The sequence below is a fragment of the uncultured Abiotrophia sp. genome (assembly GCF_938010525.1).
Taxonomy (GTDB): domain Bacteria; phylum Bacillota; class Bacilli; order Lactobacillales; family Aerococcaceae; genus Abiotrophia.
Map to the genome: position 1 here is coordinate 1 of NZ_CALLVK010000020.1, position 57146 is coordinate 57146.

The following is a 57146-nucleotide window of genomic DNA, read 5'->3' on the forward strand; positions in this document are numbered from 1 at the left end:
TATTAGGCACGCCGCCAGCGTTCGTCCTGAGCCAGGATCAAACTCTCATGAAAAAATTCATAAGTCTACTTGACTCATTTCTTTACTAGCTTGTTTTTTACCCAGCTTGTCTGCTGCCGAATTGTTGGTTGTTCATCAAGTTTCCTCGATGACCCTCACATTCTTGGTGTGTCTTTGTTTAGTTTTCAATGTGCTCGTCGTCACCACGTGACAACTTCTATATATTAGCACAAGCCTCACTTCCTGTCAACAACTTTTCAGAAGTTTTTTTCGAAGTTTTTGGTCAGTGCTTGTTGCTGGTAGCAACTCATATATCATATCAGTCTCGGCTATGCTTGTCAAACACTTTTTAGCTCTTTTTGGAACTTTTTTCAGTGAATGTTCGTTAGCTCTCAGACCTACTCTATAATATCATTACAACCGCTTCAGGTCAAGCCCTTTTTAGGAATTAGCCAGCAGCTTTTTCAGCTGTCGCTGTCGTAAGGACTCTAGTAATATACCATGGTCCACTTACTAGTGTCAACCACTTTTTTTTCATCTTTTTTGGTCTATTTGAAAACTTGTGTTTAAGGCTCTTTGGGGCCCTCTTTGGCCACAAGATATAGTGGTAGAAAAAGACAAGCAGGGAAGTCCATCTGGATCCCTGCTTGATTCTGCCTATTATTATAGTAGAAAGTCTTATAAGCGGCTGTTCAATTCTGCAGCTAAGTCTTCAAAACCTGGCTTGCCTAAGAGGGCAAACATGTTCTTCTTGTAGGCTTCTACCCCTGGTTGGTCGAATGGGTTAACCCCATTGAGGTAACCAGAAATAGCCACTGCGATTTCGAAGAAGTATACTAAGTAACCTAGGCTGTAGGCGTCCATAGCTGGGATGCTTACGACTAAGTTAGGTACTTGGCCATCGATGTGAGCCAAGAGTGTCCCTTGGAAGGCTTTGGTGTTAACGAAGTCAACGGTTTGACCTTGTAAGTAACCTAAACCATCGGTATCAACTTCTTGTTCTGGAATGACCACGTCATGGCGAGGCGTCTCAACCTTGACAACCGTCTCGAAGATGTTGCGACGGCCTTCTTGGATGTATTGACCCAAGGAGTGTAAGTCAGTAGAGAAGTTAGCACTTGATGGGTAGATGCCCTTGAAGTCTTTCCCTTCTGATTCACCGAAGAGTTGCTTCCACCATTCGTTGAAGAAGGCCATACCTGGTTCGTAGTTAACCAAGAGTTCGGTTACTTTACCTTTACGGTAGAGTAAGTTACGAATCGCCGCATATTGGTAAGCTTGGTTGCTTGCTAAATCTGCTTGGCTGTATTCGGCCATAGCAGCTGCTGCCCCTTGCATCATAGCTTGGATGTCGCCACCCGCAACCGCGATTGGCAAGAGACCAACTGGTGTTAAGACAGTGAAACGTCCGCCGATTGCATCTGGGATAACGAAAGTTTGGTAACCTTCTTGGTCGGCTTCTGCCTTGAGGGCCCCACGCTTAGCGTCAGTGGTTGCATAGATACGTTTGATGGCTTCTTCCTTACCATACTTAGCAATTAATTTTTCCTTGAGGACACGGAAACCAACGGCTGGTTCAGTAGTGGTCCCTGATTTAGAAATAACGTTGATGGAGAAATCACGGTCGCCAATCAAGTCTAATAAGTCATGTAAATAAGTAGAAGAAATGCTGTTACCAGCAAAGACCACTTGTGGCATCCCCTTACGGCCAGCTTTCATATTATAGAAGCTATCGTTCAAGAACTCGATGGCTGCACGAGCGCCTAGGTATGAACCCCCGATCCCGATAACCACTAAGACATCAGAATCTTGACGGATCTTCTCAGCAGCTGCTTGTACTTGGGCAAATTCTTCCTTGTCGTATGCTTCAGGCCAAGTCACCCAACCAGTGTAGTCGCTACCTGCCCCTGTACCTTCACGCAATTGGCGGTCAGCTACGGTCACGTAGTCTTGGAGTTGAGTTAGTTCGTGTTCGCCAAAGAATTTTTTGGCAGTAGAGTAATCAAATTTAATATGTGCCATTTTTTCCTACCTCTTGTCTAGCTAGTATTGGACTAGTTTATTTGATTTGTTGCTTGACTTCAAAGCGATCTTCTTCAATGGATTGAAGGGCGCTGTCAATCCACTCCGGTAACTTCTTAGCCACACTGGAAAAACCAATGTCAGGCAAATGGCGCTTGGCGCGCTTCTTGGTCCGGGCTGGATACGGCGGGGTGTTGAGCTTCATCAAGACCCGCATGGACAGGCTAATCTTCTTGGTATATTCATCAATATCAATGACCATGACCTTGACCTTGTCGCCTACCTTAATCTGGTTGCTGAGCTCATTCATGTAGCCATGCTTGCACTCGGAAATATGAACCAGACCTTGTTCGGTTGGCGAGAGACCTACGAAGACGCCATAATTTTGGATGCCTGTGATTTGGCCTTCAACGATATCGCCTATTTTAAATTCAGTCATAGGATGTCACCATCCTTGCTTATTCTAACACATCAATCGTCTCAATCACAACAGGTTCTACCGGTTTATCTTGGAGACCGGTAACAACTTTATTGATTGCAATGACGACATCCATGCCTTCTACCACATGACCGAAGACCGTGTGGCGTTGGTCCAACCAAGGTGTCCCACCCTCTGTCGCATAGGCTGCCACAATTTCTTCAGGGAAGCCCAGTTCCTGCATTTGGCCCAACATGGTGCTTGGTACATTGCTAGCTGTTACGATAAAGAATTGGCTGCCGTTAGTATTAGGCCCTGCGTTAGCCATGGAAAGGGCCCCCTTCAAGTTGTAGAGCTCTCGTGAGAACTCATCTTCGAAGCTCTCGCCATAGATGCTCTCGCCACCCATACCGGTACCGCTTGGGTCGCCCCCTTGAATCATGAAGTCTTCAATGACCCGGTGGAAAATCACGCCGTCATAGTAGCCTTGCTTAGCAAGACCAACGAAGTTAGCCACGGTCTTAGGTGCTAGTTCTGGGAAGAGGGCTACCTTGATGTCACCGTGGTTGGTTTTAATTAAAGCATGTAAGCTGGCTTGGGCCAGATCAAGTTGTGGATATGTCATGAATCATCCTCCTATTGTTAATGGTTGAATATCATCTATATGATACACTAAATCCCGTCAGATTCAAATCAAAAGTGACCTTCTCATGATTTTTCTTGAGAATTTACGGCTTCCTACTAGTTTCAAGTCGCATTTTTTGATATTATCTAATAGATACCTGTATAAGGAGAAGGAGGGACCCCCCCACTTATGAATACCATATTGCTGACATCTCTTGTCGCGATTCTCTTCACTCAAGCTATTAAATACCCTATTGCCCTCGTGACTAACCGTCATAAGGTCAAAGTAAATATTGTCATGACCACTGGCGGCATGCCAAGTTCCCATTCGGCCGCAGTTAGCAGCCTGATTACCAGCCTGGTGCTGGAATACGGCTTTGAATCCCCTCTGGTGGCCATTGCCACTATCTTCGGGGTCATCGTCATGTTTGACTCCATGGGCGTGCGTCGCCAGAGTGGTGAGCAGGGTCTTCTGCTCAACCTCTTAGCTAAGCGTCGCCTGCAAGACCCGGAGATCCAAGCTGACTTCCGCCGTCTGCAAGAAAGCCACGACATCGATCACTATGAAGATATGATCATCGAAAAATACCTGGGCCATCGCCCCACCGAAGTGGTGGTCGGCGTCTTAGTCGGCGTTCTAGTCGCCTTCGTCAGCCGGGCCATCTATCTCAGTCTCTAAGAAATCTGGTGCAAGGACCCTGGACTTGCCCTTTTCTTTTGCCTTAAAAACTATGATTGAATAAGGAGTCCCTACTATGTCTCAAATTTACGACATCACCATCATCGGTGGCGGGCCGGTCGGCCTCTATGCTGCCTTTTACGCCGGCATGCGCCAGGCCAAAACCAAAATCATCGAAAGCCTGGACCTACTGGGTGGCCAGCCAGCCCACCTCTATCCTGAGAAGGCCATCTACGATATTCCGGCCCACTACCAAATCAAGGGGGGCGACCTCACCCAGTCCCTGATTCAACAACTGGGCCACTTCGACACCACCATCTGTACCGGCCAGGAAGCCCGTCAACTAATCCAACATGAAGATGAGGACGGCAAGCCCTACTATGAAATTCAGACCCCGCAAGCCAGTCATTTTAGCCGCGCGGTTATTATCGCCGTAGGCAACGGGGCCTTCCGTCCTCGTAAATTGGACTTGCCCGAGGCGTCAGACTTTGAAGGAAAATCGCTTCATTACTTTGTCCGCCAACCTGAGGCCTTCCAAGATCGGGTCGTAGCCATCTGTGGCGGGGGCGACTCGGCGGTTGACTGGGCCTTAGCCCTTGAACCCTACGCTAAGCAAGTCCACCTAATTCACCGCAGACCCCAATTCCGGGCCCACGAACACAGCGTTAGCTTGCTAGAAGCTTCTAGCGTCAAGATTTGGACCCCTTATATTCCAGTTGCCCTCCATGGCCAAGACGGCCAGCTTGACCACCTAACCTTGCAAGTGCCACGCCAAGAAGAAAGCGTCGACTTATCCGTCGATGACTTCATCGTTAGCTATGGTTTCGTCTCTTCCTTGGGCGAAATCGCCAAGTGGCCCCTTACCATCAAGCGTCAGACTATCGAGACCGGCAGCTGCCACCAAACTAATTTGCCAGCTGTCTATGCCATCGGGGATATTGCCCAATACCAAGGCAAGACCAAGCTGATTGCGACTGGTTTTGGTGAAGCCACTACAGCGATTAGCCACGCCATGGCCAGCCTCTATCCAGAGCGCAACAATCTACATGTTCACAGTTCCTCCCTTTTCGAGGATAGATAAAAAGACGAGGCCTAGGCCTCGTCTTTATTTTGCTTATTCAGCTACTAATTCTACTTCAATATTGCCTTTAACTGCCTTAGTATAAGGGCAGATGTTTTCTGTCTCTTGAACATAGCGTAAGGTTTCTTCTGGGCTCAAACCTTCAATGGATACAATTAATTTAGCTGCTAGGTGCAAGCTGTTAGTATCTGGTAGGTCGCCTAAGAGCACTACTTCAGCGCGCACTTGACGTTGACGGTCGCCTAAGCCATCACGTTGTAATGGGAAGGACAAAGCCCCATTGAAGCAGGCAGATAAACCAGCGGCGAAGAGTTCTTCAGGGTTGGTGTAGCCTTCTTTTTTAGCCATGCTAGTCTTAAGGTTTAAGTCCCCGGTTACGGATTTAACTTCGCCATCACGGCCACCTGTGTTCACGACGGTTGATAATGAAATTTTTTTGCTCATACTTACTTCCTCCTCTGTTAGGTTACCTTCATTATAACATAAGCCTGAGCTTAGCGTGCTCAGGATGCTCAGGATGTTTGAGGAGCGAAAGACTTTGCGAAAAGCCAAGACCCTAGGCCATAGAGAACCAGAATAAGTGCCGTCAGCCCCAAGAAATAAGACTGGGGCAGAATCCAGATGACGGGGTCCAGACGCGGATCGAAGAGCCAGAGCTCATTAGCGAAGAAGAGCCGGTGGAAGACCACAAAGGCTTGGTCAAAGAAGAGGATAATGCCGCTCGCTAAGAGGGCTAGGCCCCACTGACCCTGCTTAAGCGCCTGCCAATAGGACCAGGAGTTGAATTGGCCTTGACGGGCCCAACGCCAGATGAGGACATTGAACAGGAGAGCTAACAAGACCAGGCCGATTATGAGCGTCCGAACCTCAGCAAAGTGCTGGCGCCCCCCGGCTGAACTGGCAAAGTGCGCCAGCTCCAGGCTGGGCCGCCAGACTTGCCAGAGATAGGTCCAGATGCGCATAAAGTCATCATAGATTGCCACCTTTGACAGGCCTGCAATGTGGGGAACCCAGCCTAGTTGCAGATAGGCCCCATAGAGCAGAGGCGCTAAGATGACGGTGCCCAGAACGGCATTGGCCAGGCCACCCAAGAGACTGACTCCCGCCCGAATCCAGGTCCATATTTGTTCCATGACTAGAGCTCCCAAGTGGACAGATCTGGCCGGACGTAGGTTGGTTGCACTGGCACGGAATTGAGATCTTCTTCTTGAGTAAAGCCTGTCAGAACTAACAAAGTATCCATACCGGCATTAATCCCCACCTTGATGTCGGTCTCGTAGTTATCACCAATCATGAGGACTTGATCCTTGGTCAAGCCCAGGGTATGGAGACCGCCCTCCAGAATAGGACTGAAAGGTTTGCCCATAACGACCGGTTCTACCTGACTGGCATACTGGATAAAGGAAGTCAAGGCCCCTGAGCTTGGCATCATGCCCCGTTCAGTTGGGATATTGCTGTCGGTATTGGTCACCAAGAAGGCCGCACCATTACGGATAGCTAGGACCGCAATGGACAGGGCTTCATAGGTGGTATGGCGGTCCAAGGCTTGGACCACCACTTGGGCCGATTCATCTTCCACTAGCCTGAAGCCGGCTGCTGCCACTTGTTCCTTAAGGGGCGCTTCGCCCACTACATAGACCGTTTGCCCCTCATGGTGGGCATGTAGATAGTCGATAATGGCCATGGCGGAGGTATAGACATGCTTCTCGGTTACAGGCAATTCATACTGGGTGCTGAGGGCCTGGGCCACTTGAGCAGCCGAGCGCGTCGCATTATTGGTAATGAAGAGGAAGGGAATGTCTTGCGCCACTAACTTCTTAATGAAGGCTTCGGCTGTCGGAATACGATTCTTGCCGAAGTAGACCGTTCCATCTAAATCAATCAAATAACCTGCGTAGTCTTTCATAGGGACCTCCTAAGGGTTGGTTTTGTTCTTTTGCTTGATGACAAAGTTATTCTTACGTTGCTTGGCAGCGGCTGGCGCCTGTTTAGGGGCCGCCTGATCGCTAACGGCTGGGCGACGGTTACGCTTCTTGAACGGCTTCTTGCCACCCTTGGCTGGCGCATCCACCTTATTGCCCTTGAAGCGGTTAGGATCTTCCTTGACTTGGATTTTAGCTAACTGCTTGGTTTCGCCCACCTTTTTATCGATTGGGGCCGGCTTAGTCTTAGCCTTGTCTTTAAGTTTGGCGTATTTAGCCACTTCCCGCTCCTTGGCTAGGACGAAGTAACGGCAACCAAAGTTACAGTATTCATTGAGGTAGTCTTCTAGGAAATCAATGGTCTGGTCCTTGGGCACCTTGGCCTGGCCGATTTGATAGAAGCCTCGCAGGCGTAACTGTTCAAAGCCCCAGTCCCCCACGATGAAGTCGAACTTCTCGAAGTATTCTTGGTAGCGATTCTCGAAAGCTAGCAAGTCGAAGCCCTCACGATAGTTGAGGACCAATTGATAAGGTTCCTCCTTAATCAGCAGATGGTCTTCGTTAATTTGGCGAATTTGCTTGTCTTCTTGGACTTGGTCCTGACTAACGTCGGTCAGGATGGAGTCGATTTGATAGGATATATTATTATCGCGTTGGGTCATGCCTTTAGCTCCTTTACTACTATGTCTCGTTCCTTCCTATTATAGCAAATTCTGGCCCTGCAAGCTATGGAATTCTCTGGGCCAAGTCACTCGACAAAAAAGCCCGCTCATTCAGCTTATGGCGAACTGAATGACCGGACCGATCTTATGGAAGCAGAAATTAGAATTATTTGGCTTGGGCTTCTACCTGGTATACAGCCGCTTGGACTTGCTCAGGTGTCACGCCAGGCACCGCCAGTTTGAAGGTTTCCTTGTCGGAGGCGGCGAAGTCAGCCATCTTAGCTACGGCAGTCTCCATATCCTCTTGAACCCCTAGTTGTTGCCAGGAATAGATGAAGCCATTGTCTTTGCAGTAGTCGATGAGTTTTTTGGTTTCGCCCTCTTCGCCCATGGCCGCCAACATTACCAGCAGCCCATACGCCACCTTGACCCCATGTTCAATGGTGTGGGTTTCGGCAAATTGTGACAGGGCATTGTGAACGGCATGCGCCCCCGACATACGGCCATATTCGCAGGCAAAGCAACCCACGGCAGCGGCTACGTTGAAGACCGTGTCGACCACGCGTTTGAAGGTGTCGTTGACCACGCCCAAGGCATGAGTAGCCAAGGCAGCATGGGTGTCACGAAGCAGAATATCCTTGGTTACCTTGGCAGCAGCCAAACCCAATTCCACATTGGCCTCTAGAGCCCCAGGCAAATGACGGGTGATACTTTCGGCTTCATACCACTTGGCCACCGTATCACAGATACCCCCTTCGAAGTAGCGTTTAGGCGACTCAACTAGGAGATCTAAGTCCACCACGCAAGCATAAGGAGTGCGTTTGAAGTAGGCTACGTCATTAAAAACCCCATTAGGATGGTAAACAGCCGCGACCGGTGTAGTGGGCGCGCAGGTCCCTACAATCGTCGGCACGGTCACCACTTCACAGTGGAGGCGGTCAGCCGTTCCCTTGGCGGTGTCACAAAGCTTGCCCCCACCGACGGCCACAATCACATCGGCATCGGCTGCTAACTGAGCCAAGCGGTCCATATCTTCATAGCTGGCTGTGTGGTCATAACGTAAGACTTGCACACCTTCTAGCGGTTGAGGTAAATGTTTAAGAAAGGCAGCGTAAGATTTCTCCCCGGTAATAATGTAGGGACGCTCGAAGTTCTTTAAAATGCCTGCTAAAGAAGCCAAAGCTCCTTTTTCACTGATATATTGTCCGGGTGTACTACGTACGACTTGTACAAATTCCATAAGCGTCCTCCTTATCACTTAGATATAACTAAGTGAATGATTAAAGTTTTATTAGAAAATACTCTAACACACTTATTTTTCTTATACAAGACCCTGGCGGCAGAAATTTGTATCACTTTCTGAAAACAATCGGAAATTTCATGAAAAAAGCGCCAAGCCATGAGCTTGACGCTAACTAGTACTAGCTTAATGCCCCAGCTTAGGGAGCCACTCAAATACAAGGAAAATGAGAAGGACGGCCTGAAGAATCATCATAAGAGGGACCCCCAAGGCAAAAGGCCATTTGTGGGTCTTGTGACGCCAAATCTGCATGACTAGGAGAGCACCTAGGGCGCCACCTATGGCAGCTAGGCCTAGTAGGCGGGCTTCCGGCACTCGCCAGCGGTGGGCCACCGCCTGATGTTTGTCCCAGATATAGACTGCGGCCGTCAGCAGATTAATCAGGATTAGATAGAGCCAAATATAGGTCATCATGGTCGCTGCTTCCATTCTGCTAGATAGGCCTCTAGAGCTGCTAAATTCAAATCTGTCATTCCCGTCTCCTCCTATGGACGCAAGCACCTCACTTGCCCAGTCTCAGACACCATGCTACCATAAAAAGTACAATCTGTTAAGGAGGATCCACATGCAAGCACTCCAAGCCCACGAAGACTTGGCCCAACTCAAGGCCCAGTCTCAGCTCCTCATTCTCCAATTCGCTAGACCCCAATGCGCACCCTGCGCTAGCTTGGCCTTGAGACTGGATGAATGGGCTCAAAGCCATCCCCAAGCTACCCTACGCTATATCGACTTAAGCCAGTGGCCCCAAGTAGCCGCCCAGGAACAAATCCTGTCCGCGCCTACCCTGCAAGTCTACATTGACGGCCGCCGCTACCTGCAAGAAGCTGGCTATTTTAGCCTGGACCTCTTGCTAGACAAGCTGGATCACTACTGGGAACTACGTCAAGACACTGCCGAATAATGACAAAAAGGCCATAGACTATGGCCTTTTTCTTATGCTGTTAGAAATTTGCTGGCTAGCTTATGGACCTGCTGGATATCTTTGCCATCCAAGGTCCAAGTTGCTAACTCCGCTTGAATGAGATCAGGAAATTTCCGGCTAATGTCCCTTAGGGCATTGCCGACCGACTTGCGGACATAGTCACTGGTATCCCGCTTCAAGCGAGCGATACGCACAATGGCTTCCTGGGGATGGTCCTTAAAATAAGGCCGGCTGGTCCAAATTCTTAGTCCCTCCGTAACTGCCCGTCTGGTATTAGCCTGGCTATGGCCTAGCCATTCATCAATGACCGGCAAGGCTGCTTGGTAGCCTGTGGTCTTGCAGTAATGGTCCAAGGCCTTGGCCAATACTTCCTGAACCCGCCAGTTAGGGTCTAGACAGACCTGCTCTCTCAAATAAGCCAGTATGTCCTCTTGCTGGGACAGGTAGCCCATGAGGAAGACGGCATACATGCGCACTTGATAGGTTTCTGATTGATAGGCCTGCATGGCCAATTGCTTGATATAATCCCAATCCTGACTGGCATAATCCGCTTGAGCCCTTTTCTCCTCTTCCTTGAAGCCTTTTTCAATCAGTGAGAACTCCGCCTCCAGGCGCTTGATATAGTCTTGCATCGGCAGTCACCTTCTCGCTTTTACTAAAGACCGCATCCTATCAAGGCGGTCAAAATAAACTTAGCTTTGAACTGGATGCTGGGCAATGAAGTCGCATAGTGCCGTCACCTGCTCTGGTCGCGTAGACCAAGCCGTTGTCAGACGGGCCACGACATAATCCTCAGCCAGTTCCCAGGTCGCATATTGGACCTTGTCCGACCAGATTGGCACCAAGACCTTAGGTAGGCGGACAAAAATCTGGTTGGTCACCGAAGGATTGACTAGCTCGTAGCCATTGGCGACTAAGCAATCCTGAATAGTCTGGGCAGCTGCCACCGCCTCGCGGCCGATGACCTGGTAGAGGCCATCCTCGAACAAGACTTCGAATTGAGCCCCTAAGACTCGGCCTTTGGCTAGGACCGCGCCCCCCTGCTTCATGACGGTGAAGAAGTGTGGCAGCAGACTTGGGTTGGAAATCACCACGGCTTCCCCTAGCAGGGTCCCACACTTGGTCCCGCCAATATAGAAGACATCCGTCAAACGCGCCAAATCTGCTAGACTGACATCGTTACTTGGGCTGGCCAGGGCATAGGTCAGTCGCGCCCCATCAATAAAGAGGGGGAGCTGGTGCTGACGGCAAACCGCTGACAAGGCCTCCAATTCCGCCAGACTATAGAGGGTGCCTAGCTCGGTTGGTTGCGACACATAGACCATGCCAGGATAGACTGAATGGACATGGTTAGCATCCGCATAGAAAGTCGTCACCCAATCCTCAACCGCTTGGGCGGTCAACTTACCTTCATGGCTAGGCAGGGGCAAAACCTTGTGGCCCCCTAGTTCAATCGCGCCCGCTTCATGGACATTAATATGGCCTGTATCCGGCGCCAAGACCCCTTGATAAGGCCGTAAGAGGGCCCGAATCACAGTCGAATTAGTCTGAGTTCCCCCTACAAAGAAATGGACCGTGGCATGAGGGCAGTCGCAGGCTTGACGAATCAAGTCATAGGCCCGCTCACTGTGGCCATCACTGCCATAACCCGCAGCCGGTTGGCGGTTGACTTCTATCAATCGCTCCAAAACCCGCTCATGTGCTCCCTCTAAATAATCAGATCCAAAATACAAATAGTCTTCGGTCATACTAATCAATCCCCTAATTTAATCAATATAGTCCTGCTGGGTTTATTATATACTCTCTTGACTCTGGGGCGCAAACCGCACTAGTAAGTTTAAATAGTTTGTCCTTAAATGTTCGTGATTCTGACCTAATACAAGAAAAGTAAAGCCCTACTCCGGCCTATCAACATCTTCTGACCGCATCTGTTATATAAGATTCTTTCTAGAAGAGGAGATAGTTGGGAGCTATTGATGCTCCTAAAAAAACGATGACAGAAGCTAGGCTCTGTCATCGTCTGTTTTGTCTCGCCACCAAGCTAACTGCCACTGGCGTTCCTTTTGTACTGCTGCTAGGTCATCCGGATGGGCTAGGTTAATAAGTTTAATCGCATAATCACTGGCGACCATGGCGTGCTCCTTCATATGGGCGGTCGCCACTGCATGGCCGATGACCCGCAAAAGGGCTTGCTCAATGGGATTTTCAGCTTGCTTGGCCAGGGCGTGTATCTTGAAGCCAGCTTGTCTGACATCGTGCATACGGGCTTGGCCGGCCAAACAAGCTTGGCTGACAGCCCAGCCTGCCTCAACATCAGGCTCCTGCCCTACCTTGGAGCCCGTCAATTCAATCAAGTGCTCGACCAAATCCCGGCCGAAGCGGGCACAAGTCTCTTGACTAGCGGCTTGGTAGTCGAAATCTAACTGCTTTCTCAAATCATCGCAATCTAGTAACTTAATTTTTCGTCTGGTCATAGCCTCACCCCCTTATAAACTTCTTAGCCCTAGTATACACCAAGCCCTAGCTGAGTCAAACAAAGCCTTTTGCCACACATCCCCATAAAAAAGAGACCGGACTCCAAGAATCCGACCTCATTTATTGGCTTAAGGTAAAATAGCAATGGCGCGCACAGGTGAACCAGTCGCTTGCTCCCAATGTGGGAAGTGGACACTAATCAAGGCACCAGTGGCTGGCACTTGGTCCAAATTATTCAAGACTTCTACTTGGTAGATATCTTGCTCCAAGAGATAGTATTCGTTAACTAAGCCATGCTCCGCTGCCGGAATACCAGCATCGGTGTCAAAGGTCTCATGGCCCACTGCCTTGACTTGGCGTTCCTTAATCAGAAATTCCAAGGCCTCGCGACTCCAACCTGGACTCTGCTGAACACCGGCATCATCTAGGTTGCGCATAGCCTCTTGGCTTGGCCAACGCTTAGACCAGTCGCTCCGGAAGGCTACAAAACTTTCTGGGCGAATTTGACCGTGTTCTGCTTCGAAATCTAGGATGTCTTGCTTGGTCAGAATGTAGTTAGGGTTCTCCGCCACTTGAGCCGACTTGTCAATAACATAGAGAGGCAAGAGCAGGTCCTTGAGCTCAATCTGATCCAACCAGCGGCCGCCTGCCACGAAGTGGATTGGAGCGTCAATGTGGGTGCCGTATTGGCCCACCACCGAGATTTTCTGAACGTGGAAACCATCCTTAAGGGTGAAGAGGTCTTCCTTCTCTAAGGCTGGTAGCGCCGGGAAGTGGGGGCTAGATTCGTTAATGACATGGCTAAGGTCAACCCATTTTTTGGACTTGAGTGTTTCATAGAGTGAAAGTAAATCTGACATCTTGTTTCCTCCTAACTAAGAGCTAATAGTTACTGTAAAGGCAGTATAACAAAGTTCATTGAGGCAAAACAAGATAGAAGAACTTATTCCCTTAGACTATTTTTCTAGAATCTGATATAACTATTAACTATATATTGCACCCTAAACCGGGCACACGTCCTACTAATTCACGCCTCCTATCTATTGCCAGAGTCTCCCCCTCTTATCGGCCAGACCTTGACAAATTTCATGGCAGAGACTAGACTGGGGCAAAGTAACAGATTCCCTTCCAGCAGAAAGGACAGCCTATGATTGATATCCATTTAATTACTCCTGAGCGCCAGACCGCTCTTCAACTCCCCAATGAAGATTTCACCCTTATTGGCCAACTTCTCCCCTCTTACAAGGAGGGTGTGTGGTCCTACCAGGAACAGCTACTGGCCGACCATGATATCAGCCTCATGCGCTTCCCGGATGAGACTTATGACCTCCAGCAGATCAACCAAGCTGGCTTTGCCCTAGGTGCCTTCGACAAGGAAACTTGCCTTGGTCTGGCCATCTTCCAGGATGGCTTCTTTGCCTATAGCTACCTAGCTGACCTCAAGGTCACTAGTGCCTACCGTGGGCAAGGAATTGCTAGCCAATTGCTGGACCGAGGGCGTCAAATCGCCAAGGAACGTGGCTCGCGCGGGATTTATACCATTGGCCAAGATAATAACCTAATTGCTTGTCGCTTCTATCTTGCCTATGGCTTCCAGATAGGTGGCTTAGACACTCGAGTCTACACGGGAACGGCTCAAGAAGGAAAAGCTGATATTTATTTCTATCTAGATCATTAAAAAAGAGGCCCTAGGCCTCTTTTTCTTGTCTTAATTGATAGGCCTCGACTAAAGGCATTAACCTCACTATGGTCATAGGACTAGTTGTTAGACCACCTTACTTATCTTTACTCAATTGGCTTAAAATCCCCTTGAGATTGCCTACTTGCTGGCTGATGGCCGTCTCTAGGTCTTGGTCCCGTTCCAAGGGGAAATAGAGGGCTCCGACTACGACAGAATCATCTTGATTACCCGTATCCTCTAAGCGGTAGAAGACTAGGCAAGCCGTGTCGTGTTCGGGCTCGACTTCATAGCGGGCCTGAAATTGCTTGCCGTCGATTTCAATCGATTCTTGGAAGATGGGAGTTGGCCTGTCTGACTTGAGACGCTCCTCCAGTTCCTTATCGGTGAGCAACTTGCCACCCTTGAGGGGGGAAGTCGTATAGGCCTCTAAGGTATAGAGATTGACATAACCCTTCATGCCAGGCGTCATGATGCGATAACCTATATCCCGACGGTCGTCCTTGGTCAAGGATGGATGCATCTTCCAATCCTCGGGAATCTTGTAGGGACGTTCAGTTGGCTTAGGGGGCTCCTTGCCATCAACAGCTTCATACATCCAGTTCTTGGATGATTCGAAAATCTTATCTTGGCCCTTTTCAATGGCAGTAGGCTCCACCTTCAAGAGGGTCTTGAAGAAGGCTTCTTCCTGCTCCTTGTTTTCTAACTCCTTGCTGGACTCTGAGACCGCTGAACTGGACTCTTGGCTATCGTCTGATTGGTTAGCCCAGGCTATTTGAGGAGCTAGTAAAAAGCTAGTGGCGGTCGCTAGACTAGCTAAGACTAGATGTAATTTTTTCATACTTTACCTCCTTGGGTGACCGATGCAGGGGGGAGTCACCTTGGTTACTGGAGTACCTAGCCCTAGTCTAACCTATTTGAGCTCGTCAAGCAAGGAAAGGCCTATTTAGCTAGACCCGCCGCCACCAAGGCTAGAAGCCAGAGATGGAGCGGATAGAAAACATAGAAGAAGTAGCGGTTGAAGGCTGACTGCTTGCCTCTTTGGCCATTGTAGAGGGCTAAGAGAGGCAAGACACTAATGAAGATCCAATCAGAGTTATAGAGCAACATGGTGAGGGTCTCCTGCCAACTGTCGTAGGTGGAGTAAGAGAGGGCAAAAAGAATCAAGGCTAGCCCCAGATAAAGCAAGTTCCGTAGCCCCTGGCGCTGACGGCAGCAGTAGGTAATCAAGATAAAGGGTAGTACCACCATGCCCCCTTCTGTCAGCAAGAGGCCAGCTAAGAAGAGCAAGCCTGCGCCAGCCCAACGGAGACGTTTGGCTTCTTGCGTCAGACTTTGGCCTGGAAAAGCCAAAGCTAAAATACTGACCCCCAGAGCTAGGGTCAGGAAGATGTTATTGCTGATATGGACGCCACGATTGGCCAAGAGACTATTGAGCAGCCAGTTGCCGGCCGCCATAGTCGCCGCAACAGTCCAGAGCCGGGCTAGGTAGCGGTCTAGATTGCGACTATGAATGAAGCCTTCTACCGCAAAATAAGCAAAGCCCGCGGCCACACAGCGCGTCATGGCATGAAAGATGCCCTCCCAGAGCGGTGGCACCAGACCGGGCACATGGGGCAGATGGTCTAAAACCATGAGGGCTGCCAACAAGTATTTGATTTGATTGGCATTTAATTTCTTCATAGGAATGCTCCTTTAAGTTTTCTTAGCTTAAGTTTAGACCCAAAAAGCCCGGCCAACCATAAGCTGAGCTTACAGTTGGCCGGGTTATCTTACATTATTGAAAGTTTAAGCTTACCAGTCTAAATCCCGCAAGAGACGCTGGATGACCCAGGACTTAAGCACGAGAGTCAAGATAAAGCTTGGCAACAAGGATAGGAGAAAAGCTAGAATTCCCAGACGAGCTACAAAGGACGAGACTAGGACAGGTTGCCAGTAGAGCCCCCAAACTAGGGGCACAAGACCAAAGAGATAGCCTAACAACAAGAGACTATTAACCAGATAAGGCCGCTGGCGTCCTGGTAAGGCTCCATTAAAACGCAGGGTCTGGTCACGAAAATCGTTTAAGATGGCACGCTGAGTAGCCAGATTTGGCGCTGGCACTGACTTGACTTGGACTCTGAGATGGCTTGCCACGCCTTCATATACTAGTGCTAACAAGAGCCCCAAGAGCAGAGGCAAGGCCACTGCCCCCAGTCTACCTAGATATCTATCCGGGTAGTGTGGCTGACGCCCCGCATCATAACCTAGCCAGCGAATGATGCGCCCGGCTAGCAAGGGCAAGATGACCAAGCCTAAAGACCACAGGGTCCAGGCCACACGCCGGCTTAGGTCAGTGGGACTTTCCTCTTTCCAGGTCAGCTGCCCACTAGAGAGGTCATACTCGGCCAGCAAGCGACGGTCTGCTTCCTTCTGGACTTGGCGCAGATAAGCGCCGTAGAAGACTAATTTTTTATAAGGTATCCACATTAATCAATTTCCTTCCTTTTCTGCCCTTTGTTGCAATATTAGAGCTAAATTACTCGTCTGTTTTTCCTTTGTCATAGCGCTCCCCGTATTCCTGACGGGCTTGGCGCGTCCAAGTTTGGATGAAGTCAGTCTTGGCATCGGTGTAGGCATCACGATTATGTTCATACTGAGACCAGAGAGCTAACTTGAGGGCCTCATAATCCTTGGCTACTTGGGCATGTTCCCTAATATAGTCCCTAAAGTAGAGCTCGTCGTGATCTCCTTGGTAGCGCAAGTGAATGTGATAGACCTTATCCGCGAAGCCTTCTGGGGTGTAACCCGAGTTCAAGGATATGCGGCCTTCTGACTCCGACATTTTAAGAAAGCCAGCCTGAATCAAGCAATCACTGGCTAGGCGCAAATCCGCTTGGAGTGCTAACTCGACTAGAACATCGACAATATCCTTGGCCCAGATGCCTGGGATGGCCGTGCTCCCAATGTGGCTGATACGTACCAGAGGCAAATCTCCTAGGACTTGTTCCAGTCGCACTTCCATTTCTTGATAATTGGTCTCCCACTGGGGCTTAGGCGCCACTAGGAAGATTGGAAACAGGCGCCAGAGTTCTTCTAAAGATAATTGAGTCAGGTCCTTGTCCATATGGGTTGCTCCTTTCAGACAAAGTAAATCTAGTTTTTTGGCTTTAAACCTAAAGCCGAGTAGCCCGAAGGTCGCATACGATTCTCGGCTGCTAGCTTGTCAACCAGTCTTAAATTCCGCTCAGACTGAGTGGACTTGCCCTTACGAGGTGTAAACTTCTGTAGATAGGACAGATCATCATAGGACCGTAGCATGCTTTCACTCCAGCCGAAGCATAACCCTTCTTCCAAGACCTCATGGAAGGTCACCGATGGCAACTTGGACTTAGCTTTAAAAATTCGAATCCAAATACCCGGCGAAGTCTGTTCATTGGTTAGTAACCAATCATGTAGTTCTTGTCTCTTTTCAAAAGATATAATCGGAAGTTGGTCATAGACTTGGTCTAATTGTTGCATTATTTTTTCCTTTCATTCTTGGTGGTGACCATTCTGCTATACTAAGAACAAGATGGCCTCATATACAAGCTTATCTAATTGATTGCCCTCATCCGGTCTGAGTTCTCTGATTGTTTATCCCATCGAGTCCCTAGAACTTATGGTAATGGCGATAAACTAGCTATTGAGCCCTCTCCACCCACTGATCATTGTCCATTATAAAGGGCTTGGCCAGTCCAGGGCCAGTATAGTCAGAGTACTTGGTTCCCAGATATTGATAGACCTCTTCCTTGCTGGCAAATTTGATGGCCTGATAAGGCTCTTCGAAGGTCAGCTTCTCTAGGAAGAGATAGCCCTCTTTGGCTGGAACTAAGACCCCGACATGGCCAATGAAGAGACTGTCGCCATCCAGATTGTCGTGCAAAACTACCGACAGCATTCTAACCTTGTCGTTGAACTTGAACTGGGACAGGTATTGCGCCATATGCTTGGCGTGGACCTTGACGTCCTGGGTAGCCTCGGTCTTAACCCGGGAGAAGAGGATATTGAAGGCCGCCTTATCCTTGGCATCCATGACATGTCCCTTGTCGATGGCGTCATTATCCATGAAGAGTAGCTCATCATCCTGGCTGACTGGCGGAATCTCAATGGTGTGTTTGAGCAAGGTATAGCTGTTAATGCGGCAATTAGTCCCGATAAAATCTCCCTTCTGCTCATGCCAAAGTGGATTAATCTTGGCTACATCGTAGTCCGTCTTGGTAAATTCGGTGAAGTCCCCCTTGAGCCCGCTAGGTCCAACAATGTCATTGTAGTCTTTGACGAGTTTGAGGAATTCCTCAACGCTATCCTTGTCCAAATGAGCAGACAAGAGGGTCCTCACTTCTTCCAAGCTACTTGGACTATTGAGGTTGGAATAGCTGGGATGAGCAGGACCTGCTTCTTGGCCACTCGGCTTAGGACTACAGGCTGCTAGAGCTAAGACAAGGCCGAGGGATAGAATGATGGTTTTGGTGTTTTTGAACATGAGGTCTCTCCTCTAGCTGATATTTTTAAAAAATTTACCTTTTAACAATAGGTTAAAAGGTATAATGAACTATTTATGCTTGTTGAGATGCTTGCGAGAAAAAGTAGAGATAGGCCCCGAAGGCAAACTTGATGGCAGCATCCACATAGGCGATGACCACCATGGAAATATTAGGGAAGAGGTAGCCCACCGCAATATTGATGGCGCAAACTAGGGCTAGATAAATCATGGATTTGCCATGTACGAAATAGAAGGGGAAGAAGTGTAGCGCAGTAGCCATCAAGGCTCCTAGCCAGATTAGGCGCCAGTTCTCGCTTGCGAAGAAGGGACCGCCTAAGATGGCCATTAGGACAAAGAGTAAAATGACCGCATAAAGGGCTACTTTCTTCTGGAAGGGGCTAGAGCTACCCGTTGATAATTTATTAAGCAAGGACTTGTTCTGGTTGATAGCGAAAAAGCTGACAATGTAGCCTATGCTGAAAACCTGCATGTTGATAATCTGCTCGCCACCAATCAAGGTCGCCACCCCAATCACCGACGCAACGGCCATTAACCACAAACCACAGGCTTTCTTGAAGTTAAATGCTAGTTTTTCATTCTTGTCATAAGCTAAAAATCCCATAAATAAGTGCCTCCAAAATCTTCATAGCTTCCATCTAGCCTCTATCCAGTAAGCTAGGTGGCTCTTACTTTATTATAGCACTTTAATAGAAGAAAAGGCGTTGACAAGCTCCTTTTATCTCAAAAAATCTCTTCCTAAGTGTCTACTTCTAGCGATTGAGGATATCCATCACACAATCTAGCTATCACTGCTAAGTTTTCCTAGCTTTTTAAGTAGCTTTTAGGTTCATGCTTTAAATTAGAGTTAGCACTAAGGAAAGGAGAAAGCTCCCCCACAGGTGAGCGGTGTAAAACAATGAGAACAATTGTCGTCATATCTAATCTACTCGCCCAAAAACTTCATAAGTACTTCCTCTGCTCAGAAAACGCCAGAGCAGCCTACAAAATGGGGATCCTCACCCTGATCTTCGGCTCCTTCCTAAAAGGTGCCTTCGACATCTACGGCACCCATTCAGTCTATCCGACCTTCTACCTTCCAGTTGGCCTGCTGCTTCTACTGGTTGCACTTGGCTTTGAAATCCACCAGAGGAAGGAGATGGCGAAATAAGAAATTAATTACTAGAGCAACAGCACTCCATCCGTTGGATTCTCTTGTCCAGCTGATGGGGTTTTGTTTATTACATAAGACAATTAGTTATCATAATTATCGTACCTTCAAAAAATCCTCGAGCACGGTAAGAAATAAAAAAATCTTGGTTGCAAAACTCAACCAAGATTCCGTTTAATCTATTCTTCGTTTAACCTAACAAGAAGGTGTTTGAAATGTTCTTCATCCTCAACTAGTTTTCCAAAGAACAACTCATCAATTTGCTCGATTACGGGCACAGCTTTTTGTAAAATCTCTTCTCCCTTTTTCTTCAAAATAACAGCCTTGGCTCTTGAATCTCTGGAGTGTTCTTTTCTCTCTACATATGCATATTTTTCTAATAGACTCAATATTTGAGAAACAGTCATTACGTCTATCCCAGAAAGTTTGGAAATCATGACTTGAGTCACTTCGTCATTAGTTTGCGATAGATAGGCAAGCGAAGCTAAAACAACAAATTGAGGGTGTGTCAGATTCATTTTCTTTAACTCTTTTTTTATTATAAAATGCCATTTATTGTACACCCTCATGAACAGCAAGCCAGTTGATTGTTCTGAATCTTTTTTATATTTCGATGTAAACAAACAGCAATTCCCCCTATCTTTCCAAAAGCTCTTTCAGAATAAATATAGAGTTAGGGACATCTGAGAACACCTGGCGTAAAAATTCTAAATGTTGCTTATCCTCACTATCTAAGGATACAGAATGTTTGACTATTACACTTCCATCATTGTTCTCCATTATTTGGTGTCCAAAAAGGATGTCACCAAAAGGAGTTGCTGTTTTATCCCAAAATTCTTCGAAGGCTTTTACAAGTGTAAGTTGATAGTCCATAGGGGGCATACCTTCAAGCTCCATCGTCCCATGGGATCCAGTCTTAAAATCATCGTTTAATGTAATTTTTTTTAAATCTTCTTCCCAGGCATACCATTTTTCAATATTGGCATAATACTCCCAAACAGCTTCTTTTGTTGCTTTAATTTTCAAACTGAAACTAAATTCCATTGTTTTCACCTCTATTTATTAAGTGTACTTATTATATATTATTTTATAATATGCGTCAACACAAATCTTTTTAGAATCGTAAGGGCGGGGATGACAAAATAGGAAATGAAATAACCGGAGGTCAGCCTATAAAGGCGCCTCCGGTTTGTTTTGGATATGAGGTTAAAACTTAACTATCTCTAGCTTCTAGGCATAAAGCTCTAAATTGTTTATCTAATTTCGCTATCTCCAACAAGAGGCGGGACAAGTCTTCGTAATCTTCCTTTAGGCAAGACAGGTGGGCTTGTCCAAATAAAGAGGCTAAGTCTTCTTTTATTTTTGAACGCAGACTATCATGCTCTGCTAGGAATCTACTCAGGTAGAGATTTCTGACAGCGGCCAGTTTAAAGCTGAAATACTGATGCAGTTGCTTTTGCTCATCGTTCAAGCCATATTTTGCCACTGCCGCCGCGTAGAGTGAGAGGACGCCTCCCTGCCCTTGCAGGTATCTTTGGGCCATTATTTGCGAGGTGGCCAGATAGATTGCGCTCGCGTCTGGATTAGCGACTCGCTTGAAATTGCCCCACATAGAATAAGCACCCCGCTTGTAGTCGATTGCCTGAGCTTGCCATGCTGGCAGAAAGTCTTCGAACTGAATCTTCATACAGGCAAAACCTGCTGGATCATGCAAGTAGAGATAGTCATCATCTAAATCATAAACTGAGACAAAGTGATCCACTCCGTATAAGTGAGTGTGGTTAGGATTATAGGTCAGATGCCCCATATCGAGTGGCCCCAACACTACCGGACCATTAACTAGGAGAGCTTTGAGCTTGCTTCTGATTAAATCCAGATCAAGTGCTTGCCCCTCTCTTAGATAATATTCTTCATAGTCAAAACCTAGAACTTCTAAGACATGAGAGATCGAAAGGTCCGGCATGCCGTTATCGAAGAATACTAATGGGTGCTGTTCATCTTCTTTGACAATCGAAGCCCCATTCCCCATCAACATAAGGGCCTCAAGATATTCCGGCCTCAGGTCATAACCATAAGCCTCCAAAGCCATGGCTAAAGAATAAGTATAACAAAGCGATACATCGCCAAAATAGAGCTGCATAAGACTGCCTCCTTCTCATTGATAGCTTGATTATACAGTGCAGTTAGGCCTGCCACCCTAGAAAAAAGGAGCAGGATTTATGGGGTGTGGTGACTAGGAAAAGCTTCAGCCCATTAAAAAAGCCCCCTAAGTTGAATTTTCATCCAACTTAGGGGCTATTTTGGGCTATTTAATCATACTTCTTGCCGAATTTCTTCTCCAGCATTTTCTTGACTAGATATGGCATCTTGACGTTTTCTCGTCCCTTTTTGGCAATGAGCTTCTTAACAAAATCAGGCATCTGGATGTCTTGGTCTTCTTTTAGAATCGCATCGCTGTCTCTAGGCGCCGCCATCTCATCAAAAGTAGTCTCATCAGCTTGATGGATTTTGAAGTCCCCATGGAGATGCTTGGCAATGGTTGACAGCAAGGCCTCAATCAGACGTGGATCCGTATTGGGCATAGGGGGACGCTTATAGCCCACCCCTAATTCATGGCAGAGTTCTTGACACTCCACGTCATTGTCAAAAAGCACCTCGATATGCTCACTAATAAAAGCAATGGGCACAAAGATATACTGGTCGGGATGTTGGCTTTGCTCCCGCAAATACTCCAAGACATCTGGCTTAATCCATGGCATCCCAATATCGCTCTCGCTCTGCCAAGTGTTAGTATACTGGTCTGGAGCAAGACCGAGACCTTCAGCAATCAAGCGGCTATTGTCGTAGATTTGATCGATATAAGGGTCGCCAAACTCCAAGGCCAAGACAGGCACACTATGGGCTGAGAAAACGACCCGATAAGTCTGACTACCAATTTCTTGGATAATTTTTCGAATCTCCTCTACCCAGTAATTGATCAGGGCGGGCTCGCGATACCAGTCTTTAATGACTTGAAAGCGGATGGTCTGGCTCTCTAGGAATTTCTCATAGCCCATTACGGAGTAATAGGAAAAATGAGGTTCCAAGATTAAACAGAGGCAGTCTTCAATCCCATCTGCCTCCATCTGTGCAATGACATCGGGGATGAAGGGACGCGAAAATTTATTGGCAAAATAAACGTTCGCTTGACCTTCTAGGGCATCAGCTACTAACCTCACTTCTTCCCTAGTAATGGCTTGTAGAGGCGTACCTCCAATCCGAACATAGTTATCATATAGCGTTTTGATTTCATCTTCTTCTGGACGAACGCCCCGGCGAATATGGGTGAAAAATTCCGCGACTGCTTCATAGCTAATCGCTTCTGGTGACCCAAAGGTCATCATGAGGACAGCTTTCTTAGACATGTCAAACTCCTTATGTGTGTGTCGTAGTTTCCGTCTCTTATTCTACCATAGAAAAGGCTTTATCGGATAATCAGACGAATCTAGCTTGTCCGACAAATAGAAAATATAGCCTAATCGAGTCAACAGGTGCATAATTTCTCTCCTAAATCTTAATATCTATCGTATTCTTCATACTAGCCCAGCAAGATTTTTTAGAACAAAGGATATTGAAAGATCTGGCATAAATGAATATAATCATTGTTTCCTGTTAATCTTTTAATTCCCTTAGTATGATTCTAACCCACGACTCCTTTCTCTTGACAGTACTTTTTAGTTTTGGTAGATTGATAGGACTAAACTCGGAGAATTGGTTACAAAGAGATATCCAAGCAGTAATTCAATGCTTCAAATGTTTTTATATAATGGGCTCGGCTAGACTTAAGCTATCTAAGAGCCAAATCACAACCAAGTTAAGGAGCATTCACATGTATCTCGCAATTAAAGAAATTCTGCAAAATAAATTACGCTATAGTCTTATTGTATCCACCATTTTTCTGATTACCTTTATGGTCTTCTTCTTAACTAGCCTAGCACTTGGATTGATTAGAGCCAATCGCATTGCTGCAGATAACTGGGAAGCAACAGGCGTCGTCTTATCTGAGTATGCTAACAAGAATTTGACTGCTTCTTTTATCCCGGAGGCCAGTTACCAAGATAAGCTCTCGGATGACGTGGCTGCTCTTGGTTTTATGTCTGTCGTTACAAATCTCAAAGACAATGACGATAGTGAAAAATTCAATCTTTCTCTCTTTGCCCAAAACTGGGACAGCTTTATTGCACCTAAGTTAACTGAAGGCAATTATCCAACTCAAGATGATGAAGTGGTGGTTGACGAATCTTTGAAAAACTACGGCGTCGAACTGGGAGACGAGATTCAGCTTAATGGGAGTAAGACCAGCTATAAGGTTGTGGGGTTAACTACTAATAGTAAATTTTTTACTGCGCCTGTCGTATACAGCAGTTTGACAACCTACTGGACCTTACAAGGGACGCTTGACTCTAGCCGTTCGGTTTCAGCCTTAATCTTGAAAAATGATCAAATGATTGCAGCGGACGAATTGACTCAGGTTACGGAGGATGAGATGATCTCCCGTATTCCTGGTTATAGTCCTCAGAAAAATGTGTTCTCTGGGATGATTGTTGCCATGATTGTGATTACTGGTCTGATTGTCGGGATCTTCATTTATATTCTTACCATTCAAAAGTTGGGCTTATATGGCGTGATGCGCGCTCAAGGGATTCAATCTAGAACCATTGTTTGGTCCTTATTTTGCCAAATATTCATCCTGTCTCTTATTGGGATTGGCTTAGCTTTAATTGGAATCTGGGCGATTACTTTTGTCTTGCCAACAACCTTCCCTTCCTATCAAAATTGGGCTGCTTATGGTGCCTTAAGTCTGGTTATTGCTTTGATGGCGTTACTTGGCGGAATGATTTCATTACCGCGCGTGCTCAAGATTGATCCAATTACTGCTATTTCCGAATAAGGAGAAAAAGATGACTAAATTAATTGAAATGAAACAAGTAACGAAAACTTACGGGCATGGGCATTTACAGGTGGTTGCTTTACACGAAACAAACTTCCATCTCAATGCTGGTGAGTTTGTGGCCATTATTGGACCGTCAGGTTCCGGGAAAACAACTTTCTTGACCACACTCGGACAACTCCAACATCCATCGAGTGGTGATATTCTTGTAAAAGGAAAAGATACGCACCAGTTATCTGAAAAAGAAAAAACGGCTTTACGTTTCAAGGAGTTTGGCTTTATTCTGCAAACCTCTAACTTAATCCCATTTCTAACCGTCAAAGAACAATTAGACTTAATCGACCGTTTGGATAAGGGAAGGTCGGTTAAAGAAGATCGTCAAAAATTATTCAATCTATTGGATTTAGACAAGGTCAAAAACAACTACCCCAAAGAACTTTCTGGGGGCGAACGTCAACGTGCTGCGATTGCACGAGCCCTCTACAATAACCCAAGTATCATTTTGGCCGACGAACCAACTGCGAGTCTAGACACCCAACGGGCTTATCAAGTCACTGATATGTTAGCTACTATTGCTCATGAACAAGGGAGAGGAGTTGTCATGATTACCCATGACACACGACTTTTAGACAAGTTCGACCGTATTTACACCATGAATGACGGCCAATTGAAGGAGAAAGTCTAAAACTATAGGTAAGTAATTCCATCTATTTGGTCTGCATATATAGAAAAAAGCCTTGATACTGTACTGACCCCAAAAAGCTAGACAATAAATAAAAGAACGACTAACCAAAGGATTTAGTTCTGTATTGTACAGGATTAAGTCCTTTTAGTTTGAGTTTAATACGGCGATGGTTGTAGTAATGAATGTAGGACTCAATAGCTCTGGCTAAGTAATCAATCGTTTTGTAGGACTTCTGTCTGCCATAAACCATCTCAGATTTTAAGATGCCAAAGAAGGACTCCATCATCTCATTATCAGGACTATTCCCTCTGCGCGACATGGAAGGCTTCATCTTCTTACTCTTAAGGACTTGGTGGTATAGTAAGTGCTGATATTGCCATAGCCCTTCCCTTGATAGCGCTCATCAATAAATAAATGGCTAAAATCATAGGCATTTAATAGTGGACAATCATAATACAAGCCCATTCCAATCGGCAATTCATCATCATAAATCAAACAGGCATAACTCCCCATATTCCGATAAGCATATGCTCGTGCTAGCAACTTCATAGAGCTGGCAACATGCTTTACTTGGTGCGGAGCAACTCCCAGAGGGATTCTCCAATTACCTTGTGTGATATCTTTTAGATGTATCATTAGCTATCTCCTTCGAAAAGGTAATCCTTCTCCAACGCCTATGTCTATTATATTTTCCCCTTAATTTCGATACCAGCTTAATCTTTAGCTTGCCTTTAAACTCATTTGTCTACTCATCTCTATTTTAAATAGTTTCTTCATTTTTTTCCACTGCTTTTAAGTAGCTTTCAGGTTCATGCTGTACATTAGAGTTAGCACTAAGGAAAGGAGAAAGCTCCCCCCCAGAGGTGAGCGGTGTAAAACAATGAGAACAATCGTCGTCATACCTAATCTACTAGCCCAAAAACTTCATAAGTACTTCCTCAGATCAGAAAACGCCAAGGCAGCCTACAAGATGGGCGTCCTCACCCTCATCTTCGGCGCCTTCCTAAAAGGCGTCTTCGACATCTACGGCACCCATTCAGTCTACCCAAGCTTCTACCTACCAGTGGGCCTGATACTCTTGCTGGTCGCACTTGGCTTTGAAATCCACCAGAGGAAGGGGATGACAAAATAGGAAATGAAATAACCGGAGGTCAGCCTATAAAGGCGCCTCCGGTTATTATGTGGCATTTGTTTCGTTTCATTACATTATAAGCTTAGTGCACATCCTAGTCTGTATTCCAAACTATTAGCACGTCTTCATATTTATCGTGATATCAAGCTAGTAGTTTTTTATATTGTGCCTAGTTCGTTTAACTTTATAACATCGCAGCCTTTTTTAGTATAGTACTCTATCATTTCAGGAATCTTTGCTTTGTTATAGCTAGTTATTCCATCGAAAATGACGTGGACAGCATATCCCGATTTTGCCATATTATAAGGAGTAGATTTTATGCATTCAGTGGCATCAGCTCCTGTAACATAAAATAATGAATTTAATACCATCATGAGAATGTAATATTTAGCAGGGTCCACCAGGGGCGTTCTGCCCAACTATTAGAATACAACTTCATATTTTTAAACACGCGAGCTATGTATAATAATCGGAAAAAACATCATATTAATATATCATTAAATAAGAAATCTATCAAATCTATCCTTTGTTTCCAAGCCTTTTTATCCGTAGTGCACAGTTCATCGTAGAGGTCATCAGCTGAATCAAAAAAACTATATATACCTTCTGGAGAATAGATTATCTCATTCAAAAATGTATCAATCATCGCTGGGTCAAACTGCAAAGCATCTAGTTCACAATAAGCATATTTTGGGTATTCTTCGTTATTTTTAATTATCCAATACAGCACCTCCTTCTTATACTGTTGAATAATTTTATATCTCTCATATAAATTCTCTGGACTCCTTTGACTGTATACCATATTTGATGATGAATCATAATCTAGCTCGTAAGCATAAATTTTTAATTCATGGCAAATTTCGCAGCATTCGTTATAATACTTATTAGCTATCTCCCACAAGAATTTACCAAATCTTTTTTTTATATAGTCGCCGCCTTCCTCCTTTCTCTCTTTTAACTTTCGTAACAAGTCAATCTCTGGTGTTTTTGATTTCAAGTAGGTCTCATCATTATACCTTGCATATCGTATAGTATTATAAAAATCCGAAAGGATACCTAGCAAATTCTTACCCGACTTCTTTATAGATACGTTCCTATTTGCTTCAATCCAGTCATTTAAACCATTATGTGAATGACTCATTAGTAGATCATATGCTTTATTCTTTTCGCTTTCCAATATATGTTTATTCTTACAAATTAACTCTATTAACGTTTTTTGAATTCTCTCAATCCCCTGAGACGCAAAATAAAGCGTCATAAATGGATACTCAACTAAATAAGATGTTTGCGTATCAAAACATATTTTGTCCAGTGAATGAATAGATTTCCAAATCAAGACTCCCGCAATTTGCAATTCTTCTCTAATAGAGAAGTTTAAAGTCGTCAAGTCTCGATCAATTTCTTTTGTTTTTTGAAGTGTTACTTCTAAATCTTTTTCTGTTTTAACAAGATTAGATTGCCTAAAACTTTCATCATCTAGGGTACTATACGAATTCGCTTCATGCACCCGCTGTATATATCCATATTTATTGAGTATTTCTTTATCATAGAAAGGACCTTCACCTTCTTCATTTACAAAAGTAAAAATTGTATTTTTACTTATAGCGAAACTCCTAATCATGCGTTTCCAAAATTGTTTTTTTTCACTAGTACTGCCCTGGTTTATTCTGAACATACCGATATACGCAGTAAAACTTTTGGATAACCTATCATTTATCAATGTAGCAATATCTGGGATAATATCCTCTATTATCCAAACAAAAGGGTAATCCCTAAAAGAGTTACTACTTAGTTTTTTAAAATCAACTGTACAGCACTTATCCTTATATACATAGGGCTCAATATCCATACCAAAATAGTTCATATCAACAGGACAATCTCCCAAAGAAACAATCATTTTAAAAGGGTTATCAACTAATTCCCTTCCACAGATCATATTTTCGAATATAACTTGACCATAAAAATTGCTTCCCGTATCTCCGCTATCAAATATAAATGCAAAAATTTCTCCGCCATGTCCCATATACTGTCTCCACTCTTTCACTAAAATTCCCCAGCATAGTAAATTTTACAACTCTATAACATTATCGTATAAACTATTAAGCTTAACCTAACCGTTTCTTGAAAGCAACACTACCTCTTCAACATAATATATAACGTAGGATACAAATAATTGGCTATATATATTCACTTTGTAACATTCTCTCAATCTTCCTAATGACCCCACCTTTCACAAAAACTTTCATTCTTCTGATACCATATCGCTCCTTATTCTCCTACACGTTTGCCAAATATATTTCTTGTCTTGCCGTATACCCTTTTAAGTGAGGCGTTGAACTACAAGCAATAAATAGTGGTACCTGTATTCATTACTTGATCTAATCATGATTATCACTTTCTAAAAGAGCACAAACTATCAAAGCAATTGTCTTAAATTCTGACAAACGAACTTATCTTCATCGTATTCCTCTGATAGCCCCTAAAACCTAAATCAGAACAGTTTAATATGATGTATTAGCATTTAAAATATCTTCAAGGAGAGGATCTATGCCACCGTCTATTAAATCCTCAATTTTATGCTGGGCTTTATATCTACCCACACTTTCGGCTAAATAACGTAAAATCTTTGCAGCAACCTCTTTTACTGGATAGGGGAACTCTTCCTTTAAAATCAAATATGAAAGATCAACGAAAACATCTGCATATTCATATTCCTTTAAGTTTTCTATATAATAATAATCGATCGATTGAATTATATTATTCGCACGCCTTTCATCAGTATGCATAAAACTAACAATAGCATATATAAAATCAGTGCCTTTTTGAATGCAATTTTTACACAAATCCTTCCCGCGCAAAGAAGAAATGTAGTTTTCTACATCAGAATCAAATTCCTGATTTGAAATTTTCTTCCAGATTTCTTTTTCGTACTCTTTATCACTCATCAAACTAATAAAGTCATTAAGTTCTTCTAACATATGAGTTGCATCTTTATATCTATAATCGGGATTAAAAATAGTAGCTTTCTCACAGATTGGACCAAGAGGATGACTAAAATCATCAGGGTTAGTCGTTAGTATAAAATTGATTATACGTCCAAGAGAATAAACATCACTGCGCTTATCCGCCTCTTTCAACATAGTTAGTTGCTCAGGAGCACAATAATAAAGCTGTCCATATGATGCGGTATCAACTGTCTGATGAGAAGTTAAGGTATCCAAGTTTTTGCCTAGGCCAAAATCAGCTAGTTTTATTTTGTTTTCTACAAGAAAAATATTTGTTGAGCTTAAATCTCTATGCAATACGTTTTTTTCATGAACAAGAGACATGGCACGCAATATTTGCCGTACAACATCAACTTGAGACTCGTACGATAAAGGGTTCTCTTTGATAAAGGTATCCAATGTAGAATCTGCTTTTTCCATAGTATACGAACAGTTTTTGCTATCAAAATCAAACACTCTGATTATACTATCTATATCTGAACAAGATTTAGTAATTTCATATTCTCTCTTAAAGCGACTTCTAAGTTCTCTTTTCTTACTTGACTCCTCACTTAGCTTTTTCATTACTAAACCCGTTGAGTTTTGATAATAAATAGTCGCAAATCCACCTTTACCAATTTCAACCAAATCTAGATCTACTTCAACCAACTGAAACCTACCCTCTTTCTGGAATAATTTCAATGAATATATAGAACACATCTTACCTATTTTATTGATTATCTTCTGCTGATGCTCTAGCGCATCAATCTCATTAGTTTGTCGTTCTATTAAAATATATTTTTTGCTAAGAATAACATTTAAAAAATCACTAATCTTATTGCTGCTTTCTAATTCTAATAATTTCTGATTGACATACCTCCATCTTGTAGGAAAACCTCCTCCATAACTGTCATTCGACTTAAACCTATTATTAAAGAATCGAACTAAATCTGGTCCTGTTTTATATATAAATAAATCTAAGTCATCCCCACAGAAAATTTTAGATAATTTCTCGAAGAAGTCTAAATTTATCAAAATCTCACTCCTCTTATATCACGATACATCATCACTGTAACGTTGTTAAATTTACTTTTACCAATTTCTTGAGAAACATCACATTTTAATCTCGTTTTAGTATGCAACAAGTTATAACAAATTCAAGGGAACATTAGTACTATATACTTTTTGCTACCTAATCAAAATCACAATCTCGAATAACTGCCTTTATAACAATTCAATTATTTAATTTCTAATTACCTATACTGGCACTATTAGCTTGAAAGGAATTACATCTTCCAATATAATCTTACACTCTCCAATTATTTCAAATATTTGTATATAGTTTAAGCGGACTCTTTCATGATAAGTACTTTGAATGTACTAAACGTATAGCATTTCAAGTACTGAATTTATTATTTTTAGCTCAAATAGAGCTAGCTTTCATGCCATTAAGCTACTCTAAATTTTTCTATATCATCTTGAAAAGCAAGATAACTTTTACAGAGATGTTTACGATTTCGCAAAGCCTTAAATTTATTTCATTTTCTTTTACTATACTAACTCCCCATATTGTAATTATATCTTTCTAACTACCGCCACACACTCCACATGTGCAGTCTGAGGGAATAAATCAACCGGCTGCACCCACTGCAGCTCATAACCTGCCTGGGTCATGAGTTGACAATCCCGGGCGCAGGTGGCCGGGTTGCAGGAGACGTAGACGATCTTGTCCGGCGCCAGCTCAATCAGGGTCTTAACGAATTCAGGGTCTAGGCCCTTGCGTGGTGGGTCAACCAATGCGGGATTGCGTCTTCAACTCCTTGGACCTCTTCAATTAATTGTCTGATTAGCATGGATAACCCCCTATAGCTTAGTACATACCGTAGTCTTCGTACCAGCCCAGAACCGCGACCTTATAGCCTTCTTTTGAGTATTTCTTGGCATAGCCTTCAGCCACCCAAGCACTAGGAAAAGTTAGGACTTGTAGTGTGTTTTTAGGATCCTGACGCGTATATGTCCATAGACTCCGACTCCATCCTGAGACTTTATATTCTATTTCGCGATCCAACATAATGGCAAACACTTGCTTCTTGTAGCGCGAAAATCTCCCTACTTTATTCTGAAAAGCTTTATTTATCCATATACGCTTACCGTTCTCGAAGACAGAAAATCTCTGGTAAACTACAATCACATATCTCCCAGACTCAAAGTTACTGCCCCAGTCATAGCCAACATCGTCCATGCCCATATAATCCGAAAATAGGTTGAACGCCTTAGCAATAAATGCTTTCTCACTATCTTCTGGTCTAAAGACCAACTCAAGATTTTCTTCTTTAAAGACCGTTTCTACCTTCTGAATTCCCATGACAAGACTCCCTATACTTCCTAACTATCGATAACATAACTTTTCCCATCATCAATATAGGCTTAACAAAGACTAGGACCCTCTTAATTCTGATAATGATTTTCCCAATAGGTCCTTGAATTTGGACCAGCACCCTCAGGAAGCTGCTCTAAACACAAATCTTCTTTTTGCATATCTACAATCCACTTAAGTTCTGCAAAGGCAAGTCGATGGGCTGCCCGCGAGAATGAGCTATCTTGGTAGTCTATTTCTTCTAGTATTTTGACCTCTATCCTATAGCCCGCTTGTATGTGTTGGTCGATTAGTTTAGGCACTAAGTTCGTAACGTAATTATTGAGATAACGATGAATGTGACAACCTAACAATCTAGCACGTAAGTTCGTGGCTTTCCCCACATAGAGACAAAATTCTTCGTTCTCCTTTTTAGCAAACACGCCATAGACCGCCACTATATCTCTTTCAAGCATTTCCAAAGGCAAATCAATCCCTCGTTCATTGGCTATATCCACCTTTTGTTTGTTTGTCATTCCCTTTCCCATTGATAATCAGTCCTGCCTTTTCAATAAATTTATCAATACCTAGCTATTATGGTTTTTAACAAGCACCGCCACACACTCAACATGCGCGGTCTGCGGAAATAAATCGACCGGCTGCACCCACTGCAGCTCATAGCCTGCCTGGGCCAAGAGTTGGCAATCTCGGGCGCAGGTGGCTGGGTTACAGGACACGTAAACAATCTTGTCCGGCGCCAGCTCAATCAGGGTCTTAACGAATTCTGGGTCTAGGCCCTTGCGTGGTGGGTCAACCACCGCCACATCAAAATGAATGCCTTCCGCCTGCCAAGCTGGCAGCACTTCTTCGGCCTTGCCGGCTTGGAAGGTGACATTACTTAGGCCATTGGCTTGCGCATTGGCCCGCGCCATGTCGATGGCTTCTGGTACGATTTCCATAGCATAGACCTGACCGGCTTGACGGGCTAGGGCCAGGGAGATGGTGCCAATCCCGCAGTAGGCATCCAGGACGGTCTCACTGCCAGATAAATCGGCTGCCTCAATGGCAAAGCGATAGAGGGCTTCGGCCTGAGGGGTGTTGACCTGATAGAAGGAATGAGGTGAGATGGCAAAGTCCAAGCCCAGCATCTGATCCTGATAGACCGGCTGCCCCCACAAGAGGCGATTGGTCGGCCCCATAATGACATTATTGGCCTGAGTATGGCTGTTGAGGACCAGACTGACTAGGTTAGGAATGGCGTCGGTCAGGGATTCAACCAACTGCTCTTCTCGCGGCAGGCCCTTGCCGTTGACGACCAAGATTAACATGACTTGGCCACTATAGTGGCCGCGCTTGACGATGATATGGCGAATTTGGCCCTTGCGGCTTTCCTCGTCATAGGCAGTATAGCCCAGTTGGCGCAAGATATCTCGTGTCTTAAGAATGGCTTGGTCGATGGCCGGGTCTTGAATATGGAAGTTCTCCACCGGCACTAGTTGGTGGCTGTTCTTACGGAAGAAGCCAGTCTCCAACTGCCCTTTGACCGTCCGAACAGGAATTTGCGCCTTATTGCGGTATTGCCAAGGATGGTCCATGCCATGAGTTGGCCGGACTTCCAGACTTTCCGGGAATTTTCCTAGGCGACTGAAGACTTGCTTGACTAGGGCCTGCTTAGCCTTAAGCTGGGCAGGATAAGCCATATGTTGCAGAGTCATGGTGCCAATCTGACGGCCGATAGGATCGGTAATCTCCACCCGATCCGGGCTGGCAGTTAGGATCTCTTCTAGGCGCGCAAAGCCGAAGGACTTGCCGACCTTGAGGACCTTAATGGCTACCTGCTCGCCCGGAATAACGCCCTCCACAAAGAAGGGGTAGCCGTCGATTTTGACGACACCCTGGCCTTCATGGGTTAGGTCTACTACCTGACCTTGGTGTACTTGATTCTTCTTAAATACTTGTTTTGCGTCCATCTTCAGTCTCCTTTGCTTTTCCTTCCTATCATACCATGAATCAAAGGCTAGGCAAAGACGTGGCCCCTCCTTGCGGACTAGTTTAGGAAGCCATATGCCACCTTTTTCGTCGAGCCAGTCCATTGTTCTACCTATCCATGGACTGGCTACACCTTTTCTAGGCTATCTGGCACTTTTTGACCTATTTTTGTCGAACCAGTCCATTGTTCTTCCTATCAATGGACTGGCGGCACATTTCCTAGGCTATCTCGCACTTTTTGACCTATTTTCGTTGAGCCAGTCCATTGTTCTAGCTATCCATGGACTGGCGACACCTTTTCTAGGCTATCTGGCATTTTTTGACCAATTTTTCTTGAGCCAGTCCATTGTTCTGGCCATCCATGGACTGGCGCTGACCTTTTACCTAGCTTGCCCTGCTTGTATTAAGTACTGGTGGCGGTCTTAATACAACAAAAGAGGCAGGGTCTCGCCCCTGCCTGAACTTGTCTTATTTACTTACCATCTTGCCGGCAACACGACCGAAGGTGATGATATCAGCGATGGCGTTCCCGCCTAGGCGGTTAGAACCATGAATCATGCCGGTTAATTCACCGGCTGCATAGAGGCCTTCAATAGGCTTGCCAGCTTCATCTAGAACTCGCGTATCCTTGTCGGTCACCAAGCCCCCCATAGTGTGGTGGACACTTGGTCGAACTTTTTCTAGGATATAAGGGCCTTCTTCCAAGGATGCCAAGCCAGCCCGGTGGTTGAAGTCGGGGTCTTTTTTGTCCTTGGCATATTGGTTCACCTTGGCTACCGTTTCCTTGAGCTTAGCTGGATCGATGTCGAAGTGAGCCGCGACTTCTTCCAGCGTATCTGCTTCAACTAGCAGGCCTTGTTTTTTGAGTTCTTGGTACTCAGCTTGGTGGTGCTCCTTAGAGTGGGAGATATCGTCCGTCTTCTGGTTCCAGAGTTGATAAGCATAGCCCCCTGGTTGAGCCAGAATAGCCTTAGAAATCACATCCCGCCGGTCCAATTCTTCGACAAAGCGCTGGCCCTCTTGGTTAATCAGGACCGCCCCATCGAAACGGGTATCGGCAAGGAGAGAGATTTCCCCAGTCTCAGGGTTAGAAACTGGATAAGTTTGGATGGAAGACATATTGGTGACAGCTGCACCAATGGCTTGAGCCATGACAATACCATCACCGGTAGAGCCGACCGTATCCGTGGACAGGTAGCGCTCGTCCATCTCAGGGTTGTATTGCTTACGCATGTCAATGTTAGAGCCAAAGCCCCCAGTCGTCAGCACGACCCCATTCTTAGCATGGAAGGTCACGGCCTGGCCTTGATGGTCTGCCTTGACGCCGACAACACGCTTGCTGTCGTCTTGGATGAGTTCAGTAGCCTTGGTGTTAACTAAAATCTTGACGCCCAGTTCTTCTGCCTTAGCATTGAGCTTGGTCACCAGCTCTTGGCCTGTGTGGCCTTCTGGAATTAGGGCCCGCTTGTAAGAATGGCCGCCAAATTGGAAGAGCTTGTCTTCTAGGAATTTGACGCCCACCACGTCACGTAGCCATTCGGCTGACTCTAGGGCATGTTCTGCTAGATAGCGAACCATCTCAGGATTACCCAGATTGTCGCCACCCTTCATGGTGTCTTGGTAGTAGGTTTCTACGCTGTCGCCTTCAATACCTAGTTTCTTCTGAACCCAGTTGCCTGGCGCATTCATTTCGCCCCCACTAATGAGAGTGTTCCCGCCGACAGCTGGCATCTTCTCGATGATAACCACGGATTTTCCGGCTTGGGCTGCTTCGATGGCTGCACTAAAGCCCGCACCCCCGGCTCCGACAACGACTACGTCATAGGATTGTTCGCTGTCTAGCTGCTCTTGGGTTGAAGTAGTAGAGCTTACTTCTGCTAGGGTCACGCCTGATTTCTTGACGGCATCTTGGACGGCCTCTAGATAGCCTTGGCTAGTGGCCGTGGAGCCAGACACCACATCGACATCGGCCTTGTTGTTGCCGATAATCTTGTCCTTAAGCTGCTTGTAGACGGGTGTGGCTAGGACTTCATTCTCATCGGACTGGAGCACCTTAATGTCCGCAATCCGGTCGTCTTGGAAGGTCACTTCCACCTCGACGGTCCCGTGTTTGCCCTGGCCTTGGCCCTTGACCGTTTGGCTGCCGATCGCCTGAGCTAGGCTAGCCAAGGGACCCATGACTAGGACTAAGAGGGCTAAGACTAGCCAGAACTTTTTCCAGTAATTTTTCATATTCCATCCTCCTATCTATTTTTACCACCAAGACTAGGCTCATTATCTTGGTTGACTTTCCATTATACTCCTTTTTAGGCTGACTGTCTTTGCAGATTCTTGCTGAAAACATGCGCAATCTTGCGGTCTTATCCATCAACTTTCTGTCAAGATTTACCGAAATCCGATAGCATTCTCAACTCAATAGATTATTAATCGAGCTTTGCCAGGGGCGGGTGGGCCCAAGCTTAGCCCTCAGTGCCAAAAGGATGCCGAGCGTATGAGTTCCCCTGGGAGCTTTAGCGACCTAGGGGACCATAGATCGGCAAGGCGGAAGACATCCGCAGGATGGCTGCAGCCGGTCCCGCACTGAGGGCTAAGTTGGCGCCCACCCGCCCTAGGCAAAGCCAAGCATAAAAACAGGCGACTGGAAATCCAGTCGCCTGTAACTGATTAACTGCGTAAGTAACGTTCCAAGAATTGTTGGGTCCGTTCTTCTTGTGGGTTGACGAAGAGTTGCTCTGGTGCGCCTTGTTCGGCGATGACCCCTTGGTCCATGAAGACCACGCGGTCGGAAACCTCGCGAGCGAACTCCATTTCGTGGGTGACAATAATCATGGTCAAACCAGTGTGTGCCAATTCCTTCATAACCTTCAAGACTTCGCCGACCATCTCAGGGTCAAGTGCGGAAGTTGGTTCATCGAAGAGAATGACATCTGGCTGCATGGTTAAGGCCCGAGCAATGGCTACCCGTTGCTTTTGACCCCCAGATAATTGGCTAGGACGGGCATGGACATAATCCCCCATACCTACTTGTTCTAGGAACTTAGTAGCTAAGGCTTCGGTCTCAGCCTTGTCCTTACCTAGGACCTTGATAGGGCCGACAGTACAGTTAGCCAAGACATCCATATTGTTGAAGAGGTTGAAGGATTGGAAGACCATACCGATATGGGTCCGATACTTGTTAACGTCATGCTTAACGTCCAAGATATTCTCGCCACGATAGATGATTTCCCCACCGCTTGGTTCCTCTAAGAGGTTAATACAACGCAAGAGGGTGGATTTACCTGAACCTGAAGAGCCGATAATGGTTACGACTTCCCCTGCTTCAACGGAAAAATCAATGTCCTTGAGGACCGTACGGTCGCCAAAGGTTTTGCTTAAGTGTTGAATTTCTACAATCGCCATGATTAGGCCTCCTCTTTGAGCACTGCCACTTGTTGTTGGTTACCGGCAGCCAATTGATCACTTGGGCGCCCGTCAATGCGTTTTTCAATGGCGCGCAAGAGTGATGTAATGGTAAAGGTTAAGATGAAGTAGATAACGGCCGTTACGAAGAAGGTCTCGAAGTAACGGAAGTTATTGCCGGCAATGGTCTTGGTCGTGAAGTAGAGTTCGCTGACCGAGATAACGTTGAGGACAGATGTATCCTTGACGTTGATGACAAATTCATTCCCGACAGATGGCAGAATGGTCCGGAAGACTTGTGGCATGACCACTTCTTTCATGGTTTGCCAGTGGTTCATCCCGATAGCACGAGCGGCTTCAAATTGGCCCTTGTCGATGGCGTAAATCCCACCCCGAACGACTTCGGCAATGTAGGCCCCGGTGTTAATGGAGACAACCAGGAAGGCTGCTGACATAGGAGTTAATTTCCAGCCCCAGAGCAAGTCAGTCCCGTAGTAGAAGATCATAGCTTGAACGATCATCGGTGTCCCACGGAAGATGGCAATATAGGCATTGAGCAAGAGGTTAGCAACCTTCAAAATCCCATTATGGATTTGACTCTTAGACTTAGGAATGGTCCGGATAATCCCTACGGCTAAACCTATCAGGAGACCGATTAAGGTACCTGTTAGGGATACCCAGAGGGTCATGCCTGTCCCGGCTAAGTATTGACGCCAGTTCTGAGTGGCAATCTCCCAGGTGCGAGCAAAGAAGTTATATTCTTCTGTTGCCGCTGCTTCAGTGCTGGTTTCTTCTTGACCATCAGCCGCTGGCTGGTTCTTAATGGCCTGATCCATGAAGTCCTTACGTTGTTGATCTGAGATTTCCGCAATGGCTTCATTGATTTGGGACATGAGGGGACTCCCCTTCTTGACCCCGATAGAGACCTTGCGATCCTCTGGTGCCACTTGGAAACTTGGATTAAGTTCCACGTAAGTGAATAGAGGGTTAGCCGCTGCCGCAGAGACAGCTTCTGGATATTCTGAAATGTAGGCGTCTAACTTGCCTGCTTCTAAGGCCACCCGCAAGACAGGGAAAGAATCCTGTGCCTGCTCAACCTGAGCGCCCTTGAGTTGTTGCAGTAAGCCATAGTGTAGAGTTCCTTGTTGGCCTGACACCTTAGCACCCGCAAAGTCTTCTAAGGTCTTAGCTTGGGCGTAAGGCGAATCCTTGCGGACCACCATAACGAAGCGTGACTCATAGTAAGACTCGGAGAAGTCGATTTCCTTAGACCGCTCCGCTGTTGGCGACATGCCGGCAATAATCATATCGATTTTATCTGATTGGACAGCTGGTAAGAGCCCATCCCACTCCGTCTTGACCACTTGGACTTCGCGGCCTAATTTTTCCCCAATCTTACGCGCGATTTGCACGTCGTAACCATTGGCGAATTCCTTGGAGTCCTTAATAGGTACAGCACCGTTAGCGTTGGTGGACTGTGTCCAGTTATAAGGCGGATAGCCCGCTTCCATCCCGATCAATAGGGGTTGAGCGTCTTGCTTCTTGGCGCCACACGCTACCATCATGAATGCAACGAAGGCTAATGCCAAGAATTTTAACGATTTTTTCATTTTTCTCACTCCTATTAATAGAATTATAATAATAAGTATACACCTTCCGAACCATAGTGCAAGATATTTTTAAGATGAAAGCGTTATTTATGGTTTATTTTTTTCAAATGTCCCAACTATTCTCTCAGCTAAGCTTGCACTCTAGCTTCTATTACTATACACTTAAGGAAAGCAATTGCATTTTATTTAAAGGAGGTTTCGGGGTGAAAGTCCTACTCTACAGTCAACATCTCGACAAGATCGCCAAATCTGGCCTTGGTAAATCAATTAAACATCAAATGAAGGCCTTGGAACATGCCGGGATTGACTACACCACCGATCCCAAGAGCTCCTTCGATTTATTACATATCAATACCTACTTCCCCCAATCCATGCTCTTCGCCCGCAAATGTCGCAAGCAAGGCATTCCGGTCGTCTACCATGCCCATTCGACCATGGAAGACTTCCGTAACTCCTTCCGCTTCTCTAATCAGCTAGCGCCCATCTTCAAGCGTTGGCTCATGACCTGCTATCAGCAGGGCGATGTCCTCATTACACCTACGCCCTACTCCAAGCGTCTACTCGATTCTTATAATATGGGTCGGGAAATCTTCGTCCTATCTAACGGCATTGAACTAGAGAAATTTGCCCCTCAGCCTCAGGCGCGGGAGCTCTTCCGGGCTCGCTACGGACTGACCGAGCAAGACTTCGTCTGCATTGGGATTGGCCTCTACCTTGAGCGCAAGGGCATTCTAGATTTTGTGGAGTTGGCTAAGCGCCTGCCCCACATCCGCTTCATCTGGTTTGGCTATACGGACTTGAACCTAGTGCCGTCCGCCATTCGGGCTGCGGTCTCCAATCCGCCAGCCAACCTGACCTTTGCTGGTTATGTCGATAATCAGCAGATTATTCAAGCCATGCAGGGTAGCGACCTCTACCTCTTCCCTACCTTGGAAGAAACCGAGGGCATTCCGGCCGTCGAGGCCTGTGCCGCCCATGCCAAATTCATCGTTCGAGACATTCCAGTCTTCGATGACTGGTTGACCGACCAGGTCAACGTCTATAAGGCTAAGGATGTCGATGACTTCGAGCGTCTGATTCGGGCTAGCCAAGCCCAAGAGCTACCTGACTTGACCCAGGCAGCCTATCCTGTAGCGGTTCAACGTGACCTAGCGGTCATCGGCCAAGAACTAGGCCGCATCTACGGCCATGCTATCCGTGCTAGTCAGGAGCGACAAGGTTTATAAAGTACGTAAAAGGGTGGGAGTTTCCCACCTTTTTCTATGCTCTAAACCGTGTGAGACCAGCCCCACTCGAGCCAAAAGACGGGGCTTGGAGTGGGACCGGCTGCAGCCAGCCTGCGGCTGTCGAATGGCTAAGTCACTAACGTTCCAAGCCCTTCTGATACGCGAGGCATCCACTAGACCACAAGCCCGCTTTTGGACGTGGGGCTGGTCTTACACTGGACGATTGGCAAAATGAAGAAAGCTAAGTTGTTTGCCTCTTGAAAAGCACCCCATAAGTTAGACATTAAAAGTCCAACTAATGGGGTGCTTTTCTTAAAAGACGAAATCTTATTTTCTAACTCAATGGTTTGCCCCTGGACCTTGTAAAATAACCGCCCCCTTATATTGAGCGTAGTAAATTGGGCCCAGTTGCCATATTTTAACTAAAGGGATATAACCATAGTAGTGATTTTTGTTATAGTAAATGGTTTGAGGTGGCTGAGAACTAAAGAATCGGATCTCTTCTACCACAATAGAGGTTGGAAATGCGTCTCGTTTTTTGTCCTTCTTATCAGGAATATAGGCTGTCAAATCTTCTTCAATCGGCCGCACATCATTTGGATTTGCTCCCTTGAACCACTCTACAGCATATTCTTCACACCAAGATTCATGTGGCTTCTTAGGGCAGCAACATAGGTCATCACCTACTGATTGGTTGGCTTGAACGTTTGAAGTCGATAGACAAAAGAGCAGTAGAAACAAGAAAGTGAGTGGAGTCAAAATAAAACGTTTCATATTGCATTGCTCCTTTATATAGTTGCATGCTTGATGACGACATTATCCTAATCCTCCCTTCCCAAATACATCGTCATCCAAATCCTATCTACACACTCATTATACATCCAGAAAGTGTTTTCATCCACTTTCTTTATGCTTTTTGACAGTCCAGTGTGGGCCAAGCCCCACGGTCAAAAGACGGTGCTTGTGGTGTCTAGGATGTGGCGCCTATCTGAAGGGCTTGGAAGGTCAGTGACTTAGCCCTTCAATAGCGACACAAGGCGGAAGACAGCCAAAGGCTGGCTGTAGCCGGTCCCACCTCAAGCTCCGCCTTTTGGTTTAAGCGGGGCTAGGCTCACACGCATTTGGACACCTTCAACTTCGTCTCTATCCCCTTTCGTAGTCCAGTGTGAGACCAGCCCCACGTCCAAAAACGGGCTTGTGGTGCAGAGGATGCCTCGCGTATCAGAAGGGCTTGGAACGCTAGTGACCTAGCCCTTCGATAGCGAGGCAAGGCGGAAGACAGCCGCAGGCTGGCTGCAGCCGGTCCCACCACAAGCCCGTCTTTTGGCTCGAGTGGGGCTGGCCTCACACGCTCCCGGACACAGATAAAAAGGGTGGGAAATTCTTTTCCCACCCTTTCTATATTACCCCTCCGTCTGGCGGAGATGGTCCACAAATTTATCCAATTGATGCTTGTCCCGCGCCTTCTGGGCCTGAGAAATATTGCTTGGATTGAGGTAAATCCGTAGCTGTTCGACGTCGGCCGCATCATAGGCGACCACTGCCTCCCCTTCTTCCTCATTGTCCGAGACCCGAGCCACCCGGGCGAATTCCTGGCTCAAGAGAGCCAACAAATCCTCGGCCACGGCTTCCCGTAAGACTTGATACATGGCGGCAAAGGGCGCCGGAATCATAAAGGCGTCAACCTGCACCAAGTCATCTTGGGCTTGCTCCTTGTGGGCTTTTTGCTTTCTTTTGCTTGGCTTTTTGGACACGGTCTTGCTCCTTTACTTAGCGACGATATTGGGCCAGGAAGGCCGCGCTTGGGTCGGCCACTAGGGCTTCCAAGATATCAATCACAGCTTGCGATTCATTATCGCCAATTTGATAATGGCAGATAGCCAATAAATCTGGATCGGCGTTGCCCATGGCTAGGCTATAATCGACCACTTCCATCATGGTCTGGTCATTGAGGCTATCACCGAAGGCCATGGTCTGGCTGGCATCCGTCTGCAGATAGTCTTGCAGGTAGCGGATGGCCTTGCCCTTGCCCCCTTGGGGACTGAAGACATCAATCCAACGGCCACCACTGGTCACCGCATGCCCCTCTGGAAAACGTTCATTGAGAATCCGCGTCATGACCTTATTGTCAGCTACGCTACGCTTACTCATGACCGATAGTTGAAGAATGGCTTCTTCTGGATTGAGGTCACGGAAATTAGCCAAATGATCAATATGCGGATGGTAGAGACGGAAATGATCCAAGGCCTCCAAATCTTGAGTAACGGCATAGGAGCCACGGTCGGTCATGACTAGACAGAAGAAATCCGAGAACTCGTTGAGGAAGTCAATAATGGCTTCGGTTGTGTCGTAGTCCAAGGCGCTATAATGAAGGCCTTGCTCTTCTACCATAATGGCATTGCCGTTAGTGGAGGCAAAGAGCAGTTCCTGACGCAATTGGTCATCAAAATAGCCGCTCAACTTAGGATAGCTATTGCCTGAGGCAATACAGACCCGGGTTCCGGCTTCCTTAAGGGCATGAACTGCCCGCTCGAAGCGATCCAAATCAAAGGACTTGTCCCCTCTTAAGAGGGTACCGTCCATATCAATGGCGATTAATTTCATTGATTCTTGTCTCCTTCACACTTGATTAAGGGAGGCGATTGCCTGCACTCTTGTAGATGTCATACCATTCTTGACGAGTCATTTGCACACGTTCAGCCTGGGCCAGCGCTTCAATCCGCTTAGGACTCATGGTCCCCACAATGGGTTGGAAGCCTGCCGGATGGCGCAAGAGCCAGGCAATGACCATGGCTTCGAAGGCCACACCATGCTGCTTAGCACCCTGACTTAAGGTCTCGGTCAAGAGCTGATAGTCTGGATGGGTCATGAAGACCCCTTGATGCAAGTCTACCTGGAAGGGCGACCATGGTTGGATAGTGATGCCCTTGAGGCGACAATAATCCAGAATGCCTCCATCCCGGTTAATGCCTGCTTCTTCTCGCATATTCACATTGAGGCCGGCATCAATCATGGGGGTGTGGGCAGGCCCCAACTGCAATTGATTAATAATGAGGGGCTGGGTGACACTGGCCTGAAGCAGCTCCATTTGATAGGGATTCTGATTGCTGACGCCGAAATAACGCACCTTACCGGCTGCATGCAAACGGTCGAAGGCGGCTGCCACCTGGTCCGGCTCCATCAAGGCATCGGGCCGATGTAGGAGCAAGACGTCCAGATAGTCGGTCTTGAGGCGTTTGAGAATGCCGTCTACCGAATCCAGGATATGCTGGCTGGAAAAGTCAAAATATCCTTCCGGCAGGCGAATCCCACATTTGGACTGGATTAGCAGTTGATCACGCGCAATACCTAGTTCCTTGACAGCTTGAGCAAAGCGGACTTCCGACTCGCCCCGGCCATAGATATCGGCATGATCGAAGAAATTAATGCCGACCTGGCGGGCGGTCTCCAGAACCTGGCTAGCTTCTTGTAGCGAATGGGAGGCCATGCGCATGCAGCCTAGGGCGATGCGACTGGCTCCGGCCAAGTGACGACCAAGACATAAGGTTTCCATGATAGCGACTCCTTTATTGGCTGGCGTAGGAATGGGACAAGGTCTTACTTCTTGAACATACCGGTAATCCCGCGGGATACCACACGGCCGACTTCACGACCCACTTGGCCGACCACGTTCTTCATGAAACGATCCAAGAGGTTGTCTGTCTTGCGACCACCAGTGCTGGTTGATTTCTTGCTAGTTTTTGCCACGTCTTCATCCTCCTCTTCTTCTGCTTCTGCTGCCTCTGCGGCTTGAGCGGCTGCTAAGAGGGCCGCTTCCTGTTCTTGGGTTTGTTTGAGAATGACTTCATGGGCACTCTCACGGTCAATAGCTTCACCATACTTATCATCCAATGGTGAGCTATTCATTAGGCTAGCCTTAAGGGTTGGGTCGATAGTTCCTAAGAGACTTTGCGGTGGGTAAATCAATACCCGGTCAGCCAGGCTAGGGCTACCATCTTCCGTCAGGGTAGACACCACAGCTTCCCCTACCTTGAGTTCTTGAATGACCTTGGCTAGGTCTTGGTTGGCTTCTTGACGGAAGGTGTCCGCTACCGTTTTAACAGTCTTGAGTTCCTTAGGTGTAAAGGCCCGCAAACCATGCTGGATGCGGTTAGCCAATTGGCTGGCTACCTTGTCTGGAATATCGGTTGGGTTTTGGGTAATGAAGTAAACCCCAACCCCTTTGGACCGCACTAAGCGGACAATGAGCTCAATCTTCTCTAATAAGACAGCCGGCGCATCTTTGAAAAGGGCGTGGGCTTCATCGAAGAAGAAGACCAACTTAGGTTTATCCAAGTCCCCGACTTCCGGAAGGTTCTCATAGAGCTCAGCCAAGAGGGCCAAGAGCACAGTCGCATACAAGGTTGGTTGGTTGAAGAGCTGTTCCGCATTGAGGATGTTGACAATCCCACGGCCATTGCTGTCTTGACGCATGAGGTCGGCAATCTCCAAGCTTGGCTCACCAAAGAAGTTGGCAGCCCCTTGTTGCTCTAAAATAACCAAAGAGCGTAAAATAGCCCCAACTGAACGCGCTGGAATGTTACCGTAGTGTTGGCTTAATTCGCCAGCATGAGCGGCTACATAGTTAAGCATGGCCCGCAAGTCCATGAGGTCAATCAGCAAGAGACCTTGCTTATCGGCCACATCGAAGACCACGTTGAGAATGGATTCTTGGGTTTCATTGAGGCCCAAGAGACGGGTTAACATGACAGGCCCCATATCGGAGACGGTCAAACGCAAAGGCGTCCCGTTCTCGCCTTTGACATCCCAAAGTTGTACAGGATAAGAACTTGGTTCATAGTTCTCACGACCTGTCTGAGCCAGACGCTCGCTGACATCGGTATTATTGGCTTGAGCCAAGGACATAAGGTCCCCCTTGATATCAGAGAGGACGACTGGAATGCCTTCTTGGCTTAGCAATTCGGCCAAGACCTTAAGGGTCACGGTCTTACCGGTCCCTGTCGCACCGGCGATAATGCCGTGACGGTTTAATTTATCAAGGCGAAGTTGCGCTGGATGCGCCCCCTGCCCGAAGGTGATGACTGAAGTCATGCTCTTTCCCCCTTTTTCTTGATGACACTGGACAGTCTTGGCCCAGTTGCCCATTCTACTCTTATTTTAACATATCCATGGCCCGTAAGCGACCACAAAAAAACCGTCCACAGGTAAATCCTGTCGACGGCAGTTATTCTTAAAATTGTGCGAAGAATGCCAAGGCATCTCCCGCTTGCAAGAGTTCCCCGTGTTCCTTCAAGATGGCTTCCTTGACGGTGGCTTCTTCCCCAAATTCCAGCATGAAGAGGAATTGTTGGTAGAGACCGTCTGGTTCATAATCACCAATCACATCGCTCAAGACCAGATAGTAGGCGTCATGATAGCGATAGAGGCTATTTTCAACCGGGAAGTCCCGTAGTTGACGTGCCAACTTGAGGAAATCATCCAAGCTATCGAAGCAGACAATCTCAGGTCCTACAGGTTCTTCTTGATCCTGGGCCTGTTCAATCTCGGCTTCAATCTCCTTGGTCAAGCCTTCGAGGACTTCTAGCTTCTCATTGACGCTGAGGTCTTCTTGATCCTGGGCTTGTTGCTTATCTTTTAGGGCGGATTTACGACGGTCCAAGAGACGTTTGAGGACTTCGTTCTCCAGCAAATCTTCTAGGCCATTACCACTGCTACGGCTAATGTAGAGTTCGAGGCCTCGATCGGATGGGATGACATGGAAAGTGACGGAATCAGATTCCGCGAATTGGTTCTCCACGTCCACCTCTTCCAGGATGGAGTAGAAGAATTGCTCAATGCGGGCATGGTTGCTAATCAGTTCTAGGAAGTTAATCCCTCGTTCTTCCAGATCTTCCGGCATAATCAAGACTTTGATTGTATCCTCATTGATACGTTCCATTTCCATAGTAACACCTCCTCTATTTCTTCATTATACTAAACTTTAGGCCAAGACGCTATCCTAATGTATTGTCCTAAGGGAAAAGAAAGGCGAGGCAGAAACAAGGTTCCGGCCTCACCTAGACTCTATTCATTACTCATTGACTAAGGCTTGCACCTTACGCAATTCCAAGGCACGCACTTCGCGTGGCAAGAAACGACGAATTTCATCTTCATTGAAGCCGATTTGCAGGCGTTTCTCGTCAATCATGATTGGACGACGCAAGAGACCTGGTTGCTCTTGCACAATGCGATAAAAGTCATTCAAGGATAATTCGCTAATTTCAATATTTAAGTCTGAATATGCTTTGGAACGGGTTGAGACGATATCTTCTGTCCCTTCTTCTGTCATACGTAAAATATCTTTAATTTCTTGTAGAGACAGTGGTTCCGAAAAGATATTACGTTCTGTGTAGGGAATTTGATGTTCTTCCAACCAGGCGCGGGCCTTACGGCATGAAGTACAACTTGGGGTCGTATATAACGTTACCAAACTAATCACTCCTTTTTTCAATAACCACTACGATTACTACTCTGCTATTATACTACCCCTAGCCCCTGATTACTATACTTTTTTTGAAATTTAACAATAAATCATACTTAAGACCGAGATTAGTTCACAGCCGTAAACAAAACTTCACAAAAAATTCATATACTCTTAGGGAATTCTTTAAAAGTCCTTGTTCAATCTCTCCTCTGCCTGCTTTTGCTAGGCGGACACCACATTGCTTTTGTCAATTAAGTGAAACTGCGTTATAATAATAGTAGCGAAACTAAGAGAGAATGAGGCTCGATTTGATGAAATCCAAAATTTTTTCTGGCGTTCAACCCACCTCGGTTCCAACCATCGGGAACTACGTTGGGGCTATGCGCCAATTTGTTGAATTACAAGATGACTATGACGCTACCTACTGTATCGTCAACCAGCACGCCATTACCGTGCCCCAAGACCCAGCCAAGCTCCACCAAACAACCCGTGAGTTGGCTGCCCTCTATCTAGCCCTAGGGATTGATCCTAAGAAGGCCACCATTTTCGTTCAGTCTGATGTCCCAGCCCACACGCAAGCGGCTTGGATGATTCTCTGTACGACCGGCTTGGGCGAATTGGAGCGCATGACTCAATATAAAGATAAATCCACCAAGCAGGAAAGTGTCAATGCTGGCTTGCTCTGCTACCCTGCCTTAATGGTAGCGGACATTATTCTCTATGATGCAGCCTATGTACCAGTGGGCGAAGACCAGAAGCAGCATTTGGAGTTGACCCGTAACTATGTGGACCGCTTCAACCAACGCTATGGCAAGGGCAAGGAGCTCCTAGTCAAACCTGAAATCATCACCCCTAAATCCGGTGGTCGGGTCATGAGTCTGCAAGACCCATTCAGCAAGATGAGCAAGTCCGATACCAACGCCAAGGCGACCATCTCCCTCCTAGATGATCCTAAGACCATCCTGAAGAAGATGAAGAGTGCCGTCACCGACTCGGTTGGCCAAGTCAATTATGACCGTGAAAATCAACCGGCTGTAAGCAACTTGCTGGATATTTTCTCTGCTTTTTCTGGCCGTTCAATCGACTCTCTGGTAGCCGAATATCATGAGGCTGGCTATGGGACCTTTAAGCAGGCTATTGCCGACAGCATTATCGCGACCCTAGAGCCAATCCAAGCGGAATATCACCGTCTCTTGACATCTAGCACCCTAGACGACATCTTGGCTGACGGAGCTAAGAAGGCCAACCAACAGGCTAACAAGGTCCTAGCGCGGATGGAGAAGGCAATTGGCTTGACTTATCGCTAAAATTTGTGCTATAATGTTATATGTAGCAGATTGTTTTAATTATCAATAAATAAAAGGAGGTGACCCAAAATGGAATATGTAACTGATGTCGCTAAAGAACTTGAACAAGTTGTTGCCCAACTTAAGAACAAGCACATTCGGATGACGCCGCAACGTCGCGCCATTCTATCCTATATGATTCAGACACACAATCACCCTACCGTGGAAGAAATCTACCATGATCTCTTACCTGACTGGCCAAGCCTTAGTCTTGCGACCATCTATAATAACCTGTCTTTCCTAGTCAAAGAAGGTTATGTCAATGAGATGAAATTCTCTGATGTCACCAGTCGTTATGACTACATGGGCCTAAATGGCTACAACCATCAGCACATTATCTGTGAACGCTGTGGGAAAATTGCGGACTTCGCTATGACTAAGTTCCCAGATCCAACCGAAGACGTCCATAAACAAACCGGCTATACAACCAACCGGACTAAAGTCGAAGTTTACGGTGTCTGCCCAGACTGCCAAGGTCGCATCCGCGCCTGGTAATCACAGACGAAATCAAATGACGAGGACTGAGTCCTCGTCAGTTTTGCATTCATAAAGCCAAAGGCAAGGGTTATACCCTTGCCTTTTTGTTTTGTGCTACCAGGTCATACGGGACCGCGACATGGTCCGTAGGGCGCGGTTGTAGTTGACGGCTGGTTTGAAGCCACTTTGGTCTGTTGGCAGCGGATTGAGTCGTGCTTCCTCCAACTCTGGCAGACTGTCGACACGGCCTGACAGATAATCCTTCAAGCGTGAAATGACCGCTTGCGTCCGAGCCATCAGCCCACCAATCCGATATTCTAAGATTTCCAAGCCAAATGGGTTGGCTTCTTGCAGCCAGACTTGACGACGGCTTTGTAGGACGCGGTCATAGTCCGCAATCAGTTGTGGCAAGCGACTGTGAACGAGATCAGCTAGCGTCTGACGGTCGTGGGCATGATAGGCCTGCCAAATTAGGTAAGGCAGGTTCCATTTGTTAGCCAAGCAGAGGGCATAGTCGCTATAGAACTGGTTGACAGCTGGATTGCCACCCTCCATAGCATCGAAGTCAACGGCTAATTTGGCCATACGGGCCCCATAGTCCACATCCATGGACTCAATTTGTGGCATAAACATTGGCAGTAGCAAATCTTGATAGAAGAAGTATTTAGAAGGCGTCACATCAATGCCTGCTAATTGATCCCATTCTGGCAATAAGTCTAATTCCCCTTGTTTGAGCCAGTCGGATAGGGATAAGCCGGTGAAGAAGCTTAGCCATTGGCTAAACTCCTCTTCTACATAGTCAGCATGGCTGTCTAGGTAAGAATAGAGGACCAGGCCGAAGACGGCCACTTCAAATGGTGACTCAGAACTATCGTCACCCCAGGCGGTCGCCATGACTTCCTGGATGCCGGTTTGGCGGGCCGCTGCTAGCCCGGCTAGGCTAGCCACCAAGGTCTTACGATGGTGCGGTGTGTAACCCGTCCAACGCCAGGCCCCACCAGCAAAACTGACTTGAGCCCCTAAACTACGGCGTTGGGCGATTTTATCCAAGTAAGCTTGGGTGGTATGTTGGTAGTAATCCCAGTACATGAGGCTGATGCCCTCAGGAATGTCGATTTTCTCGTCTTCTCCCACTTGGTTATACCAAGAGAAGAACATGTCATCCCAAATGATTGGTTCCAGATCATAGCGGTCACAGAGGGTCTTCATACGGGCTAGGTGGTCCAACATAATGTCAGTCTTGGCTCGCAAGCCCACTTGATCCAGATAATGGCCTCGCCCTAGGTCATAGGCTTCATCCATGCCTAAGTGAATGCGCTTGGTTGTAAAGCAAGAAGAGAGAGAGGCCAGCATTTGGTCGATTAAGGTATAGGTTTCTTCCCGCCCTACGTGGAGGACGTCAGCCAGGTCTGCATATTGACTGTTAATATGCTCCCATTGGAAGAACTGGTTGAGGTGGGCCAAGGTCTGCACACAAGGCACCAACTCAATACCCAAGTCCTGGGCGTAAGCATCCAATTCACGCAAATCGGCCTGGCTATAACGGCCTCGGAAGGCCCCAAAATAAGGTTGCTCCGGAATTTCATAGACATCTTCCATATAGAGCATATACCAAGTGTGGCCTAAGACTGCCAAGCGTCTTAAGAGGGACTTAACATAGTCCACCTTGGCAACAGCATTGCGGGAGTTATCCAGCATGAGGCCATTGCGGCTGAAGCTAATAGGCTGACTAAAACTGCTGGTCTGTCCAGCTTGCTGGCGCATATTCCAGAGGGCCAAGCCATGGAAGAAATGCGGTAGGTCAGGTGCCACAATGAGGACGCCCTCCTCTTGGTCGGATACTTCTAATTTACCCGCCGAGCCCACTTGATAGTCAACCAGGCGGCCATCAGGCGCTAGGGATAGGTCTAATTCTGCTGCTAGACGCTGAACCTTGTCGCGCAAGGCAGCCTCTTCAATCCAAATCTTAGTCATAATACTTACCCTTTCTTAAGGCGATAGGTCTTGATTTCATAAGGCGCAATCAGCGAAGAGGTCTCCTCTAGGTCCTCTTCTAAGAGGTTGACCGCTTGCAACTTGCTAGGCAAATAAGGCGCTAGGTCTAGCCTCTCTGAGGCATGGCTGACCAGGCGGAGAATCCAATCTTGGCTATCGTGGGCCTGCTTGAAGGCCGTCACTTCGATGCCTCTTGGCAGGTCATTGACCTTGACTGGGCTAGCTTGCCAGTCAGCCAAATCTTGGCATAGGCTAGCTTGCTTAACCAAGAGTGGGATGAAGATGGAAGACCCGGTCGCAAAGCTCTGGCTTAACTGATCTTGGCCTTGCCAGAATTGGAGGTAGGCACTGGCTTCGTAATCGCCCAGACATTGAGCTTCTGGTGTCGGGAAGTAACCCCAGTCACCTAATTCGCCGGTGCAACGCAAGCAGGTCAAATAGAGATAAGTCGCTTGGTCGTCGACGGTCACTTCATATTCAGGTAGCCCCTGTACACTCAAGGTCAAACCTTGACTCTCCCCAATGGCCACATTGCGGTGCAAGGCTTGTGGGTTGCTTGGGTTACGCCATTCAGGCGCCACATGGTTAGAGCGCCAGAGCCATTCATAGGCAGAGTCGACAAAGTGGCGGTCCGTGCGCTCAGGTAGCTTGAAGCCCAGTCGTACTCGGTGATCCAAGACCTCATTGTGACCTTCTAGTCGGATGTCCAGGCCTCGTGATTGAGGGGTCAGGCTATAGGTCACGAAGATTTCAACCGGCACGGTCTCAGACGCCCGGCCAATTTGGCGTTCGACCACATCAATGACTTGTTTTTGCGCCTCTAGTAAGGCATAGTCAGCCGAAATTGGCACTTGAAGTTGATAGCTTAAGACCAGATGATCGGCCAAGCCATCGCGGATGACCCGGGTGCTAATGAGAGCGTCGGCTTGGGTCAGGCGTTGACCTAAGGATTCGCGGAAAATATATTCATTGCCCACATCTCCGGTCTCTTCTAAGAGCCCTTGATCTTCATAGACCTTGCCGGTCACCTTATCGGTGATGGTAACGGAGCCGTTAGCTGCTAGGGCCACTTTGAGGTAGTCATTCTCGATGAACTCCTTGTCTTGGACCCCACCTTCTAGTTCCAAGTCCTCTGTCTTAGGAACTAAATAGTACTCAGCCAAGGACATGGCAGGCACAGTGGCTAGCCATTCCACTTCTAATTCACGTGCGAAGTAGGCCCGGCGGAAGCGGTCATCTGGTAGGTCATAGTCGAAGTTAGCCCCTAGGTCCACAATGGTGGCTGGCACGACTTGACCTTGGCCATCCACTAATTGGTAGTCTTCAATGGCTAATTCCGCCATGTGTTGATAGGCTTCCTTAACCGGATATTGACTGAAGAAGGCCCGGTCTAAGACGACTTTGCTGACCAGACGTCCTTCCTTGAGGCAATTGCTTGGGTTCCAGACCTGCAAGACATAAGGTTGATCTGCCAAACGATTTGGCGCCTTGACTTGCTGAGCCAAGAAGTCTAGGATGCCCCGCACCAAGGTCTGGCTAGCCGCTTGGACGGCTTCAAAACGTGACACCATGCCCCGGTGAACTTCGTCGATACTACAGCCACAAATGCTGTCATGAGGGTAGTTCTGCAAGAGTGTCTTCCAGATAAAATCAATTTTATCGCTTGGGTAGACGTAGCCGTAGCGAGTTGCTAAGGTGGCCAAAGGCTCTAGAACTTGCTCCAAATAGTCAGACAGACGAGCTGAATACTGCTTGAGGTAGAGACGGGAAGAAGCGGTGTTGGCCAAAGTATACCAACCATCCGTTGCTTGCGAACGTAATTCCCCTTCCACCACACTTAATGGTGGTTGATTGCTTGCTAGACTCGCTTCTAGGGCTTCTTGATAGAGGGTAAAATTGGAATGGATAAATTCATAGTCTGGATAGAGCTGATTGGCCAAGGCAATAGCTTGAGATAAGTCAGTCTGGGCGGGTTGGTGGTCACAGCCATTGAGCATGAGCAACTGGTCAGAGACCGCATAGCGCTCTGCATCGGCTAATTTCTTGTCCCAGAAGACTTTGGCTTGCTCAGGATCAGCAGGGATTTCATTGCCGTTACTGTACCAGTTAGCGAAGAGAATCCCCAGGACATCCGAGCCATCTGGACTCTTCCAGGTAAGCTCTGAGAAGGCCGACTTGAAGCTACCTTCTTCAAAGGTCTGGTTGTCAAAGCCCGTTGGTTTGACCCCGCGACCAAAGGCCGCCACAGACATGCCCATACCTCGGGTAATTTGTGGGGTTTGACCGGTTAGGCCGAAGGTATCCGGATAGTAACCTAATTGTTCGCCCTTAACCCCCCAGCGTTTGAGATCTTGATAGCCAATCAGACCGTTACGTACGGTTGCCTCGCCACTAATCAGGAAGGCATCCTGCAAGATATAGAAGGGCCCAATCCGTAATTTACCGGACTGAACAGCTGCCTTAAGGCGCGCTTCTTGATGAGGACGAATTTGTAGATAGTCGTCCAAGGTGATGGTCTGGCCATCCAGGTGGAAGTAACGGTAGTCTGGGTCTGTGTCGAATAGGTCTAGGACTTGATCAATCAAGTCGACTAAACGTAGGTGGTGTTCTTCAAAGGGAAGGTACCATTCCCGATCCCAGTGGGAGTGGGAAATGATATGAACGGTTTTCTTGCTCATTTTATTGCCTCATGTCTTTCTAGCGTTTAACGCGAATATCGAAGTAGTCTAAGAGGAGTTCGCAGAACATCATATTAGACCAGGAGAACCACTCCCGGGTGTAACGCGTATCATCGTCCACGTGGAAGGATTCGTGCATTTGGTTGGTGCCGGCGTCCGTATTGACCAGCAAGTCTAAAATCCGAGCCTTCTCTGCCTTATGGCTAGTCGTTAAGCCTTCCATAGAGAGCGAAATAGGCCAGATATATTGATCCCAGGTATGAGAGGAGCCCAAGCCACTGGCTAATTTGCCACTGTAGTAGTAAGGGTTCTCTGGCGACAAAACGGTCTGGCGTGTGGCCACATAGATAGGATCATCTTCTGAACAGAAGCCTAGGTAAGGCAGGGAAAGTAGGTTTGGCACATTGCCATCATCCATGATGCTGGCATTGCCTAAACCATCCACTTCGTAAGCATAGACTGCTTGACCTTGGGCGTTTTGAATAATCCCATAACGCTCAATGCCGGCCTGGATTTCAGCTTGAAGGGTAGCCGCTAGTTCGATTTCTTCTTGGCTCAAGCCCAAGAATGGCGCCAATTCTGCCACATAGCCCAAGACCACACTGGCAAATTGGTTGGAAGGTACCAGGTAGTGGTAGGTACAGCGGTCATCACTTGGACGGAAGCCAGACCAAGTCATACCGGTGTAGCCAACGGGCGAGCCCATGCCATCAAAAGGCAGGGTGTCTTCCTGGCGGTCGGTGTCACGCACAAAGCGATAAGGACTAGACCCTTCATGGTCTTGCTCTGTGCGCCAAAGGTCTAGAATGGTCACCAAACCCTTGCGGACAGTCTCTGTTAAGTGGTCGGTCCGGCCACTATTGACATAAAGTAGGTAAGCTAACTGAATGGCATAGGCCAAGCTATCAATTTCGTATTTGCGCTCCCAAATCCAGTCATTCATTTGTGTGTGGTCGGTCGCTCCGTGGCCTTGGCCATTTGGTTCTTGGTTGAAGGCATTGGTATAAGGGTCAATTAAAATATAGCTAAATTGGCGCTGGACTAATCCGGCAATCATGTCATAGATGTCCTCATGATCCTTAGCTAAGACTAGGTAAGGCCGTACTTGTGCGGTCGAGTCACGCAGCCACATAGCCGGGATATCCCCGGTCACCACGAAGGTGCTACCGTCTTCTAGGCGTTCGATGGTGGTCTCTAGGGTATTTAGGAAGCACTCATGAAAGACCTCAGCCCAACGGGGATTGACCGCCCGGGCTTGATCACAAATCTTTTCCATATATTTTTTTAATTCAGTTGATACTGGCATTGCCATTTTTCTTCCTCCTCATCACGAATCGAGTCTCCTCTATCCTCTATTATTGCTAAGCGCTTACCCTAAATCAAGTCTTGTCACAGACTTCTCTATTTTTTGCTAAAACAACTATAATTTGTTAATATAAGCCCCTCAGAAAAACAGCAAAAAACCCCGCGAAAGCCTTTCCTTTGTGCTATACTAACATTAGCAGCTGATAAGGAGGTTCCCATGGCTGATTCTACTATCCCATCTTTCCTGCGGCCCAACAAGAAGTCTAGTCTCTTAGTGCTGGCCCTCTATACCTTTATTTTTAGCTTTTTGATGCCAGATGCTGGAAGCCTCTGGTCTGATTACGGCCAAATTTTAAGTAAACAAAGCTACCTAATGACCGATTTCACGGCCATGGGGATGGCGGCGACTTTCTTCAATGTGGCTTGCCATTTTGTCATTGCCTACATTCTCATCTACACGAATACCCGGTCACGCCTTAATGGTCTGCAAGCGGCAGCCGCCGGTATCTTTGCTGGCCACGCCCTCTTCGGAACCCATGTCTTGAATATCCTGCCTATTATTTATGGGGTCTACCTCTATAGTCGCTGGACCGGCCAATCCTTCGGCTCCTTGACCACGGTCAGCCTCTTCGCCACTTCGGCGGCGCCTTTTATCTCCTTCTGGGCCATCGCACCTGGCCTGTCCTGGTGGTCGCTAATTTTGGCAGCCCTAATCGGGACTGGCGTTGGCTTTATCTCGGCGCCTTTGGCCGAGCAATACCTCAAGTTCCACCAAGGCTTTAACCTCTATAACTTTGGTTTCGCCATGGGACTGATCGCCATGTTCGGGACCATTAGCTTCCGCTACTTCAAGCTAGAGGCGCCTAGCCTCAGCATCCTCAATCAAGAACATCATGGCCTCTTAGTCCTCTATTTGCTGGGTATCTTGCTAGGGCTCTTTGGCCTAGCAGTCTTCAAACGGACAGAAGTCAAAGCCAACTACGGCAAACTCTTGCGCCGGGCCGGGCGGACACCGGATGACTTCCTGGCTCACTTTGGCTTCGGGACAGCCGCCTTCAATATGGCCCTTAACGGCAGCCTCTACTTGCTCCTTGCCCTGGCCTTGGGTGTCCAATTCAATGGCCCTATCCTGGGCGGCATCCTAGGGGTCATGGGCTTCTCCTCCTTCGGTAAGCATCCGCGTAACTGCCTGCCTATCTCAGCCGGCATTCTGCTAGCTGCCTTATTGCTAGGTCAAGATCCCGCCCAATCCAACGTTTGGGTGCCTATCTTATTCGGGACCACCCTGGCGCCAATTGCTGGACATTATGGCATCATTTATGGTGCAGTCGCAGGCTTTTTGCATTATAATGTAGTGAGTATGGTCTTTAGTTTACACGCAGGCATGAGCCTCTATAACAACGGCTTTGCGGGTGGCTTTGTCGCCGCCTTCCTGGTACCCATCTATGATACCCTGCGCAGCAACCATCACGCCTATGATGATTAGAAGGAGTCCCCTATGAATATCGAAAAACACAAAGCAACGCGTATTATGAAGGAGATTGTCTCCTATTTCTTAGACAATGGCCTCAATGATTTTAACCTGGACTTTAAGGCTAGCAACCAAGTCATTGAAATAACGGTCCAGGCGCCCTGCCAGGCCGAACCCGCTAGCTTCCAAGAGCTACTCAAGGATTTACAAAGTCCGCGGGAAATCGAAGTGGACGAATACTTCAATGCCCTCCTGGGTAGTCACTGCTCCGGCCATGACTACAGCTTCCTGGGCAAGGCCATTGACGAAGCCCAGGGTGGCTTCCAAGACGGCGTCTTGACTCTTACCATCAGACGATACAAAATCAAATAATTTAGTCACTAGTAGAAAGGATTGTTTCCCCCATGGATTTTCTCCGCATGCCAGCTTATCAACTCTTCATACATCCGATTACGGGTGGTGCCATCTGGGGCTATGTGCTCGCCATGATTTATCTGCGCTATGTCCGCCGCTTCCCACAATACAAACCGCACTTCTATGGCGCCTTGGCTATTTTGATTTATGTGGCCCCTCTCTTCTTAACCCAGCACATCACCTTCACGCATGGTGTGTCCTGCGGATTGGCCTATGTCCTGACCCGTCTCTTTGACTATGATCGGTCACAAGTTGCTAGCTAAATAGACACGAGCCCCCTTGGGGGCTCTTTTTTTGTGGCTAGCTCGATAAGATTTTAGGCAAAAATATTTTGGGGCAATTTAGATTTTGCTTAATATTTTATAGCGTCTATTGGCACAACAGTCATAGTAGGACACGCTATAAACTTCTTGGTTTTCAGTTTTTTGATGCGAGTTGTGGTTAACCACAACTCGATGCCAAATATTGATTAGCAAGATTGTTTTGGAGTTAGCGTCTATCGGTTCTGAGTGTCTTTGGACCTAAAGTAGCTATCTAGTTGTGTCAGGCTTATGCCTCCATTGGCTATTTTCAACAAAAATTATTCTGGCCATTTTACATTTCTAGCCATATTATTCCGATGAACATTGATAGCACAGCAATAATAGACACCACCATCACTTTCTTGCTTTTCAGTATTTTGATGCGAGTTCGGGTTAACCCGAACTCGGCGTAAAATGTTGAAAAGCAAGATAATTAAATTCTCGGTGTTTGTGGCGAGAACTCGTGATCGCCTTTCGGCATTTAAACCTAAAGCAGGTATTGGGAGCTGGACCGCCTCTAGCCTGGCTAAGCCAGTCTTCCAACAGATTTCTCGCCGTCCGACCCCTCTTTTGTCCCAAACATGAGCCTTGTCTCCGCTAAAAAATACTCGAGCCACTTTAAGTTCCTCCTTGTTTTCTACACTCTCCTCTTGATATAAAGGTAATAAGACCTTTCTCTATAAACTTCTTGCTTTTCAAGATTATCTAGCCAGTTCGGGTTAACCCGAACTGGACCTAAAATGTTGAAAAGCAAGATGACGATATAGTTATCATTTAGCTCTAGCAAGACTCTTTATAGGCCTTCTATGACCAGCTCTTAGGTTTTTCTCGACCCGGCTGTCACTTTTGGCCCGCACATGAACTTTGTCTCCACAAAAAAATCTTGAGCCACTTTAAGTTTCTCCTCCTTTTCGACACTCTCCTCTTAA

58 protein-coding genes and 2 pseudogenes are annotated in these 57146 nt (G+C 46.8%); 15 read left to right on the top strand and 45 right to left on the bottom strand.

The features are described from left to right. Positions 1-678: 678 nt before the first annotated feature. Genes Q0339_RS03845 through Q0339_RS03855 form a run of 3 tightly spaced genes read right to left on the bottom strand, consistent with a single transcriptional unit; the run spans position 679 to position 3065 of the window. Positions 679-2022 carry a glucose-6-phosphate isomerase gene (locus tag Q0339_RS03845; protein ID WP_298077485.1) on the bottom strand — a complete coding sequence of 448 codons (1344 nt, stop codon included), beginning with the start codon at positions 2020-2022 and terminating at the stop codon, positions 679-681. Positions 2023-2059: 37 nt separating this feature from the next. Further along, complete coding sequence (locus tag Q0339_RS03850) at positions 2060-2461, bottom strand: CvfD/Ygs/GSP13 family RNA-binding post-transcriptional regulator (protein WP_023392268.1); 402 nt, start codon at positions 2459-2461, stop codon at positions 2060-2062. Between the two features lie 19 nt (positions 2462-2480). After that, the gene (locus tag Q0339_RS03855) at positions 2481-3065 is read right to left on the bottom strand and encodes a peptidylprolyl isomerase (RefSeq protein WP_023392269.1); all 585 of its coding nucleotides are present in this window, start codon (positions 3063-3065) and stop codon (positions 2481-2483) included. 189 nt (positions 3066-3254) lie between these two features. Here Q0339_RS03855 and Q0339_RS03860 point away from each other — a divergent pair, with 189 nt between their 5' ends. Further along, positions 3255-3743, top strand: coding sequence for a divergent PAP2 family protein (locus tag Q0339_RS03860; RefSeq protein ID WP_268445553.1), 489 nt, complete (start codon positions 3255-3257; stop codon positions 3741-3743). Positions 3744-3819: 76 nt separating this feature from the next. Further along, positions 3820-4824 (top strand): NAD(P)/FAD-dependent oxidoreductase, encoded by a 1005-nt coding sequence (locus tag Q0339_RS03865; protein ID WP_298077486.1) that lies wholly within the window; start codon positions 3820-3822, stop codon positions 4822-4824. A gap of 33 nt (positions 4825-4857) precedes the next feature. Here Q0339_RS03865 and Q0339_RS03870 read toward each other — a convergent pair whose 3' ends face one another. From Q0339_RS03870 to Q0339_RS03895, 6 genes are all read right to left on the bottom strand, one after another. Continuing rightward, entirely contained in the window at positions 4858-5268 is a 411-nt protein-coding gene (locus tag Q0339_RS03870) for an Ohr family peroxiredoxin (RefSeq protein ID WP_070755835.1), read from the bottom strand. A 68-nt stretch (positions 5269-5336) separates the two neighbouring features. Then, entirely contained in the window at positions 5337-5957 is a 621-nt protein-coding gene (locus Q0339_RS03875) for a TIGR01906 family membrane protein (RefSeq protein WP_298077487.1), read from the bottom strand. A gap of 2 nt (positions 5958-5959) precedes the next feature. Beyond that, positions 5960-6730: a TIGR01457 family HAD-type hydrolase gene (locus Q0339_RS03880; protein WP_298077488.1), complete on the bottom strand. Its 771-nt coding sequence runs from the start codon at positions 6728-6730 to the stop codon at positions 5960-5962. 9 nt (positions 6731-6739) lie between these two features. Continuing rightward, entirely contained in the window at positions 6740-7408 is a 669-nt protein-coding gene (locus Q0339_RS03885) for a YutD family protein (RefSeq protein WP_298077489.1), read from the bottom strand. 166 nt (positions 7409-7574) lie between these two features. Continuing rightward, entirely contained in the window at positions 7575-8648 is a 1074-nt protein-coding gene (locus Q0339_RS03890) for an iron-containing alcohol dehydrogenase family protein (RefSeq protein ID WP_298077490.1), read from the bottom strand. A gap of 186 nt (positions 8649-8834) precedes the next feature. Then, entirely contained in the window at positions 8835-9122 is a 288-nt protein-coding gene (locus Q0339_RS03895; protein ID WP_298077492.1) for a DUF1294 domain-containing protein, read from the bottom strand. 151 nt (positions 9123-9273) lie between these two features. On the opposite strand from Q0339_RS03895, the gene Q0339_RS03900 reads away from it, so the two are divergent. After that, a complete protein-coding gene (locus Q0339_RS03900; RefSeq protein ID WP_298077493.1) occupies positions 9274-9609 on the top strand; it encodes a thioredoxin family protein in 336 nt (111 codons plus the stop codon). Between the two features lie 32 nt (positions 9610-9641). Here the strand turns inward: Q0339_RS03900 and Q0339_RS03905 are convergent, their stop codons facing one another. The 4 genes from Q0339_RS03905 to Q0339_RS03920 form a co-directional block, all read right to left on the bottom strand. Continuing rightward, entirely contained in the window at positions 9642-10262 is a 621-nt protein-coding gene (locus tag Q0339_RS03905) for a DNA alkylation repair protein (protein WP_298077494.1), read from the bottom strand. Positions 10263-10322: 60 nt separating this feature from the next. Further along, positions 10323-11378 (bottom strand): aminotransferase class I/II-fold pyridoxal phosphate-dependent enzyme, encoded by a 1056-nt coding sequence (locus Q0339_RS03910; RefSeq protein WP_298077495.1) that lies wholly within the window; start codon positions 11376-11378, stop codon positions 10323-10325. A 255-nt stretch (positions 11379-11633) separates the two neighbouring features. Beyond that, a complete protein-coding gene (locus Q0339_RS03915) occupies positions 11634-12104 on the bottom strand; it encodes a putative immunity protein (RefSeq protein WP_298077496.1) in 471 nt (156 codons plus the stop codon). Between the two features lie 129 nt (positions 12105-12233). Beyond that, complete coding sequence (locus Q0339_RS03920) at positions 12234-12965, bottom strand: cyclase family protein (RefSeq protein WP_298077497.1); 732 nt, start codon at positions 12963-12965, stop codon at positions 12234-12236. A gap of 287 nt (positions 12966-13252) precedes the next feature. Between Q0339_RS03920 and Q0339_RS03925 the strand changes: the two genes are divergently transcribed. Beyond that, positions 13253-13783: a GNAT family N-acetyltransferase gene (locus tag Q0339_RS03925; protein ID WP_298077498.1), complete on the top strand. Its 531-nt coding sequence runs from the start codon at positions 13253-13255 to the stop codon at positions 13781-13783. A 97-nt stretch (positions 13784-13880) separates the two neighbouring features. Here the strand turns inward: Q0339_RS03925 and Q0339_RS03930 are convergent, their stop codons facing one another. The 7 genes from Q0339_RS03930 to Q0339_RS03960 form a co-directional block, all read right to left on the bottom strand. Beyond that, positions 13881-14624: a hypothetical protein gene (locus tag Q0339_RS03930; protein ID WP_298077499.1), complete on the bottom strand. Its 744-nt coding sequence runs from the start codon at positions 14622-14624 to the stop codon at positions 13881-13883. A 101-nt stretch (positions 14625-14725) separates the two neighbouring features. Continuing rightward, positions 14726-15466, bottom strand: a complete 741-nt coding sequence (locus tag Q0339_RS03935; protein WP_298077500.1) for a TraX family protein — start codon at positions 15464-15466, stop codon at positions 14726-14728. Positions 15467-15577: 111 nt separating this feature from the next. Beyond that, entirely contained in the window at positions 15578-16252 is a 675-nt protein-coding gene (locus Q0339_RS03940; protein WP_298077501.1) for a hypothetical protein, read from the bottom strand. Positions 16253-16301: 49 nt separating this feature from the next. Next, positions 16302-16889, bottom strand: coding sequence for a GrpB family protein (locus Q0339_RS03945; protein ID WP_298077502.1), 588 nt, complete (start codon positions 16887-16889; stop codon positions 16302-16304). Positions 16890-16918: 29 nt separating this feature from the next. Continuing rightward, positions 16919-17284: a hypothetical protein gene (locus tag Q0339_RS03950; protein ID WP_298077503.1), complete on the bottom strand. Its 366-nt coding sequence runs from the start codon at positions 17282-17284 to the stop codon at positions 16919-16921. Positions 17285-17444: 160 nt separating this feature from the next. Then, positions 17445-18287 (bottom strand): DUF4300 family protein, encoded by an 843-nt coding sequence (locus Q0339_RS03955; protein WP_298077505.1) that lies wholly within the window; start codon positions 18285-18287, stop codon positions 17445-17447. Positions 18288-18360: 73 nt separating this feature from the next. After that, positions 18361-18909 carry a DUF6609 family protein gene (locus tag Q0339_RS03960; protein ID WP_298077506.1) on the bottom strand — a complete coding sequence of 183 codons (549 nt, stop codon included), beginning with the start codon at positions 18907-18909 and terminating at the stop codon, positions 18361-18363. Positions 18910-19203: 294 nt separating this feature from the next. On the opposite strand from Q0339_RS03960, the gene Q0339_RS03965 reads away from it, so the two are divergent. Further along, positions 19204-19455 (top strand): hypothetical protein, encoded by a 252-nt coding sequence (locus Q0339_RS03965; protein WP_298077508.1) that lies wholly within the window; start codon positions 19204-19206, stop codon positions 19453-19455. Positions 19456-19634: 179 nt separating this feature from the next. Here the strand turns inward: Q0339_RS03965 and Q0339_RS03970 are convergent, their stop codons facing one another. The 4 genes from Q0339_RS03970 to hemH form a co-directional block, all read right to left on the bottom strand. Beyond that, positions 19635-20024, bottom strand: a complete 390-nt coding sequence (locus tag Q0339_RS03970; protein ID WP_298077648.1) for a MarR family transcriptional regulator — start codon at positions 20022-20024, stop codon at positions 19635-19637. 67 nt (positions 20025-20091) lie between these two features. Then, positions 20092-20499, bottom strand: coding sequence for a polyketide cyclase (locus Q0339_RS03975; RefSeq protein ID WP_298077509.1), 408 nt, complete (start codon positions 20497-20499; stop codon positions 20092-20094). A 169-nt stretch (positions 20500-20668) separates the two neighbouring features. Then, on the bottom strand, positions 20669-21595 hold the full coding sequence (locus tag Q0339_RS03980) for a peptidase (RefSeq protein ID WP_298077510.1): 927 nt from the start codon (positions 21593-21595) through the stop codon (positions 20669-20671). Positions 21596-21764: 169 nt separating this feature from the next. After that, positions 21765-22859 (bottom strand): ferrochelatase, encoded by a 1095-nt coding sequence (gene hemH, locus Q0339_RS03985; RefSeq protein ID WP_298077511.1) that lies wholly within the window; start codon positions 22857-22859, stop codon positions 21765-21767. Positions 22860-23323: 464 nt separating this feature from the next. On the opposite strand from hemH, the gene Q0339_RS03990 reads away from it, so the two are divergent. After that, positions 23324-24385, top strand: coding sequence for an ABC transporter permease (locus tag Q0339_RS03990; protein ID WP_298077512.1), 1062 nt, complete (start codon positions 23324-23326; stop codon positions 24383-24385). A 10-nt stretch (positions 24386-24395) separates the two neighbouring features. After that, positions 24396-25070 carry an ABC transporter ATP-binding protein gene (locus Q0339_RS03995; protein ID WP_298077513.1) on the top strand — a complete coding sequence of 225 codons (675 nt, stop codon included), beginning with the start codon at positions 24396-24398 and terminating at the stop codon, positions 25068-25070. A gap of 100 nt (positions 25071-25170) precedes the next feature. Here Q0339_RS03995 and Q0339_RS04000 read toward each other — a convergent pair. Then, positions 25171-25464, bottom strand: a pseudogene (locus tag Q0339_RS04000) (IS3 family transposase); the annotation flags it as partial. Beyond that, positions 25398-25706 (bottom strand): hypothetical protein, encoded by a 309-nt coding sequence (locus Q0339_RS04005; protein WP_298077514.1) that lies wholly within the window; start codon positions 25704-25706, stop codon positions 25398-25400. The gene Q0339_RS04005 and the pseudogene Q0339_RS04000, both read right to left, overlap by 67 nt. 244 nt (positions 25707-25950) lie before the next feature. Between Q0339_RS04005 and Q0339_RS04010 the strand changes: the two genes are divergently transcribed. After that, a complete protein-coding gene (locus tag Q0339_RS04010) occupies positions 25951-26202 on the top strand; it encodes a hypothetical protein (RefSeq protein WP_298077515.1) in 252 nt (83 codons plus the stop codon). 481 nt (positions 26203-26683) lie between these two features. Here the strand turns inward: Q0339_RS04010 and Q0339_RS04015 are convergent, their stop codons facing one another. From Q0339_RS04015 to rlmD, 6 genes and pseudogenes are all read right to left on the bottom strand, one after another. Continuing rightward, the gene (locus tag Q0339_RS04015) at positions 26684-28225 is read right to left on the bottom strand and encodes a hypothetical protein (RefSeq protein WP_298077516.1); all 1542 of its coding nucleotides are present in this window, start codon (positions 28223-28225) and stop codon (positions 26684-26686) included. A gap of 478 nt (positions 28226-28703) precedes the next feature. Further along, positions 28704-30221, bottom strand: coding sequence for a serine/threonine-protein kinase (locus tag Q0339_RS04020; RefSeq protein ID WP_298077517.1), 1518 nt, complete (start codon positions 30219-30221; stop codon positions 28704-28706). A 540-nt stretch (positions 30222-30761) separates the two neighbouring features. Then, positions 30762-30983, bottom strand: a pseudogene (locus tag Q0339_RS04025) (23S rRNA (uracil-5-)-methyltransferase RumA); the annotation flags it as partial. Between the two features lie 73 nt (positions 30984-31056). Beyond that, positions 31057-31551, bottom strand: coding sequence for a hypothetical protein (locus tag Q0339_RS04030; RefSeq protein WP_298077518.1), 495 nt, complete (start codon positions 31549-31551; stop codon positions 31057-31059). A gap of 83 nt (positions 31552-31634) precedes the next feature. Further along, complete coding sequence (locus Q0339_RS04035; RefSeq protein ID WP_298077519.1) at positions 31635-32078, bottom strand: hypothetical protein; 444 nt, start codon at positions 32076-32078, stop codon at positions 31635-31637. Positions 32079-32129: 51 nt separating this feature from the next. Next, on the bottom strand, positions 32130-33512 hold the full coding sequence (gene rlmD, locus Q0339_RS04040; protein ID WP_298077521.1) for a 23S rRNA (uracil(1939)-C(5))-methyltransferase RlmD: 1383 nt from the start codon (positions 33510-33512) through the stop codon (positions 32130-32132). A 94-nt stretch (positions 33513-33606) separates the two neighbouring features. Here rlmD and Q0339_RS04045 point away from each other — a divergent pair, with 94 nt between their 5' ends. Continuing rightward, positions 33607-33957: a hypothetical protein gene (locus tag Q0339_RS04045; RefSeq protein ID WP_298077522.1), complete on the top strand. Its 351-nt coding sequence runs from the start codon at positions 33607-33609 to the stop codon at positions 33955-33957. 42 nt (positions 33958-33999) lie between these two features. Here Q0339_RS04045 and Q0339_RS04050 read toward each other — a convergent pair whose 3' ends face one another. The 3 genes from Q0339_RS04050 to Q0339_RS04060 all read right to left on the bottom strand — a co-directional run bounded on the left by Q0339_RS04050 (position 34000) and on the right by Q0339_RS04060 (position 38540). Beyond that, positions 34000-35763 carry a flavocytochrome c gene (locus tag Q0339_RS04050; protein WP_298077523.1) on the bottom strand — a complete coding sequence of 588 codons (1764 nt, stop codon included), beginning with the start codon at positions 35761-35763 and terminating at the stop codon, positions 34000-34002. A gap of 432 nt (positions 35764-36195) precedes the next feature. Then, positions 36196-36933: an amino acid ABC transporter ATP-binding protein gene (locus Q0339_RS04055; RefSeq protein ID WP_143227653.1), complete on the bottom strand. Its 738-nt coding sequence runs from the start codon at positions 36931-36933 to the stop codon at positions 36196-36198. Further along, entirely contained in the window at positions 36933-38540 is a 1608-nt protein-coding gene (locus Q0339_RS04060) for an ABC transporter substrate-binding protein/permease (protein ID WP_298077525.1), read from the bottom strand. The genes Q0339_RS04055 and Q0339_RS04060 overlap by 1 nt, the downstream gene beginning before the upstream one ends. A gap of 203 nt (positions 38541-38743) precedes the next feature. Between Q0339_RS04060 and Q0339_RS04065 the strand changes: the two genes are divergently transcribed. Next, entirely contained in the window at positions 38744-39766 is a 1023-nt protein-coding gene (locus Q0339_RS04065; RefSeq protein WP_298077526.1) for a glycosyltransferase, read from the top strand. Between the two features lie 339 nt (positions 39767-40105). Here the strand turns inward: Q0339_RS04065 and Q0339_RS04070 are convergent, their stop codons facing one another. The 7 genes from Q0339_RS04070 to spxA form a co-directional block, all read right to left on the bottom strand. Continuing rightward, a complete protein-coding gene (locus Q0339_RS04070; RefSeq protein WP_298077527.1) occupies positions 40106-40540 on the bottom strand; it encodes a hypothetical protein in 435 nt (144 codons plus the stop codon). Positions 40541-41169: 629 nt separating this feature from the next. Then, positions 41170-41520 carry a hypothetical protein gene (locus Q0339_RS04075; RefSeq protein WP_023392317.1) on the bottom strand — a complete coding sequence of 117 codons (351 nt, stop codon included), beginning with the start codon at positions 41518-41520 and terminating at the stop codon, positions 41170-41172. Positions 41521-41536: 16 nt separating this feature from the next. Next, complete coding sequence (locus Q0339_RS04080) at positions 41537-42370, bottom strand: HAD family hydrolase (protein WP_298077529.1); 834 nt, start codon at positions 42368-42370, stop codon at positions 41537-41539. A 25-nt stretch (positions 42371-42395) separates the two neighbouring features. Next, positions 42396-43319 (bottom strand): aldo/keto reductase, encoded by a 924-nt coding sequence (locus tag Q0339_RS04085; RefSeq protein WP_298077530.1) that lies wholly within the window; start codon positions 43317-43319, stop codon positions 42396-42398. A gap of 44 nt (positions 43320-43363) precedes the next feature. Then, positions 43364-44857 (bottom strand): helicase HerA-like domain-containing protein, encoded by a 1494-nt coding sequence (locus tag Q0339_RS04090; protein WP_298077531.1) that lies wholly within the window; start codon positions 44855-44857, stop codon positions 43364-43366. A 139-nt stretch (positions 44858-44996) separates the two neighbouring features. Next, positions 44997-45710 (bottom strand): adaptor protein MecA, encoded by a 714-nt coding sequence (locus Q0339_RS04095; RefSeq protein WP_298077532.1) that lies wholly within the window; start codon positions 45708-45710, stop codon positions 44997-44999. Between the two features lie 126 nt (positions 45711-45836). After that, on the bottom strand, positions 45837-46235 hold the full coding sequence (gene spxA / locus Q0339_RS04100; RefSeq protein WP_298077533.1) for a transcriptional regulator SpxA: 399 nt from the start codon (positions 46233-46235) through the stop codon (positions 45837-45839). Positions 46236-46540: 305 nt separating this feature from the next. On the opposite strand from spxA, the gene trpS reads away from it, so the two are divergent. Together trpS and Q0339_RS04110 are read left to right on the top strand one after the other, a co-directional pair. Beyond that, positions 46541-47536, top strand: a complete 996-nt coding sequence (trpS, locus tag Q0339_RS04105) for a tryptophan--tRNA ligase (protein WP_298077534.1) — start codon at positions 46541-46543, stop codon at positions 47534-47536. Positions 47537-47605: 69 nt separating this feature from the next. Continuing rightward, on the top strand, positions 47606-48070 hold the full coding sequence (locus Q0339_RS04110; RefSeq protein WP_023392324.1) for a Fur family transcriptional regulator: 465 nt from the start codon (positions 47606-47608) through the stop codon (positions 48068-48070). Between the two features lie 96 nt (positions 48071-48166). Here Q0339_RS04110 and Q0339_RS04115 read toward each other — a convergent pair whose 3' ends face one another. The 3 genes from Q0339_RS04115 to Q0339_RS04125 are packed head-to-tail and all read right to left on the bottom strand — an operon-like array spanning position 48167 to position 54001. Then, positions 48167-50026 (bottom strand): beta-N-acetylhexosaminidase, encoded by a 1860-nt coding sequence (locus tag Q0339_RS04115; protein ID WP_298077535.1) that lies wholly within the window; start codon positions 50024-50026, stop codon positions 48167-48169. Positions 50027-50031: 5 nt separating this feature from the next. Continuing rightward, positions 50032-52725, bottom strand: coding sequence for an alpha-mannosidase (locus Q0339_RS04120; RefSeq protein WP_298077536.1), 2694 nt, complete (start codon positions 52723-52725; stop codon positions 50032-50034). Between the two features lie 19 nt (positions 52726-52744). Then, positions 52745-54001, bottom strand: a complete 1257-nt coding sequence (locus Q0339_RS04125) for a glycoside hydrolase family 125 protein (protein WP_298077650.1) — start codon at positions 53999-54001, stop codon at positions 52745-52747. A gap of 246 nt (positions 54002-54247) precedes the next feature. On the opposite strand from Q0339_RS04125, the gene Q0339_RS04130 reads away from it, so the two are divergent. From Q0339_RS04130 to Q0339_RS04140, 3 genes are read left to right on the top strand one after another with little or no spacing between them, the layout of a single operon-like run. Beyond that, the gene (locus Q0339_RS04130; RefSeq protein WP_298077538.1) at positions 54248-55516 is read left to right on the top strand and encodes a DUF1576 domain-containing protein; all 1269 of its coding nucleotides are present in this window, start codon (positions 54248-54250) and stop codon (positions 55514-55516) included. A gap of 12 nt (positions 55517-55528) precedes the next feature. Next, the gene (locus Q0339_RS04135; protein ID WP_070755786.1) at positions 55529-55873 is read left to right on the top strand and encodes a hypothetical protein; all 345 of its coding nucleotides are present in this window, start codon (positions 55529-55531) and stop codon (positions 55871-55873) included. A gap of 32 nt (positions 55874-55905) precedes the next feature. Next, a complete protein-coding gene (locus tag Q0339_RS04140; protein WP_298077542.1) occupies positions 55906-56178 on the top strand; it encodes a hypothetical protein in 273 nt (90 codons plus the stop codon). The last annotated feature ends 968 nt before the right edge of the window (positions 56179-57146 follow it).

Coding starts and splice junctions, on each gene's coding strand:
- Q0339_RS03845 (WP_298077485.1), bottom strand. CDS start 2,022: ATGGCACATATTAAATTTGATTACTCTACTGCCAAAAAATTCTTTGGC.
- Q0339_RS03850 (WP_023392268.1), bottom strand. CDS start 2,461: ATGACTGAATTTAAAATAGGCGATATCGTTGAAGGCCAAATCACAGGC.
- Q0339_RS03855 (WP_023392269.1), bottom strand. CDS start 3,065: ATGACATATCCACAACTTGATCTGGCCCAAGCCAGCTTACATGCTTTA.
- Q0339_RS03860 (WP_268445553.1), top strand. CDS start 3,255: ATGAATACCATATTGCTGACATCTCTTGTCGCGATTCTCTTCACTCAA.
- Q0339_RS03865 (WP_298077486.1), top strand. CDS start 3,820: ATGTCTCAAATTTACGACATCACCATCATCGGTGGCGGGCCGGTCGGC.
- Q0339_RS03870 (WP_070755835.1), bottom strand. CDS start 5,268: ATGAGCAAAAAAATTTCATTATCAACCGTCGTGAACACAGGTGGCCGT.
- Q0339_RS03875 (WP_298077487.1), bottom strand. CDS start 5,957: ATGGAACAAATATGGACCTGGATTCGGGCGGGAGTCAGTCTCTTGGGT.
- Q0339_RS03880 (WP_298077488.1), bottom strand. CDS start 6,730: ATGAAAGACTACGCAGGTTATTTGATTGATTTAGATGGAACGGTCTAC.
- Q0339_RS03885 (WP_298077489.1), bottom strand. CDS start 7,408: ATGACCCAACGCGATAATAATATATCCTATCAAATCGACTCCATCCTG.
- Q0339_RS03890 (WP_298077490.1), bottom strand. CDS start 8,648: ATGGAATTTGTACAAGTCGTACGTAGTACACCCGGACAATATATCAGT.
- Q0339_RS03895 (WP_298077492.1), bottom strand. CDS start 9,122: ATGATGACCTATATTTGGCTCTATCTAATCCTGATTAATCTGCTGACG.
- Q0339_RS03900 (WP_298077493.1), top strand. CDS start 9,274: ATGCAAGCACTCCAAGCCCACGAAGACTTGGCCCAACTCAAGGCCCAG.
- Q0339_RS03905 (WP_298077494.1), bottom strand. CDS start 10,262: ATGCAAGACTATATCAAGCGCCTGGAGGCGGAGTTCTCACTGATTGAA.
- Q0339_RS03910 (WP_298077495.1), bottom strand. CDS start 11,378: ATGACCGAAGACTATTTGTATTTTGGATCTGATTATTTAGAGGGAGCA.
- Q0339_RS03915 (WP_298077496.1), bottom strand. CDS start 12,104: ATGACCAGACGAAAAATTAAGTTACTAGATTGCGATGATTTGAGAAAG.
- Q0339_RS03920 (WP_298077497.1), bottom strand. CDS start 12,965: ATGTCAGATTTACTTTCACTCTATGAAACACTCAAGTCCAAAAAATGG.
- Q0339_RS03925 (WP_298077498.1), top strand. CDS start 13,253: ATGATTGATATCCATTTAATTACTCCTGAGCGCCAGACCGCTCTTCAA.
- Q0339_RS03930 (WP_298077499.1), bottom strand. CDS start 14,624: ATGAAAAAATTACATCTAGTCTTAGCTAGTCTAGCGACCGCCACTAGC.
- Q0339_RS03935 (WP_298077500.1), bottom strand. CDS start 15,466: ATGAAGAAATTAAATGCCAATCAAATCAAATACTTGTTGGCAGCCCTC.
- Q0339_RS03940 (WP_298077501.1), bottom strand. CDS start 16,252: ATGTGGATACCTTATAAAAAATTAGTCTTCTACGGCGCTTATCTGCGC.
- Q0339_RS03945 (WP_298077502.1), bottom strand. CDS start 16,889: ATGGACAAGGACCTGACTCAATTATCTTTAGAAGAACTCTGGCGCCTG.
- Q0339_RS03950 (WP_298077503.1), bottom strand. CDS start 17,284: ATGCAACAATTAGACCAAGTCTATGACCAACTTCCGATTATATCTTTT.
- Q0339_RS03955 (WP_298077505.1), bottom strand. CDS start 18,287: ATGTTCAAAAACACCAAAACCATCATTCTATCCCTCGGCCTTGTCTTA.
- Q0339_RS03960 (WP_298077506.1), bottom strand. CDS start 18,909: ATGGGATTTTTAGCTTATGACAAGAATGAAAAACTAGCATTTAACTTC.
- Q0339_RS03965 (WP_298077508.1), top strand. CDS start 19,204: ATGAGAACAATTGTCGTCATATCTAATCTACTCGCCCAAAAACTTCAT.
- Q0339_RS03970 (WP_298077648.1), bottom strand. CDS start 20,024: ATGAGGGTGTACAATAAATGGCATTTTATAATAAAAAAAGAGTTAAAG.
- Q0339_RS03975 (WP_298077509.1), bottom strand. CDS start 20,499: ATGGAATTTAGTTTCAGTTTGAAAATTAAAGCAACAAAAGAAGCTGTT.
- Q0339_RS03980 (WP_298077510.1), bottom strand. CDS start 21,595: ATGCAGCTCTATTTTGGCGATGTATCGCTTTGTTATACTTATTCTTTA.
- hemH (WP_298077511.1), bottom strand. CDS start 22,859: ATGTCTAAGAAAGCTGTCCTCATGATGACCTTTGGGTCACCAGAAGCG.
- Q0339_RS03990 (WP_298077512.1), top strand. CDS start 23,324: ATGTATCTCGCAATTAAAGAAATTCTGCAAAATAAATTACGCTATAGT.
- Q0339_RS03995 (WP_298077513.1), top strand. CDS start 24,396: ATGACTAAATTAATTGAAATGAAACAAGTAACGAAAACTTACGGGCAT.
- Q0339_RS04005 (WP_298077514.1), bottom strand. CDS start 25,706: ATGATACATCTAAAAGATATCACACAAGGTAATTGGAGAATCCCTCTG.
- Q0339_RS04010 (WP_298077515.1), top strand. CDS start 25,951: ATGAGAACAATCGTCGTCATACCTAATCTACTAGCCCAAAAACTTCAT.
- Q0339_RS04015 (WP_298077516.1), bottom strand. CDS start 28,225: ATGGGACATGGCGGAGAAATTTTTGCATTTATATTTGATAGCGGAGAT.
- Q0339_RS04030 (WP_298077518.1), bottom strand. CDS start 31,551: ATGGGAATTCAGAAGGTAGAAACGGTCTTTAAAGAAGAAAATCTTGAG.
- Q0339_RS04035 (WP_298077519.1), bottom strand. CDS start 32,078: ATGACAAACAAACAAAAGGTGGATATAGCCAATGAACGAGGGATTGAT.
- rlmD (WP_298077521.1), bottom strand. CDS start 33,512: ATGGACGCAAAACAAGTATTTAAGAAGAATCAAGTACACCAAGGTCAG.
- Q0339_RS04045 (WP_298077522.1), top strand. CDS start 33,607: ATGCCACCTTTTTCGTCGAGCCAGTCCATTGTTCTACCTATCCATGGA.
- Q0339_RS04050 (WP_298077523.1), bottom strand. CDS start 35,763: ATGAAAAATTACTGGAAAAAGTTCTGGCTAGTCTTAGCCCTCTTAGTC.
- Q0339_RS04060 (WP_298077525.1), bottom strand. CDS start 38,540: ATGAAAAAATCGTTAAAATTCTTGGCATTAGCCTTCGTTGCATTCATG.
- Q0339_RS04070 (WP_298077527.1), bottom strand. CDS start 40,540: ATGAAACGTTTTATTTTGACTCCACTCACTTTCTTGTTTCTACTGCTC.
- Q0339_RS04080 (WP_298077529.1), bottom strand. CDS start 42,370: ATGAAATTAATCGCCATTGATATGGACGGTACCCTCTTAAGAGGGGAC.
- Q0339_RS04085 (WP_298077530.1), bottom strand. CDS start 43,319: ATGGAAACCTTATGTCTTGGTCGTCACTTGGCCGGAGCCAGTCGCATC.
- Q0339_RS04090 (WP_298077531.1), bottom strand. CDS start 44,857: ATGACTTCAGTCATCACCTTCGGGCAGGGGGCGCATCCAGCGCAACTT.
- Q0339_RS04095 (WP_298077532.1), bottom strand. CDS start 45,710: ATGGAAATGGAACGTATCAATGAGGATACAATCAAAGTCTTGATTATG.
- trpS (WP_298077534.1), top strand. CDS start 46,541: ATGAAATCCAAAATTTTTTCTGGCGTTCAACCCACCTCGGTTCCAACC.
- Q0339_RS04110 (WP_023392324.1), top strand. CDS start 47,606: ATGGAATATGTAACTGATGTCGCTAAAGAACTTGAACAAGTTGTTGCC.
- Q0339_RS04115 (WP_298077535.1), bottom strand. CDS start 50,026: ATGACTAAGATTTGGATTGAAGAGGCTGCCTTGCGCGACAAGGTTCAG.
- Q0339_RS04120 (WP_298077536.1), bottom strand. CDS start 52,725: ATGAGCAAGAAAACCGTTCATATCATTTCCCACTCCCACTGGGATCGG.
- Q0339_RS04125 (WP_298077650.1), bottom strand. CDS start 54,001: ATGGAAAAGATTTGTGATCAAGCCCGGGCGGTCAATCCCCGTTGGGCT.
- Q0339_RS04130 (WP_298077538.1), top strand. CDS start 54,248: ATGGCTGATTCTACTATCCCATCTTTCCTGCGGCCCAACAAGAAGTCT.
- Q0339_RS04135 (WP_070755786.1), top strand. CDS start 55,529: ATGAATATCGAAAAACACAAAGCAACGCGTATTATGAAGGAGATTGTC.
- Q0339_RS04140 (WP_298077542.1), top strand. CDS start 55,906: ATGGATTTTCTCCGCATGCCAGCTTATCAACTCTTCATACATCCGATT.